The sequence below is a fragment of the Pseudomonas sp. MIACH genome, from assembly GCF_001269925.1.
GTDB lineage: Bacteria > Pseudomonadota > Gammaproteobacteria > Pseudomonadales > Pseudomonadaceae > Aquipseudomonas.
Genome location: NZ_LHVO01000052.1, coordinates 115,344 through 173,014, shown reverse-complemented (window position 1 = coordinate 173,014; position 57,671 = coordinate 115,344). Strand labels below are relative to the sequence as shown.

At 57.6% G+C, this 57,671-nt stretch carries 54 protein-coding genes (2 of these 54 cut by a window edge); 20 read left to right on the top strand and 34 right to left on the bottom strand.

The features are described 5' to 3' along the window. The 14 genes from AD670_RS20265 to AD670_RS20205 form a co-directional block, all read right to left on the bottom strand. A protein-coding gene (locus AD670_RS20265) for a DUF3158 family protein (RefSeq protein ID WP_053136400.1) crosses the window boundary here: on the bottom strand, positions 1-194 show its start. It extends 325 nt beyond the left edge of the window; the window shows 194 of its 519 coding nt (coding positions 1-194); the start codon lies at positions 192-194; its stop codon lies off the left edge, out of view. Then, positions 191-946 carry a PFL_4669 family integrating conjugative element protein gene (locus tag AD670_RS20260; RefSeq protein ID WP_053136396.1) on the bottom strand — a complete coding sequence of 252 codons (756 nt, stop codon included), beginning with the start codon at positions 944-946 and terminating at the stop codon, positions 191-193. Before AD670_RS20260 ends, AD670_RS20265 begins: the two co-directional genes overlap by 4 nt. Before the next feature lie 222 nt (positions 947-1,168). Continuing rightward, positions 1,169-2,356, bottom strand: coding sequence for an STY4528 family pathogenicity island replication protein (locus tag AD670_RS31060; RefSeq protein ID WP_082341011.1), 1,188 nt, complete (start codon positions 2,354-2,356; stop codon positions 1,169-1,171). Further along, complete coding sequence (locus AD670_RS20255) at positions 2,353-2,901, bottom strand: DUF2857 domain-containing protein (RefSeq protein ID WP_017530160.1); 549 nt, start codon at positions 2,899-2,901, stop codon at positions 2,353-2,355. The genes AD670_RS31060 and AD670_RS20255 overlap by 4 nt, the downstream gene beginning before the upstream one ends. Continuing rightward, positions 2,898-4,487, bottom strand: coding sequence for a ParB family protein (locus AD670_RS20250; protein WP_053136393.1), 1,590 nt, complete (start codon positions 4,485-4,487; stop codon positions 2,898-2,900). The genes AD670_RS20255 and AD670_RS20250 overlap by 4 nt, the downstream gene beginning before the upstream one ends. 14 nt (positions 4,488-4,501) lie before the next feature. Next, on the bottom strand, positions 4,502-4,711 hold the full coding sequence (locus AD670_RS32325; protein ID WP_053136391.1) for a hypothetical protein: 210 nt from the start codon (positions 4,709-4,711) through the stop codon (positions 4,502-4,504). A gap of 84 nt (positions 4,712-4,795) precedes the next feature. After that, positions 4,796-5,641 (bottom strand): ParA family protein, encoded by an 846-nt coding sequence (locus tag AD670_RS20240; RefSeq protein ID WP_053136389.1) that lies wholly within the window; start codon positions 5,639-5,641, stop codon positions 4,796-4,798. A gap of 5 nt (positions 5,642-5,646) precedes the next feature. After that, positions 5,647-5,871, bottom strand: coding sequence for an AlpA family transcriptional regulator (locus tag AD670_RS20235; protein WP_053136385.1), 225 nt, complete (start codon positions 5,869-5,871; stop codon positions 5,647-5,649). 115 nt (positions 5,872-5,986) lie between these two features. Then, positions 5,987-6,736: a hypothetical protein gene (locus AD670_RS20230; protein WP_053136383.1), complete on the bottom strand. Its 750-nt coding sequence runs from the start codon at positions 6,734-6,736 to the stop codon at positions 5,987-5,989. A 195-nt stretch (positions 6,737-6,931) separates the two neighbouring features. Then, positions 6,932-7,783 carry a 3-hydroxybutyryl-CoA dehydrogenase gene (locus AD670_RS20225; RefSeq protein ID WP_053136381.1) on the bottom strand — a complete coding sequence of 284 codons (852 nt, stop codon included), beginning with the start codon at positions 7,781-7,783 and terminating at the stop codon, positions 6,932-6,934. A 10-nt stretch (positions 7,784-7,793) separates the two neighbouring features. Then, complete coding sequence (locus AD670_RS20220) at positions 7,794-8,975, bottom strand: acetyl-CoA C-acyltransferase family protein (RefSeq protein WP_053136379.1); 1,182 nt, start codon at positions 8,973-8,975, stop codon at positions 7,794-7,796. 73 nt (positions 8,976-9,048) lie between these two features. Next, positions 9,049-10,245 (bottom strand): acetyl-CoA C-acetyltransferase, encoded by a 1,197-nt coding sequence (locus AD670_RS20215; protein WP_053136377.1) that lies wholly within the window; start codon positions 10,243-10,245, stop codon positions 9,049-9,051. Positions 10,246-10,273: 28 nt separating this feature from the next. Continuing rightward, complete coding sequence (locus AD670_RS20210; RefSeq protein ID WP_053136374.1) at positions 10,274-11,524, bottom strand: acetyl-CoA hydrolase/transferase family protein; 1,251 nt, start codon at positions 11,522-11,524, stop codon at positions 10,274-10,276. A 125-nt stretch (positions 11,525-11,649) separates the two neighbouring features. After that, a complete protein-coding gene (locus tag AD670_RS20205) occupies positions 11,650-12,846 on the bottom strand; it encodes an amidohydrolase family protein (protein ID WP_053136371.1) in 1,197 nt (398 codons plus the stop codon). 264 nt (positions 12,847-13,110) lie between these two features. Here AD670_RS20205 and AD670_RS20200 point away from each other — a divergent pair, with 264 nt between their 5' ends. Further along, positions 13,111-13,767 carry a hypothetical protein gene (locus tag AD670_RS20200; protein ID WP_053136370.1) on the top strand — a complete coding sequence of 219 codons (657 nt, stop codon included), beginning with the start codon at positions 13,111-13,113 and terminating at the stop codon, positions 13,765-13,767. Positions 13,768-13,800: 33 nt separating this feature from the next. Beyond that, positions 13,801-14,739 carry a LysR substrate-binding domain-containing protein gene (locus AD670_RS20195; protein WP_053136367.1) on the top strand — a complete coding sequence of 313 codons (939 nt, stop codon included), beginning with the start codon at positions 13,801-13,803 and terminating at the stop codon, positions 14,737-14,739. Here AD670_RS20195 and AD670_RS20190 read toward each other — a convergent pair. From AD670_RS20190 to AD670_RS20160, 7 genes are read right to left on the bottom strand one after another with little or no spacing between them, the layout of a single operon-like run. Beyond that, complete coding sequence (locus AD670_RS20190; protein ID WP_053136365.1) at positions 14,731-15,876, bottom strand: CaiB/BaiF CoA-transferase family protein; 1,146 nt, start codon at positions 15,874-15,876, stop codon at positions 14,731-14,733. The genes AD670_RS20195 and AD670_RS20190 overlap by 9 nt on opposite strands. Before the next feature lie 26 nt (positions 15,877-15,902). Then, on the bottom strand, positions 15,903-16,589 hold the full coding sequence (locus AD670_RS20185) for an enoyl-CoA hydratase-related protein (RefSeq protein ID WP_218187635.1): 687 nt from the start codon (positions 16,587-16,589) through the stop codon (positions 15,903-15,905). 35 nt (positions 16,590-16,624) lie between these two features. Next, positions 16,625-17,635 carry a nitronate monooxygenase family protein gene (locus AD670_RS20180; protein ID WP_053136357.1) on the bottom strand — a complete coding sequence of 337 codons (1,011 nt, stop codon included), beginning with the start codon at positions 17,633-17,635 and terminating at the stop codon, positions 16,625-16,627. A gap of 26 nt (positions 17,636-17,661) precedes the next feature. Then, on the bottom strand, positions 17,662-18,105 hold the full coding sequence (locus AD670_RS20175) for a PaaI family thioesterase (RefSeq protein WP_082341009.1): 444 nt from the start codon (positions 18,103-18,105) through the stop codon (positions 17,662-17,664). A 10-nt stretch (positions 18,106-18,115) separates the two neighbouring features. Further along, positions 18,116-18,907, bottom strand: a complete 792-nt coding sequence (locus AD670_RS20170; RefSeq protein ID WP_053136350.1) for an enoyl-CoA hydratase — start codon at positions 18,905-18,907, stop codon at positions 18,116-18,118. Positions 18,908-18,953: 46 nt separating this feature from the next. After that, positions 18,954-20,603 carry an electron transfer flavoprotein-ubiquinone oxidoreductase gene (locus AD670_RS20165; protein WP_053136347.1) on the bottom strand — a complete coding sequence of 550 codons (1,650 nt, stop codon included), beginning with the start codon at positions 20,601-20,603 and terminating at the stop codon, positions 18,954-18,956. Positions 20,604-20,613: 10 nt separating this feature from the next. Next, the gene (locus tag AD670_RS20160; RefSeq protein WP_053136344.1) at positions 20,614-22,302 is read right to left on the bottom strand and encodes an MFS transporter; all 1,689 of its coding nucleotides are present in this window, start codon (positions 22,300-22,302) and stop codon (positions 20,614-20,616) included. 181 nt (positions 22,303-22,483) lie between these two features. On the opposite strand from AD670_RS20160, the gene AD670_RS20155 reads away from it, so the two are divergent. Together AD670_RS20155 and AD670_RS20150 are read left to right on the top strand one after the other, a co-directional pair. Beyond that, complete coding sequence (locus AD670_RS20155; RefSeq protein WP_053136341.1) at positions 22,484-23,281, top strand: crotonase/enoyl-CoA hydratase family protein; 798 nt, start codon at positions 22,484-22,486, stop codon at positions 23,279-23,281. A 17-nt stretch (positions 23,282-23,298) separates the two neighbouring features. Beyond that, positions 23,299-24,534 (top strand): CaiB/BaiF CoA-transferase family protein, encoded by a 1,236-nt coding sequence (locus AD670_RS20150; RefSeq protein WP_053136338.1) that lies wholly within the window; start codon positions 23,299-23,301, stop codon positions 24,532-24,534. Between the two features lie 36 nt (positions 24,535-24,570). On the opposite strand, the gene AD670_RS20145 is transcribed toward AD670_RS20150, so the two are convergent. From AD670_RS20145 to AD670_RS20135, 3 genes are all read right to left on the bottom strand, one after another. Next, a complete protein-coding gene (locus AD670_RS20145; RefSeq protein WP_053136335.1) occupies positions 24,571-25,269 on the bottom strand; it encodes a DUF2889 domain-containing protein in 699 nt (232 codons plus the stop codon). An 87-nt stretch (positions 25,270-25,356) separates the two neighbouring features. Next, entirely contained in the window at positions 25,357-26,403 is a 1,047-nt protein-coding gene (locus AD670_RS32320; protein ID WP_371263192.1) for a methyl-accepting chemotaxis protein, read from the bottom strand. 737 nt (positions 26,404-27,140) lie between these two features. After that, a complete protein-coding gene (locus AD670_RS20135; protein WP_053136329.1) occupies positions 27,141-28,091 on the bottom strand; it encodes an SDR family NAD(P)-dependent oxidoreductase in 951 nt (316 codons plus the stop codon). A gap of 574 nt (positions 28,092-28,665) precedes the next feature. Between AD670_RS20135 and AD670_RS20130 the strand changes: the two genes are divergently transcribed. From AD670_RS20130 to AD670_RS20110, 5 genes are all read left to right on the top strand, one after another. Further along, positions 28,666-30,459 carry a DUF1302 domain-containing protein gene (locus AD670_RS20130; protein WP_053136326.1) on the top strand — a complete coding sequence of 598 codons (1,794 nt, stop codon included), beginning with the start codon at positions 28,666-28,668 and terminating at the stop codon, positions 30,457-30,459. A gap of 36 nt (positions 30,460-30,495) precedes the next feature. Further along, on the top strand, positions 30,496-31,869 hold the full coding sequence (locus AD670_RS20125; RefSeq protein ID WP_053136324.1) for a DUF1329 domain-containing protein: 1,374 nt from the start codon (positions 30,496-30,498) through the stop codon (positions 31,867-31,869). Between the two features lie 105 nt (positions 31,870-31,974). Continuing rightward, positions 31,975-33,036 (top strand): YCF48-related protein, encoded by a 1,062-nt coding sequence (locus tag AD670_RS20120; protein WP_053136321.1) that lies wholly within the window; start codon positions 31,975-31,977, stop codon positions 33,034-33,036. Positions 33,037-33,110: 74 nt separating this feature from the next. After that, positions 33,111-35,597: an RND family transporter gene (locus AD670_RS20115; protein WP_082341008.1), complete on the top strand. Its 2,487-nt coding sequence runs from the start codon at positions 33,111-33,113 to the stop codon at positions 35,595-35,597. A 69-nt stretch (positions 35,598-35,666) separates the two neighbouring features. After that, entirely contained in the window at positions 35,667-36,734 is a 1,068-nt protein-coding gene (locus AD670_RS20110) for a hypothetical protein (RefSeq protein ID WP_053136318.1), read from the top strand. Positions 36,735-36,799: 65 nt separating this feature from the next. On the opposite strand, the gene AD670_RS20105 is transcribed toward AD670_RS20110, so the two are convergent. The 3 genes from AD670_RS20105 to AD670_RS20095 are packed head-to-tail and all read right to left on the bottom strand — an operon-like array spanning position 36,800 to position 40,477. Then, entirely contained in the window at positions 36,800-38,224 is a 1,425-nt protein-coding gene (locus AD670_RS20105; protein WP_053136315.1) for an acyl-CoA reductase, read from the bottom strand. Between the two features lie 10 nt (positions 38,225-38,234). Beyond that, positions 38,235-39,596 carry a hypothetical protein gene (locus AD670_RS20100; RefSeq protein WP_053136312.1) on the bottom strand — a complete coding sequence of 454 codons (1,362 nt, stop codon included), beginning with the start codon at positions 39,594-39,596 and terminating at the stop codon, positions 38,235-38,237. Between the two features lie 35 nt (positions 39,597-39,631). Further along, positions 39,632-40,477: an oxidoreductase gene (locus tag AD670_RS20095; RefSeq protein ID WP_053136309.1), complete on the bottom strand. Its 846-nt coding sequence runs from the start codon at positions 40,475-40,477 to the stop codon at positions 39,632-39,634. Between the two features lie 200 nt (positions 40,478-40,677). On the opposite strand from AD670_RS20095, the gene AD670_RS20090 reads away from it, so the two are divergent. Further along, complete coding sequence (locus AD670_RS20090) at positions 40,678-41,622, top strand: FadR/GntR family transcriptional regulator (protein ID WP_053136306.1); 945 nt, start codon at positions 40,678-40,680, stop codon at positions 41,620-41,622. Positions 41,623-41,905: 283 nt separating this feature from the next. On the opposite strand, the gene AD670_RS20085 is transcribed toward AD670_RS20090, so the two are convergent. The 7 genes from AD670_RS20085 to AD670_RS20055 all read right to left on the bottom strand — a co-directional run bounded on the left by AD670_RS20085 (position 41,906) and on the right by AD670_RS20055 (position 48,772). Then, the gene (locus AD670_RS20085) at positions 41,906-42,874 is read right to left on the bottom strand and encodes a nitronate monooxygenase family protein (RefSeq protein WP_053136303.1); all 969 of its coding nucleotides are present in this window, start codon (positions 42,872-42,874) and stop codon (positions 41,906-41,908) included. A 64-nt stretch (positions 42,875-42,938) separates the two neighbouring features. Continuing rightward, positions 42,939-43,910 carry a quinone oxidoreductase gene (locus tag AD670_RS20080; RefSeq protein WP_053136300.1) on the bottom strand — a complete coding sequence of 324 codons (972 nt, stop codon included), beginning with the start codon at positions 43,908-43,910 and terminating at the stop codon, positions 42,939-42,941. A 246-nt stretch (positions 43,911-44,156) separates the two neighbouring features. Further along, positions 44,157-44,933, bottom strand: a complete 777-nt coding sequence (locus AD670_RS20075; protein ID WP_053136297.1) for an enoyl-CoA hydratase-related protein — start codon at positions 44,931-44,933, stop codon at positions 44,157-44,159. Positions 44,934-44,961: 28 nt separating this feature from the next. Further along, positions 44,962-45,726, bottom strand: a complete 765-nt coding sequence (locus AD670_RS20070; protein WP_053136295.1) for a glucose 1-dehydrogenase — start codon at positions 45,724-45,726, stop codon at positions 44,962-44,964. 50 nt (positions 45,727-45,776) lie between these two features. Next, the gene (locus AD670_RS20065; protein WP_082341007.1) at positions 45,777-47,057 is read right to left on the bottom strand and encodes a CaiB/BaiF CoA-transferase family protein; all 1,281 of its coding nucleotides are present in this window, start codon (positions 47,055-47,057) and stop codon (positions 45,777-45,779) included. Between the two features lie 2 nt (positions 47,058-47,059). Next, positions 47,060-47,539, bottom strand: coding sequence for a MaoC/PaaZ C-terminal domain-containing protein (locus AD670_RS20060; protein ID WP_053136292.1), 480 nt, complete (start codon positions 47,537-47,539; stop codon positions 47,060-47,062). Between the two features lie 60 nt (positions 47,540-47,599). Beyond that, the gene (locus AD670_RS20055; RefSeq protein ID WP_053136289.1) at positions 47,600-48,772 is read right to left on the bottom strand and encodes an acyl-CoA dehydrogenase family protein; all 1,173 of its coding nucleotides are present in this window, start codon (positions 48,770-48,772) and stop codon (positions 47,600-47,602) included. 435 nt (positions 48,773-49,207) lie between these two features. Here AD670_RS20055 and AD670_RS20050 point away from each other — a divergent pair, with 435 nt between their 5' ends. The 10 genes from AD670_RS20050 to AD670_RS20005 form a co-directional block, all read left to right on the top strand. After that, positions 49,208-49,576, top strand: coding sequence for a Zn-ribbon domain-containing OB-fold protein (locus AD670_RS20050; RefSeq protein ID WP_053136285.1), 369 nt, complete (start codon positions 49,208-49,210; stop codon positions 49,574-49,576). Between the two features lie 67 nt (positions 49,577-49,643). Then, positions 49,644-50,795 (top strand): thiolase, encoded by a 1,152-nt coding sequence (locus tag AD670_RS20045; protein ID WP_053136282.1) that lies wholly within the window; start codon positions 49,644-49,646, stop codon positions 50,793-50,795. Beyond that, entirely contained in the window at positions 50,792-51,589 is a 798-nt protein-coding gene (locus tag AD670_RS20040; protein WP_053136279.1) for an enoyl-CoA hydratase/isomerase family protein, read from the top strand. The genes AD670_RS20045 and AD670_RS20040 overlap by 4 nt, the downstream gene beginning before the upstream one ends. A gap of 12 nt (positions 51,590-51,601) precedes the next feature. Further along, positions 51,602-52,402: an enoyl-CoA hydratase/isomerase family protein gene (locus AD670_RS20035; RefSeq protein ID WP_053136277.1), complete on the top strand. Its 801-nt coding sequence runs from the start codon at positions 51,602-51,604 to the stop codon at positions 52,400-52,402. A 10-nt stretch (positions 52,403-52,412) separates the two neighbouring features. Then, positions 52,413-53,204, top strand: a complete 792-nt coding sequence (locus AD670_RS20030) for an enoyl-CoA hydratase/isomerase family protein (protein WP_053136274.1) — start codon at positions 52,413-52,415, stop codon at positions 53,202-53,204. A 4-nt stretch (positions 53,205-53,208) separates the two neighbouring features. Next, positions 53,209-54,060, top strand: coding sequence for an SDR family oxidoreductase (locus tag AD670_RS20025; protein WP_053136271.1), 852 nt, complete (start codon positions 53,209-53,211; stop codon positions 54,058-54,060). A gap of 2 nt (positions 54,061-54,062) precedes the next feature. Next, positions 54,063-55,208 carry a CaiB/BaiF CoA-transferase family protein gene (locus AD670_RS20020; RefSeq protein WP_082341006.1) on the top strand — a complete coding sequence of 382 codons (1,146 nt, stop codon included), beginning with the start codon at positions 54,063-54,065 and terminating at the stop codon, positions 55,206-55,208. A 14-nt stretch (positions 55,209-55,222) separates the two neighbouring features. Further along, on the top strand, positions 55,223-56,419 hold the full coding sequence (locus AD670_RS20015) for an acyl-CoA dehydrogenase family protein (RefSeq protein WP_053136268.1): 1,197 nt from the start codon (positions 55,223-55,225) through the stop codon (positions 56,417-56,419). Between the two features lie 2 nt (positions 56,420-56,421). Then, the gene (locus AD670_RS20010; RefSeq protein WP_053136264.1) at positions 56,422-57,576 is read left to right on the top strand and encodes an acyl-CoA dehydrogenase family protein; all 1,155 of its coding nucleotides are present in this window, start codon (positions 56,422-56,424) and stop codon (positions 57,574-57,576) included. 20 nt (positions 57,577-57,596) lie between these two features. Further along, positions 57,597-57,671, top strand: partial view of an acyl-CoA dehydrogenase family protein gene (locus AD670_RS20005; protein ID WP_053136261.1) — the 5' end (the start) only. Its footprint extends 1,089 nt past the window's final position; the window shows 75 of its 1,164 coding nt (coding positions 1-75); its start codon is at positions 57,597-57,599; its stop codon lies beyond the right edge, outside the window.

The window sequence follows — 57,671 nt, the reverse complement described above, 5'->3', positions numbered from 1 at the left end:
TGCACGACAGCCTCCATCAGGCGACATAACTGCGCCTCGATTTCCCTCGCCACCTGCGCCAGGTGCTCCAACTCCCCCTTACCCTTAAAAGGTTTTAAAAGGCCTTTTAGGGAGGCTGCGTGTTCGAGCTGCCGATAGGCATCCGGTGTCAACGCTTCGAAGGGCATTGGTTGAATCGGGGTCATGGGATTCACGCGTCAGCCTCCGGCTCATTCACGGTCACAGACGGACCATCCACGTCCTCTGCCAACGCGTCAGCGTCATCCACTGCTACAGCACCACGGCGAATGATCGGCGGCGCAAACTGAGAACGGCGATGCCCCTCAAGGATGTCCATCGGGGGCAATCCATACTTCTCCACGGCCGCCAGTGCGCGAGCATTATTTGCGGCCATATCATCGCGTGTAACGCCAGCATGTCTATAACGTTGCGCCTGGCCGAACAAGCTGCGTAACAGGTGGGCGCCGTCGTCGATCCACGCTTCCATGTCTCTTCGGCCGATCAAGGCGGTGTGATGGGCCAATAGGGTATGGCGTACCAGAGTGTCGTAATCGGTTAGCAGGTAGACGGCTAGAAAACCCAGCTGACTACCGATGTACAATGGCAAAGTAACGGGGTGGATGTTGAGGTTGTCCCCCATGTCGATCTGTGTCGGCAGGTCCTGTCTTATTCGGTCTAACTGTTGAGTCAGTTCCAGCATTCCAGCCTTTGCCTGCATCAATTTTTCTTCGAGCTGCACGATGGCCCAATCTGCATAGGGATCGTCCTGAGCCGCAGTTTGTTTGATCAGGTTGGTGACACTGATGTAACCGGCCATACCCATGATCGAGTGGACGCCTTCGCGTGCGGCTCGACCTTGCCAGATACGGGCTGCATGGTGGGTATGCAGGGTCAGGGTGATGCTGCTGCGCAATGAACCCAGATTGAGTTGATAGTGATCGGCCATGGTGTTGTCCTCGCATTGGCTTGGACGGGACGTTGCGACAAATGAGGGTCAAGGACAGCCAAAAAGCTGAATGCGGTCTATTCGGTTTGGTGAGAGAGGGCAAATACCTGACGTCTACGTTTATTGGAACTACGCCCAGGCGTTTCCCTAAACGTTCCATGGTTCGGTCCGATATTTTTCGTAGATTGGAACGCTATGGATTTGATGCCACTGGCATCAAATCTACTGACGTCCACTGCCTCCACGCAGTTGGCGCAGCTCATTTAGGCACGCTTGGGCGAGGGCTGATGCAGGTTCGCCCTTTTTTCGAGATGGCCGCGAGGGGGCGGTTGGGGGCGGTTCTGCGATGGGTGATGGTTCGGCCTGACTTGCCCAAGGACGAAAGTCGCCCTTCAGCGCACGTTGGGCCAAGCCCATCAGATAGGCAGCTGGCTTGCGTATACCACCGGCCGCACAGCGTGCCCCCGCTTCGTTAAGCACCGCCTGCTGATCCGCTGGGTTGAGCTTGTTCAGCGCCACGGCGATGGCCTGACGTTCGCTTGGGTTTAGGCGCAGCGAAGTGGGCCAGTGCAGGTTATCCACAGTAGAGGTCGCGCGCGGTACTGTACATTTACTTTCTTTTAATACAGTACAGGCAGCGTTCGGATTCCGAACGGTGCTGGAAACGTTAGGGTTCAAGCCTGATTCGGAATCCGAACGAGGGCCTGCACGATTCCGAACGCGGTGATCTTCCCTCTGTTCGGAATCGTGGAATGCATCACCGGGTGGCTGACCCACGCCTTGCTGCGTCCACTGTTCGCCCCAACTTTCGAGCCGCGTCGGTAATCGACCCTGATCGATATTTATGTCCTGTCGGACCTCCTCCACAATGTGCTGAGCGACAATACGTACTGCCTTTGTCGCATGTCCGAGGGCATGTCCGACCAGTTCTAGGTAATCCTGATCGAGCTCCATGGCTTCGGCGGGGGTTAACGGCTCATCGTGCAGAACGTACAAAGAACCTTGTAGCCGCCCGCTGATTTGATCGCGACCGCGGCTAACCAAACTGAGCCAACGAGTGAGCCTGAGCATCGTCAACACGCGTGCAATGGTTTCACGCGAGGCTGACGCACCGTAGGGCACGCTCGAGAGGTAAGGCTGCAAATCCTCATAGCGTGGCGTAACCACGCCCTGGCCTTGCAGCATGAGCCGAAATACCTGCCAAGCATTTCGCTCCAATGGCGTCAGCCGATTATCCAACAGCAGCCGACGTGGCACGACTTCGTGTGATTGGCCACTAAACAGAAAGCCAGCCTGTAGAGCCTGGTTGGAGGGCTGTTCAGTGGTAGGGCGTGCTGGCCAGCGCTCATGCAGCTGCTGTGTGCATTGCTGCAGGACACGTTGCCAGCGACTGGAAGGAATAGCATTCATGTTTTGTTGCTGTACTGGTCGATTTGCTGCCAAACGATGGTCAAGCTGATCTGCTGTTCTTCGGCAAGCATCATCATGGCGTCGAGTTTATCCTCGGTGCCGTCCTCTGTTCGTATTTGGCACCAACGTTGCCACAACGCATGCTCCTGCGCTTCGCTTAAATGTTGGGGGCGGCCTTTACGAGTTTCTATCTTGAGTAGACGCCGACGCATGGCTGTTTCCGAATGCGCCAAGCCAAAACACTGGTACATAATGGTGCTGCTGGCGCCGAGTTTGAGCGCTCGGTTGATCAACCGTTCGTTCTGTTCGTCGCGTTCAGCTTGTTCAATCAAACGATGCAGCACTGGCGAGTCAATCTTGACCTCAAGCCAAGGGACAGTGGCATGGGCCAGGCGCGATAGCGTGGTCGGTGGTAAGGATTGCAGCACGAAGATGTCATCCTCACTCAGTCCAAGTGCCTTGCAGCGTTGCAGGTTGCCCAGGCGTAGTTCGTGCAGTACCTGGGTTAGCATGGCTTGATTGAGCATATTGAAGGACAAGTTCATCTCAGCTCCTCCGGTGAGTTTTTGTCTTCAGAGATGAGTGTTAAGTCGATTAGACGCCGGGCCAGGCGGATCAGGCGAAACAGTTTGATTAACAGACTGTCAGGCAGTCGCTCCAGACCCACGTCCGTGACTGGTCGATCTGGCAGATAGAGTTGATAGACCCCTAACAACAGTTGCCCGAACAGTGCGGAAGGTATTTGCTTGCGGTCCTCCCAGTTCACCTCGTCTTGAGCCCTTAATAGGGCCAGGAGCATTAGGTGAACGCCGGTCGAGCGAGGTGCTGAAAGATCAAGTCGCTCAATGTCTAGGGTGAAGCCCAAGCCAAGCTTTTGATCAATGATGCTCTCGGCATCTCCGGCATAGGCCGCCATTTCCCGAGCCAGTCCAGCAATGGCTAAACGCAGTTGTTCGGGCGTATCCAGCGTTGGTGCGATGGTCCAGAGGTCGTCGATTGTGCAGGTTTCGAATGAAGACCCCGCTTCGGTAATGATCTCGCGATCGATTTGCTCACGAATTTGTTGAACGCGTGATAGGTGACGGACCGCAGGTAAAGTATTTGTTTCGGGTGCTCTGAGCAGTTCTTCTGGATTTGGCTCTACCTTGCTCTTGGCATCAGTTGATTCGGGGTTGGTGTCGGAGGAGGGGCGGGCTGCCGTGGCTTCATGTACGCTTTGCGGATAGATGCTCTTGGAGGGCGTGGTCGTTACAGCCCCGGGCGTGGAGACGACCCGTTGGGTATCGCTCAGCTCCAGGGCCAGCATACGGTAGGACTGTCCGAGCAAGTGGCTCATGCGTTCGAGCAATTCGTCCTGGATCTGCTCAAGATCAAAGGATTCAGGATCACCATCGAAGTAGCCCATGGTCTCCAGCCAGAACTCTGCAAACGCGACTGTGGCGGTTGGATAGCTGTTCCAGGTTCGCTCAGCCTGACTACGTAGACCGATCAGACGTTCTATCTGAGGCTTACCCAAGCCGGCATACAGAGTTTGTGGAATGGCGGGTAATAAGTGTTCGAGGGTGTCCAGCATCCGGCTGATATGCGACTGCGAAACCGGATAGCCTCCAGCGGCAAGACGTCGAGCCAGCTCCCGTTGTGAGAGCTCTGGGCCATCCGACTCAAGCATGGTTTTGAGTTTGGCTACTGCCAGGGCCCTTTCGATGAACGTGAGTTGGCCGTGCAGGTCGCTTTCCGCTAGATGGCCGAGTAGGGCGTTGGTTTCATTGCTCCAAGGTCGGAACAGGCAGTGAATCCGAAAGAAACGCTCGTCGCGCGTTTCCTGCCACAGCTCGCCGAGAATCGCTAAGCGCGTATTACCGCCGTTGCGGATGATGAAAGAGGTTTCACCCGGGCGGCGGGTAATCGGTGGCGGTTGATCCAGCCCGCGTTCACGGATCGACGCCTTGATATCGTCATAAAGCGGATTACGAATGAAGCGTGGGTTGTGCTCGTAGGGGCGTAACTGTTCCAGAGTGACCAGCATGGGAGTGTCGATGTCTGGATCGGACAGTCGCTCCAGTCCAGGACCTTGAGTGAAGTGGTCCTGGTGCAGCTTGCCGGTGATTTCCTCCTGACTGAGCTTCTTCATCTGAACCGCCTCGATCAACGCCGGCTACGCAAATGGTCACCGACCTCGAATTTTACGATTTCGGCAGTCCCTGAACCTTCGAAATGTTGGGAGAGTTCTGCGAGGAACCACACCATGGCCGAGCGCCCCCCTTGCAAACGAAAAACCACGGTGCAGTACTTCTCGCAAGCCGCGTCGCGTGGTCGAATGGAAGGCTGAACGACGATAGGAAACTGATCCAACATTAGAAAGCTCCTTACCAAGCCCTGCTGGGCTCAAGGCTGATCAAACAAAAATAAATTGGTGAAATGCTGATTGGGCGATTTGTTTTATCGAGGCTTCGCACACCTCATTACCGATGAGATCGCTTCGCGCCATTCAGGGAATAATTCGATGGCCAGCGCCTGCATGATTTCTAACGCACACTGCGAGCGTCGGCGTTTACTCGACGGGCACTTATCTATTCGGTGGACCGGTAAGCCGAGGGATGCGGCATTGATATATGCCACCCGGTCCGGGATCACGGTGTCTAGCACCGAGATATTGGTAGCTTCTGCGAAAGTCTCACGCAGGCTCCGGATGATCATCCGGGTGTCCACTCGATTGACGTTCACCTGGTTCAGTAAGAGCCGTAAGGGCGGCGGGTCGATGCCTAGGTGGCGAAACGGTTCGAGCTCACTCAGTAGCTTCAAGGTGCCACGGCGCATTTCGCGGGCAGCGAGCATTTCTGGCGTGATGGGAGAGAGGGCGAGATCGGAGGCCAGGATGGCCATTTCCAGCAGTACACTGCGTGCTCCCTGAGTATCGATCAAAAGCAGGTCATAATTGAGACACAGCTCGTTGAGCAAATTGTGCAGGCGTAGTCGCCCGTCAGGGGCATGCAGCAACAATGTGCTCAGTCGACCTTGATCGTCGTTGGAGAAAATCAGGTCGAGACCGACGACTGCAGTCCTAGAAATTATTCGTTCAGGTATTGTTAGATTGAGTGCAATGAGCTCGTACGCACCTGCCTGCGCTTTCTGGCTCAATGAATAATAACTGGAGAGGGTAGGTTGGCTATCCAGATCCAAGAGCAGAACACGCAGACCAGCATCGGCCAACAGGCCACCGAGGTTCGCCGCTACTGTAGTTTTGCCTACGCCACCCTTGGTGGAAACCACCGAGACCACGTGCATCACCCTCACTCCTGTCCCGAAAGGCGTTCTGCAATCCAGTGCTCGATTTCCAGTGAGTCCCAGCCAACTGCGCGCAATCCGATACGCTTCGCCCGCGGAAACTTGCCTTCCTTCATCAGGTTGTAAATGTGCGCACGTTTGAAGCCGGTTTTTTGCTCGACCTCCTCACGGCGCATGATGTAGCGCGGTAGTTGAGATGTTTCAACGACGGGTTCAGATTGGCTGGACATGCTAGTCACTCCTGGCGCCAATTGGCGCGTGGTGGGAAGTGACATGGATTGAATCGCACCACGGCGGATGAGTCATTGCGTTGCAATCAACCCTATTGCAACGCAATTGGCTCGATCAGGTATTTTTTTTGAGGCTACGATTGGCCACGGCAAACTTTTCATCCAACGTGCGCTTGCTGAGGCCGGGCACATCTTTGTGACGAGCGACAATGGCATCAACGATGGCTGCTTGATTCGTGAATACCGAAAGAGGTTTTCCGGCGGGCGAATGGTCCAAAAGAAGGCTGACCAATGCCCCAATGATATTGTGATAGGTCAGCTCACTACGCTCGCTGAGTTGACCATTCGTTTTGGCCAACGCTTTGAGATCATCTCTTTCAAGTCCAATCGACTGGAGTTCTCCCAAGATTTCTTGAATGTGTTGCTGTTGCGCTTTCAACGCTCTCGATAACTCGTCTCGATCTGCTTTTACTGAAAGAAAAGTTCCGAGACTGACCTTTGCAGATGTACCCTCACCGGACTCGAATAAAAAGCTGGGCTTATGGTCGGGGTAGTGAATCTCCATCCAACGGCGTAAGTCCGAATGGCGGATGGTCAGCTGATAGGGCTCTACATAGCTTCCCAAAGGAACAGGAATGCCAAGGCAGCCGTACGGCAGTTCACCATTGCGTATGGCGTCTAAAATCCTTTCGAAAGCGATGTGAAGATTGGGCCATTGGGGGAATAGGACTGCAAGGTTCTCGGGACGAGACCAATCCTCCTGGACAATTTTGGCTTCGTAGCGAGTGAGATTGCACCAGCGCAATGCTGCATCTATAGGGCGATAGAAGCTTTTGCTATGCGGATTGAAAACATAAACAGTCATAACGTGATGGACCTCCGTTCCTAATGGATAGGCCTCTCACCGATTATCTATAAATTTAAACTAGCTAATCATGCTAGTTGTCCCCCAGTCGAGCAATTCGGTGAGGTCATTCCATTTCCAGTTAAACGAGTTTTTATCCGATTTTAAAGTTCACTTCTCCGATCACTCTGGATCTTCATTGAAGAATATTTGTATTCATTGATAGATGTAGAAACCACGCCCACTTTTACGACCTAGATAACCTGCGGCAACCATTTCCTTGAGTAACTGCGGCGGCCGATATTTAGGGTCGTCGAAGCCTTGGTGGAAACTTTCCATGATTGCCAGCATGGTATCCAGACCTATCAGGTCGGCAAGCGCCAGCGGACCGATAGGATGGTTACAGCCCAATTGCATACCCGTATCGATGTCCTTGGCACAGGCCAATCCTTCCTGCAAGACGAAGATCGCTTCGTTAATCATCGGGCACAGGATTCGGTTGACGACAAAGCCTGGGCTGTTGCGCACCGTCACTGCACTTTTGCCAATGTGTTCAGCCAGTTTGATTGCCAGGGCATGGGTTACATCCGAGGTTTGTATACCGCGTATGACTTCAACCAATGCCATCAGGGGAACTGGATTAAAAAAGTGCAGGCCTATAAAGCGGCTCGGCTGGGTAACGACTGCCGCTAACTCGGTAATCGACAGCGAAGATGTGTTGGTTGCTATAATGCAGTGATCACTCACGACGCTATCAATCTGTTTGAGAATGCGCTTCTTCAGTTCCAGATTCTCAGTGGCCGCCTCAATCACCAGACCGGCAGCGCTTAGTACGGCATAGTCGGTGCCTGGTGATATTCGGGCGAGGGCATCCTGTTTGTCTTTGGGACTAATGCTTTCCTTGCGGACCTGGCGCTCCAGGTTTGCAGTGAGAGTCGCCACTCCTTTTTCCAGCGCCTCGTCGCTGACATCAAGCAGAGCGACATTGATGCCTGCCAGCGCACAGATTTGCGCGATTGCGTTACCCATCGTGCCCGCGCCAATCACTGCGATATGTTGAATGCTCACGAATATTTCCTCATACACGCTCAAAAATAGCAGCGATACCTTGACCGCCGCCGATACACATGGTGACTAAGGCATAACGACCGCCAATACGATGCAGTTCATGAATGGCTTTGGTGGCAATGATCGCTCCGGTTGCCCCTACCGGGTGGCCAAGGGAAATCCCTGAGCCATTAGGGTTGACCTTCGCCGGGTCCAACTGCAGTTCCTGATTAACCGCGCAGGCTTGGGCGGCGAACGCGATGTTGGCTTCGATAACGTCTAGATCTGCAATCGTCAGGCCGGCACGCTTCAATGCCAGACGTGTAGCCGGAATGGGGCCTAATCCCATCAGCTCGGGTTCTACTCCCGCGTGGGCGTAGGTAACCAGACGGGCGAGAGGACGCAGATTATTAGCCCGTACCGCTGCGCCGGTGGCCATTACCAGTGCTGCGGCGCCATCGTTAAGTCCTGAGGCGTTACCAGCAGTGACCGAACCGTCCTTCTTGAACGCCGGCTTCATCTGCGCCAGTTGTTCTGTAGAGGTGAGCCGAGGGTATTCGTCGACGTCGAACACTTGCGTGCCTTTTCGAGTACGTATTTCAACGGCAGCGATTTGCTCGATGAACCGGCCGTTCTCGATGGCGCGAAACGCACGCGTCTGATCTTCCATGGCTAATGCATCTTGCATTTCGCGACTGATGTTATTGCGTACCGCGATGTTCTCGGCAGTGATGCCCATGTGGATGCCATGAAAGGGGTCATGCAGGATGCCGAGCATGTAGTCGACAGCCTGGATGTTGCCCATTCGTGCGCCCCAGCGAGCGGCGGGCAAGAGGTAGGGGCCTCGGCTCATGGACTCGACCCCGGCGCCTATGGCGATTTCGGCGTCACCCAGCAAGAGCGTCTGTGCCGCCGAGATGATGGCTTGCAGTCCTGAACCGCATAAACGGTTAACGTTAAACGCGGGTGTTTCTTTCGGGATGCCGGCGTTCATCGCGGCCACTCTGGAAATGTAAGCATCCTGTGGTTCGGTGGGAATAACATTGCCCATCACCACATGGTCGACCTGCGCCGGATCGACGCCGCTTCGTTGCAATGCTGCCTTAACGGCGGTGGTGGCTAAATCCGCCATCGGCACGTCTTTGAGAGATCCGCCAAAAGAACCAATGGCGGTCCGTGTAGCGCTGACGATAAATACTTCAGTGGAACTCATGCTTGATCCTTGTTCTTATGGCAACTGCTCATGGGGTCATGGCGCGGTGATGCAGTGGCATCACTCAGCAAAGTCAGGTGCGTTCAAAAATCGCCGCCAGCCCCTGACCTCCGCCGATGCACATGGTCTCCAGCCCATACCGACCTTTGCGCCGCTCCAGTTCATGGAGCAGAGTGCTGAGCATGCGCACACCGGTCGCACCGATTGGATGGCCCAGTGAAATGCCCGAACCGTTGACGTTGAGTCGATCCGGATCATTCCAACCCCACCCCTTGAGCACCGAGAGTGCCTGGCAGGCGAACGCTTCGTTGAGCTCAATCAGATCCATTTGGTCCAGGGTCAGTCCTGTCCTTGCCATCAGCTTTTGCACGGCAGGCACCGGACCGATGCCCATCATCGCAGGATGGCAACCGCTGGCTGCCCAGCCGGCTAGAAAGCCCATCGGCTTGAGACCTAACTCTTCAAGCTTGTCTTCCGCTACGATCAAGCACGCCGCCGCCGCATCGTTTTGCTGGCTTGAATTGCCTGCCGTAACTGTTCCGTCCTTGATCAGCGGGCGTAATTTACCCAGTGAAATCAGGCTCGAGTCAGCACGAAAGCCTTCATCGCGGTCGAACAAAATTGGTTCGCCCTTGCGTTGTGGCACGCTGATAGGCACGACCTCGTCATTGAAACGACCATCGCTCCACGCCTGGGCGGCGCGCTGATGACTGCGCAAGGCAAAAGCATCTGCTTCCTCTCGGCTGATGTGGTATTCCCGAGCGAGGTTCTCGGCCGTTTCGATCATTCCCGATATCTGGCCAAAGCGTTCCTCGGGTTGCGAGCGTTCACGTCCACGTTCGAGTCGATCATGCATCGTTACACTGCCGGCGCGTGAGCCCCAGCGCATATCGGTCGAGTAATATTCAATGTTGCTCATGCTTTCTACGCCGCCGGCCAGTACGACATCGGCGGCCCCCGTCTGAACCATCATGGCGGCAGTAATGACCGCTTGCAGGCCACCTCCGCAGCGACGATCGAGTTGCATGCCGGGGACTTCGGTGGGCAGCCCGGCCTGCAACCCAATCCAGCGTCCAATGCATGGTGTTTCACTGCTGGCGTAGGACTGAGCAAAAACGATGTCCTCGATACGGGCTGGATCCAGACCTGTCCGCTCCAGTATCGCCTTGACGACATGAGCGCCCAGCACTTCGACGGACACCGTCCGCAGAGTGCCGCCAAAGGTTCCAACAGGGGTGCGTAAGGGCGCAACGATCGCGGCACGTCTCATCACTTATTTCTCCAGGTAAGGCCTGCCTTTAGAGGCCGGCGGCTTGTTCCAGTTGTTCGCGAAAATCGGGGTGGGCAATGTCCAGCATCTTTGAGCGGCGCTGGCTGATACTCAGGCCTCGCAGATCAGCTACGCCGTATTCGGTGACGATCAGGCCCGCGTCGCTGCGCGGGGTACTGACAGGACCGTTGATGCGCGAGACGATGCGGCTGTGGCTCCCGGAAACGGAAGGCAGCGCAATAATGGGTAAACCACCCCGGGACCGCCGTGCACCACGGAGGAAATCCAGTGCGCCGCCGACAGCGCCAATATAGGTACCGCCAGCTGTTTCAGCGTTTATCTGGCCGCTCAGGTCGACTTCGATGGCCGAATTCAGCGCCACGAAACGCTCCAGGCTGCCCAGCACCTGCAGGTCATGCGTGTAAGCCGTCGAGCGCATCTGGATGGCTGAGTTGCAATGGGCGAAACGGTTCAGGCGGTGACTGCCCATGAGCACACCAGCGATTGTGGCGCCACGATCGACGGTTTTGTGTGCGTTGTTGATCACACCTTTTTCCATCAGGTCGACGACGCCATCACCGATTGCACCGGAATGCACCCCCAGATTGCGATGGTTGCCGAGGGCGCTAAGGATCGCTTCGGGAATGACCCCTAGGCCGAACTGCAAAGTGGAACCGTCCTCGATCAAGCCAGCGACCCGATTGGCAATTGCCTGTTCGACCTGACCGGGCTTCGACGCAGGGCTTTCAAGCGGCGACCGCGAAGTCTCCACCATGCAATCAATGTCTTCTTCGTACAGATAGCGCTCACCGAAGGTCCAGGGCGCGTGCTGATTAACCTCAGCGATGATCACGCGAGCGTGCTCAAGCGCTGGCAGCAGGTATTCATGGGCCAGACTCAGGCTGTAACGGCCGTGCTGATCGGGAGGCGCAAGTTGCAGCAACAGCACATCGATCTTTAACGAACCGTCGCGGATCATTTCGGGAAACTGCGAGTAATGACAGGGCAGGATATCCAGCACACCGGCCTTCGCCAGTGCGCGATTCGCTCCACCGCCACAGTAGGAAAGAAAGCTGACGTGATCGGCATGTTCCGGCCGACAGGTGTCGCTGTTGCTGATGCCGAGCATGACTCGGAACTGGCCTATTGCAGCCCGTTGCTCCATCAATGCTTGCGTCAGGGGAAGAGGCTCGGCATTCGCCTGACCCCAAAGGACGGTATCACCGGGCAGGATCCAACGGGACAGGTCGATGCGTTCGACGGAGGTATGCAGAGTCATGACTTCATTCGTTATTGTGAACTGCATTCAGAATAGCATGGTGCTGAGGACACGCCGCAAGTGCTTTTTCAACGCCAACAAAAAAGCCCTCACACAGTGAGGGCTTTTTTGCACGGCAGCGAATCTCAGCTCATGGCGATGAAGTTCTTGCCGTTTTCATACATGATTTTGCGTTGTTCTTCGACGCTGCAGTTGGTCAATGCCTCACCAATGAAGTCGGCCGGGGTCGGTACACCCTCGGCGTGGGGATAATCGGAGCCGGTGATGATCCAATCGGCGCTGCCGGTTTGATCGATCAGGCTGCGAATGTTGTCTTCCGGGTAGGCGACTACACCCACGTGGCGTTTGAAGATTGCGCTTGGGCGCTCTTTCAACTGCCCTGCTGGCCATAGACCCATCTTCGCCATGCCGCGGACTTTGTCCATTTTCACCAGCATGTTTGGGACCCACTCGGCACCGTTCTCGGCCGAAAGCAGCTTGATGTTCGGGAAACGTTCGAAGAAGTTCCAGAAGATGAAGTTCGAGATGGTCTCGATCACCGGGCGTTCACTGTAGCCGTGCATCCAGACGAACGCCGACTGGCGCATCCGCGATTGCTGCATCAACTCGCCCCAGACCGCCATGTGGTGTTTGAGGTAGATGGCTTCCGAGACGTGATAGACGACACGTACATGCGCTTCATTGAGAATTGACCAGAAGCGGTCGTAGTAAGGATCGGCAGGAGAGCGACCGATTTCGTTCGGGCCCATTGGCATCAGCACCAGACGGGCGCCGTTCTTGACCACGAACTCGGCTTCTTTAATGGCCGAATCGATGTCGGCCAGGGAAATGAGCGGGGCCGAGTAGATCCGATCGGAGTGATTGAATTTCCACTCGTCAAGCATCCAGCGGTTATAGGCATGCAACACCCCTGCCGCAGGCTTGGGGTCGTCGAGGTAGCTGACCGCCGCGACCATGTTGCCGCAGTACATGAAGCAGCCTTCCACGCCAAACTCGTCCATTTTTTTCAGACGGTCTGCGGCGTTGTACATATCCGGCGTCATGTCGACGCGCATTTCTACTTCACCATGACCATCTTTCATTGCGCGCAACCATTCATGCAGCTTGCCAGGTGGCGGTACCTTGCCGTCGGCGGTGAAGTAACCGGCGCTGACCTCCACCTTCTTCTGACCTACATAAAGCGCGTACTCGCCGTCGGCGCCGACACGCCACTGAAAGCTCCAATCCTTTTCCAATTCCTTGGGCAGGTAACGACTCCAGGAGTCGGGTTGCTCGTAGATATGCGTATCGCCGTCGAAAATCGCGCCTGTGTACGTGGTCATCACTAATCTCCGGTTGCTTTTTTATGAACGGTGTTCACACTTGTGTGCGTTGGGTCATTCTTATAGAAAGGTCCGGTATGTGCAAACGCAATATCGTATTTCGCACGATTGATATCATATCGATATTGATCTCACAGAAAATTTTCGCCTCAAGGGCCCATGCTTCACCCGATGTACACATAAACCAGACTGACGAGATCTGGTTTCTGTTGGAGTGGCTGACACAATCATCAGGGATGCCCTGTAGCGCTGAAGACCGTGCGTATGTTTATATTTGTGTACGGCGTTCATTTTGTTGCCTTTTGGCGGCTGCCGTATCTGCTCACTGCATCCCATGAGGTTTACATGGCACATCTGCCCGCTTTTCCAACTGTCGCGAAGGTGATGGTCACGCTTTTCATTGAAGGAACTCCTGAGTTTATCGACGATTTTCTGGTGATCTGCGTCCCTTCGCCGACACTCCGTCCTCAGGAAGTGGCAACGGCCGAACTGTATTTCGACACCTTGCTCGCCAAGCCTGGTTCTTTAGCGTACGCCAGTCGTGACGTTTCAAACCACCAACAGGCATGGCAGAGCGGCGAAACCCGCTCCCAAAGTAGCCGCGTAAAAGCACTGATAAAGGACACGAGTGCTCCGACCAGCAAGCGCCGCCAGTTGGAAGTAGATTTCAGAATGGAAGCTGAACTTCAGCCTGCCACGGTCAAGGCGGCTGAGTTGTTCCTGATTCGCTTGCTCAAACAGCATTTTCCCAATGGCAGCATTGCAGCCAGCTGGCGGGCCGACCTTAGCGACGGGACGATCTGGTACGGGGACACGCAATTCGCCTATAACTTGATCCAGCCGGGCGTTGCCGGCCTGCACCCCGATGTTCACGCCGGTCTGGTCGAGCACTTTTCAGCCCCGCGTTGGAGCGCAATCTGATTTCCCCCAAGTCCCTTTGAGCAGGTATCAATAATGGAACTGCGGCAGCTCAGACACTTCATCGTGGTGGCCGAAGAGTTGCATTTCGGTCGAGCGGCCACGCGGCTTGGAATGGCGCAACCCCCTCTTAGCCAATCCATTCAGCGGTTGGAAGAGTCACTGGATGCGCGCTTGCTGGACCGTACCAGCCGACAAGTCAGTTTGACGCCTGCTGGCAAAGTCCTGCAGCGAGAGGCCATGACTATCATTGCTCAGGTTGATTTTGCCGAGCAGGCAGTACGCCGCCAGGCGCGGGGAGAATTGAGCCGAATGCGCATCGCGTTCTCACCGATGAGCGCGATGCGGATCTTGCCGGCGGCGGTCAAGGTGTTCAATGAGCGCTGGCCCAATATCGAAGTCCACCTTGATGAACAGCTCAGCACCCAACAGATCGAGGGGTTGCGTAACGGTAGCCTGGACATCGGCATTCTCAACCGCAACGTTGTCAATACCGACGGCCTTGACGTCAGAGTCATTGAGTATTCCCGAGTCATTGCGGCGGTACCCGCCAGGTGGAAGCTGGGGGACGAGAATGGAACATTGCGGCTGGCAGAATTCGCCGGTCATTCGTTTGTGCTGTCGCCGCAGCATCTGACACCTCACTTTCATACGGCACTCGAGTCCGCGTGTCGTAACGCCGGGTTTTCGCCCAAGCGCATTCAACAAGTTGCGCAGCCGTACAGCATGTTCAATCTGGTCGCCAATGAGCTGGGGATCGGTTTCGTGCAGGACACTGCGCGACACCTGCCGATAGAAGGTGTGCGATTCGTCACGGTGCGAGACCTGCCTGATTCGATGCATGGTGAAGCAGCGGTCGCCTGGGTGCCTCGTGCATTGACCCCGGCCCTGCGGGCGATGATCAGCCTGATCGAACGCATTGCCGAGCGTGAGCGTGCAGCACCCGACGAAGGGCTAGCCGATCATTCAGTGTGAGTGGATGACCCTCGCGCGACGCAATGCGGCAATCTCCTGTTCGCGATAACCCAGCGCCGACAATATCGTTGTGTTGTCCTCACCCAAACGCGGTACGCGCAGGTTCGGAGTGCCGGGTTCTTCCTGGAATTTGAGTGGCGTGCCAATGTGCTCACGGCCTTGATTATCGACAAGGAGCATCTGTCGCGCTTGGGTCTGGGGATGCTTGAGGGCGTCCCGGAAATCGAGCACTGGCGCGGCACTGATGCCACGCGTCTCCAGCCAGGGCAGCCAATAGGTTCGCGGCTGCGTGCTGAAAACCTCTGCAAGGAAGGCATGCACGGACCCTTGGTCACCGCTCGTCGCTCCTGTGGCGACATCGATCAGATCCGCTCGACCCAGAGGCCTCAGCAGGTTTTCGCAGAACACGCGCTCCCGGCCCCCCAGGCAAAGCCACAGGCCGTCAGAGGTACGGTAAGCGCTGCACATTGCCAGACCCTGGTTCTCCTCGGGGTTGCCCGTACGGGTGCGGAAGGGCTGCGCCGGCAAAAGGCAGTCCCGCATGGCTATGTCGATGCGTTCACCGCGACCGTTGCTGCGGGCGCTGAGCAATGCCATCAGAATCGCGACTAACCCGTTCAGTGCGCCGGCCAGCGCCGCAGTGGGCAGGCAGTCGGTCACCGGCGTTGCGTCATCGGCCAAGGGGAGGGAGCCTCCATACGCCTGAACAACGCTGTCATGGGCCGGGGTGTCACGCAAGGGGCCGGTTTGGCCAAAGGCACTCAATGAGCAGTAGATCAACCGGGGATTGCGCTGGCGCAGCGTCTCGTAATCCATGCCAAGACGTTCGGCCACGCCCGGACGAAATGACTCGACCAGCACATCGGCGTCTTCGACCAGACGGTAGAGGATCTCCTTGGCGGCGAAGCGCTTAAGGTCCAGGGACAGGCTGTATTTGCCCCGGTTGCAACTGGCAAAGAATCCCACGGTTGCAGCAGCCAGATCAGGATTGTCGCGGTGTTCATGCTGACGGGTCGGGTCGCCGCCGTGGGATTCGATCTTGATTACCTCGGCGCCATGGTCGGCCATCATCCCTGTCAGGACGGAACCGGGCATGAACTGTGTCAGGTCCAAGACTTTTACGCCGTTGAGTTTCATCGCAGCTCCAGAGCAAGGCGGGCGTTTCAGGGGGTTTTCCATGTTGTGCCGCCCTTTAGCTTGCTGGCCGCCAGCGCCTTCTTTTCCAGTTGTTGGGCATTGGCCAGCGAGCTGCGCGCGCCATCATCCAGTACACGTTTGACCGTGCCCACCAGATGAGCGTCGTGGCTTGCGATGCATTCTGCAAGGCCCTGCACGTAAGCGAGTAAGGTCTCTGGTGCCTGCAATTCGTTGACAAGCCCGATGCGCAGCGCCGTTTCGGCGTCGATCGGCTGGCCGGTCAGGCTCAGCTGTTTGCCCCACCGCACGCCAACAGCGAAAGGCAAGCGTGATGTCGCACCGCTTCCCGACAACGCGCCGATTTTGGTATGGGTGTCGGCAAACCGAGCCAGTGTGGAGGCAATGATGAAATCGCAGCCCAAGGCCAGTTCCAGCCCGCCGGTCATGGCCGCTCCGTTCACGGCGGAGATAATTGGCTTGCTCAGGTTGGGCACCAAGTCGAGCAGTGCCGCGACTTCATGGCGAGGTGCATCGGGTGCTGAAAAGTCTTTGAGGTCGAGCCCGGCGCAAAATGCCGGGCCACTCCCGGTCAAGGTGGCCACGCGCAACTCGGGATCATTCTCGAACGCCGTCAGCGCCAGGATCAGCGCCCGGGCCAGTTCCAGATTAAGCGCATTGCGCGCTGCCGGGCGGTTCAGGGTCAGTGCCAGCACACCGTTACTTCGGGATTGGATCAGAACGTCAGTCGTCATACAGAGTGCCTGTCGACCAGTGCCAATGCGTTGAGACGCCGCATGGCTTGCATTGCGTCGTCGAGCATTTCATCGAAGATGAGTTCGACTGGTTTGATGGCATCGGCAAAAATCACAGCGGGTCCATAGTCCAGCATGCCCTTACTGCTGTCCCCCGAGGCGTAGGCCTGGGTGGCAAGAGCGCCGATCACATGCGGACGGTATTGTTCGAAGTCGGTTACCTGGGCTTCATCCAGCTCGATCACGGCCCGAGCACTGTCGTTGTGCAATACCCGGTGGTGGTCGCGGATGGCTTTCTTGACCACTACGCTTTCGCTGCCATCCCCCCTCACTACCAGCTGTTTGTAGTGCTCATGAATGTTCAACTCTTCAGCCACCAACATGCGCGAGCCCATGATCACTGCATCGGCCCCCATGGCAAGGGTCGCAGCGACTTGCTTACCCGTGCCGATACCGCCGCCGATGATCACCGGCAGATCAATGACGGCGGGGCCATGTGCACCCTGGACCATGCTGCTGATGCCGAATATACCCGGGTGTCCTCCGCAGTCATTCCCGACAATGATCACGGCATCGACGCCAAAACGGGCAGCTGTATGGGCGTATTTCACGGCGGGCACCTTGTGCAGAATCTTGATCCCGGCTTCTTTAAGGCGCGCAATGATGGGTTGCGGACTGGCCCCGGCGGTCTCCACGCACATCACTTCTTCGTCGATAAGAATTTGCAACTGACGGCCCAGGCGCTCGGCACCGCCGGCTTGGCGGGAAATGTAGAGGTTTACGCCAAAAGGCATTCCACCGGTCAATGCTTTGCAGGTACGCAGCTGATCACGAAATTCGTCGGGGTCGGGAAAGCCGGCGGCGACGATAAAACCCATGCCGCCGGCCCTGACGACAGCGGCCACGTAGCGCGAATCAGACACTTTGGGCCCCATGCCGCCGCACAGAATGGGGTGGCGGATACCGAGCATTTCGGTAATCCGCGTCTTGAACAGAGCTTCACGCATTGAGAGTCTCCGGGTTATCGTCAGGTTCAGATATCGCCGTTGAGCGGCTTGTTCAGGTACTTGAATGTGCCGCTGGCGGTGGCAATCAATTGGCCCTCAAGGTCATATAAATCACCTTCGCAAAATGCCAGAGAGCGAGTCCCGTGGCGCAAGCGGCCGCTGGCGCGCAAGGTTGCGCCAACCGCGCCACCGGGGCGGATGAAGTTGCATTTCATCTCCACGGTGACACTGGAGCGATCAAGGTCATCGCCATGCCGGGCGGCGCTGGCCATTGCCATGTCGAGCAACGTCATGATCAAGCCCCCATGTGCCTGCATGCCGCCGTTCATGTGCTTTCTATCGAGATTTACCACCATGGTTGCGCCTTTATCCTGGCGTTCGACCAGAACGCTCAAGTGATCGAGAAAAGGTACTTCCATGCGGTATTCGGAATAGGGCATCAGCGTTGCGCTATCTTCTTTTATGCTCATGGCCCCGCCCTCAGCGATGTTTAAACACAGCAGCGCGTTTTTCGCTGAAGGCTGCCATCCCTTCTTTCTGATCCTCAGTGCCGAAAGTGACGTAGGACATGCGGCGCTCGTACATCACACCTTCTGTCAGGGAGCTTTCGAACGCTCGGTTGACGCATTCCTTGGCAATCATCGAGACCGGTAGCGAGAAACTGGCAATTTTCTTCGCCAGCAGCAGCGCTTGATCCAGCAGCTCGGCGACGGGTAGCACCTGACTGACCAATCCACAGTGTTCGGCCTCTTCGGCGAGCATGGGACGCCCGCTCAGGATCATTTCCATGGCCTTGGATTTGCCAATGGCGCGGGTCAGCCGCTGCGTACCGCCGGCGCCGGGAATCGTGGCGAGGGTGATTTCCGGCAAGGCGAAGCGGGCGTTGTCGGCAGCGAGGATGATGTCGCACATCATCGCCAGCTCGCAGCCGCCACCCAATGCCAAACCGGCGACTGCCGCCACAACCGGTTTACGACAGCGCGTCGCGCGCTCCCAATTGGCCGTGATGAACTGGCGTTTGAACACGTTCATCATGTCCCACTCGCGCATCATCTTGATGTCTGCCCCGGCGGCGAACGCCTTGTCACTGCCAGTGATGACAATCGCTCCAATAGCGTCGTCAGCTTCGAAAGCATCGAGTGCCAGTGTCAGTTCATCCATCAACTGATCGTTGAGGGCGTTGTAGGCTTCGGGGCGGTTCAAGCGGATCAGGCCGACCCGGTCATGCACCTCAAGGATCAGCGTGTGCGGGGTCAAGTGTTGATAGCTCATGTCTGGCTCCAGGTTGCTGGACGTCGCAAGGACGGTTTGCGGCGGTTTACATATTGGGATAGTTGGGACCACCGGCCCCTTCAGGCACCCACCAGGTGATGTTCTGCGACGGGTCTTTGATGTCGCAGGTCTTGCAGTGCACGCAGTTCTGCGCGTTGATCTGGAAGCGTTTCTCGCCGTCTTCCTGGGCGATCACTTCGTACACGCCAGCCGGGCAGTAGCGCTGCGCCGGTTCATCGTAGAGCGGCAGGTTGGTGCCGATCGGGATGCTCGGGTCCTTGAGCTTCAAGTGGCATGGTTGTTCTTCTTCATGGTTGGTACTGGAGAGGAACACCGAACTCAGCTTGTCGAAGCTCAGCTTGCCGTCGGGTTTGGGGTAGTTGATCTTTGTGCTGTCTTTTGCCAGCTTCAGGCAGGCGTAGTCCGGTTTGTTGTCGTGCAGGGTGAAGGGCAGCTTGCCGGCAAAGATGTTCTGGTCCAGCCAGTTGAAACCGCCGCCGAGGATGGCGCCGAACTTGTGCACGGCAGCGCCGAAGTTGCGACTGGCGAACAGTTCTTCATAGAGCCAGCTGGATTTGAAGCTGTCGACGTAAGCGGTCAATTCATCACCGCCTTCGGACTCTGCAAACAGGCGGTCGGCCACGGCGTCGGCGGCGAGCATGCCGGACTTCATCGCGGTGTGGCTGCCTTTGATCTTGGCAAAGTTAAGCGTGCCGAGGTCGCAACCGATCAGCGCGCCGCCGTTGAAGACCATTTTCGGCAGCGAGTTCAGGCCGCCTTTGCAGATGGCACGGGCGCCGTAGCTGATGCGCTTGCCGCCTTCCAGGTATTGGGCCAGCACCGGGTGGTGCTTGAGGCGCTGGAATTCATCGAACGGCGACAGGAAGGTATTGCTGTAGGACAGATCAACGATCAGACCCACCACCACCTGGTTGTTTTCCAGGTGATAAAGGAAGGAACCTCCGGTGTTCTCGTTGCTCATGATGTCCAGCGGCCAGCCGGCGGTGTGGACCACCAGGCCTGGCTGATGCTTGGCCGGATCGATCTCCCAGATTTCCTTGAGGCCGATGCCGTAGTGCTGGGCGTCGGCGTCGCTGTTCAGGTTGAAGCGCTGGATCAGTTGCTTGCCGATATGGCCACGGCAGCCTTCGGCGAACAGCGTGTACTTGCCACGCAGTTCCATGCCGGGGGTGTACACGCCTTCTTTGGGGTTGCCTTCGCGGTCGACGCCGAGGTCGCCGGTGATGATTCCGCGGACCACGCCGTTTTCGTCGAACAGCGCTTCCTGGGCGGCGAAGCCTGGGTAGACTTCCACGCCCAGGTTCTCGGCCTGCTGGGCCAGCCAGCGGCACAGGTTGCCCAGGGAGATGATGTAGTTGCCTTCGTTGTGCATGGTCTTGGGCACAAAGAAGTCAGGCACTTTGGTGGACGCTTCGGGGCTGCGCAGTACATAGATGTCATCGCGCACCACGGGGGTGTTGAGCGGGGCGCCGAGGGCTTTCCAGTCCGGGAACAGTTCGTTCAGGGCGCGTGGTTCAAACACGGCACCGGAGAGGATGTGTGCGCCGACTTCGGAGCCTTTCTCGACCACGCAGACGCTGATTTCCTTACCGGCTTCGGCGGCCTTCTGCTTCAGGCGGCAGGCGGCGGACAGGCCTGCCGGGCCAGCGCCGACGATGACCACGTCGAATTCCATGTATTCACGATCAGACAAAACTCTTTCCTCCAGGGGGCGGTGTACCAACGGCTACGATGGCCTCGGTTGTTTTTCGGATGGCGGTATCTGCCGCGGCGTCGGGATAGGGCGCGACGATATACAGCGACATCACCGCGCTTGAACCGGGCTTGAAGAACTGACGCAGTGCTTGTTCCTGCTCTCGGTCGGCCAGCGTCGAGCGTCCCCGCTGGCGTTGATGTTCACCCCAGGAGGCAATGATGAAGCGCTCGCTGAAATGCGCCGGGTCGGCGATATCACGGTACAGCAGCCAATGGCTGGCCCCGTCACGACGGCGAACCTTGCCTAACTGATAAATGCTTTGGGTGAACGCGAGACGGTTTTCGTACGGGATGTGATAGTCGACCTGCACCGCTACCGGGCCATCATCGGGTCCCAGGTGGCCCACGATCGTTGGTTCTGCCCAGTGTTGCGACAACGTGACGTCATCATCGTGGCCCATGCGAACGGGCAACCTACGGGTCAGCAGCAGGCTCAGGCCAATCAGACCAGCTGCCAGCGTCAAGGTCTGGGCGACGCTCAAATGACTGGCAATGCTGCCCCAAAACACCCCTCCCAGCGCCATGGAGCCCTGAAAGGTCAGCATGAAAACGGCCAATGCCCGCGCCCTGACCCAGGCGGGAAGGCTGGTTTGATAGGCTGCACTGATGGTTGAGTTGAAACTGATCCAACTTGCGCCACCGATGATCAGCGCGGGGCAAATCACCCAGAGTGAAGTCGCCCAGGCGGCAATTAATATGGCGCCGGCAAACGCAAGGTTCGACACCATCACCAACTGCTGCAGGTTGCTGACGTGATTGCGAAAGCGTTGTAGCAATAAACCGCCTGCCACCGCGCCAGCGCCCAGACTGCCCAGCAACAGCCCATAAACACTGGAACCTCCCGTCTCGATATTTTTTGCCACCAATGGTAGTAGCGCCCATAAACCGCTCGCGCAGCCGATAAAGGCGAAGGTGCGAATGATGTGGCCATGCAAGGGTTTGGCGTGCCGGACGTAGCGCAATCCTCCACGCATGGCAGGAAACAGTCGCTCTGTTGTCAGCGGTGGGGCAACGTTGGGGCGGTACGCGAAGATGAAGAGCGACAGCACAATCAGGAACAAAACGATGTTGATGGTGAACACCATTTTGGCCCCCGCTGTTGCGATGACCAGCCCGGCGAGGGCCGGTCCGACAGCGCGAGCGGCGTTATAGGCAATGCCGTTGAGGTTGATGGCCGCCTGCAGGGCTGTGCGAGGTACGGCGTCCGACGTAGAGGCCTGCCAGGCGGGGATGCTTGCGGCACTGCCACTGCCCAGCAAAAAGGTCAGGAGCAAGAGGCTCCATGGGGTAATGGCATCGAGCTGCAATAGAAGGCATAACAGGCCCGTGGCGATCAACATCCAGGTATGGGTCAGCAGCAACAACTTGCGTTTTTCGACCAGGTCGGCCATGACCCCCGCAGGCAAGCCGAACATAAAGGCAGGCAACGCAATTGCGGTCTGAATCAGCGCGACCATCAGCGGTGAGTCACTGATGGACGTCATCAGCCAGGCCGCCGCGACGTTCTGCATCCATACGCCGATATTGGCAGTGAGCGTGGCGATCCAGACTGCGCGAAACAGCGGATAGTGCAGCGGCGACAAGGAGACGGCAGAGGTTTCAGGTTCACGCTGCGGCATGTGTCCACCCGGTGTCGGAACGGTCCTTGAACAGGACTGATGCTATTGTCAATATTGTGAACAGTGTTTATCATTCTGAACACAGCTTTGGTGGCTGTCAATGCGCTTGCATGGGTTTATGGCGGGTTGAGCAGGGTACCGATGTCACGATGCAAGGCAGTCAACTAGGGGGAGCAGGGGCATGACCGACACACGCGATCCAGATGGGCAAGTAACCGCCCGGCAACAGGGCAATATTTTGCTGATCGGCATTGATCGGCCAGAAAAGCGCAACGGCTTCACACCCAAAATGTTCGAAGAACTGGCAAGGGCGTTTACCCGACTGGAAGAGTCGCCGGAATTGTTTTGCGGATTGTTGTACGCCGAAGGTGATCACTTCACCGCCGGTTTGGACATGCCAAAGATCGCGCCGCTGAGAAAGGAAGGCAAAGTGCTGTTTCCGGCCAGTGAGGCAGACCCTTTCAACCTGCGTGAACCGTTACGCAAAAAGCCGGTGGTCATCGCCCTCAAAGGTATTTGCTTTACGGTTGCGGTCGAGTTGATGCTGGCCAGCGACATTGCGGTCGCTGCGAGCAACTGCCGGTTCTCTCAGTTGGAGGTCAAGCGCGGGATCATGGCCGGCTGCGGCGCGACGATCAGGATGGTCGAGCGCACAGGCTGGGGCAATGCGATGAAGGTGCTCCTGACCGGCGACGAGTTCAGTGCCCAGGAGGCCTATCGCATGAACTTCGTGCAGGATGTGGTTGAGCCGGGTGAAGAGTTTGCAAAGGCCCTTGAGTACGCGGAAAAAATCGCGGCTCAAGCGCCGCTGGCGGTTCAGGCGACACGCGAGAATGCGCGTGTTTCCCTTGGGCAAGGCTGGCTGACGGCGTACTCGAAGATTCAATCGACGCAGAAGTTTCTCTACAACACTGAAGACGCCAAAGAGGGCGTACAGTCGTTTGTCGAAAAACGTACTGCGCGTTTTATCGGACGTTAAGGAAAGGACATAACAAAATGGCTAAAGGCCCGCTTTCTCGTATCCGCGTGCTGGATATGAGCCGAATTCTCGCCGGCCCCTGGGCAGCACAGATGCTTGCCGACCTCGGCGCCGAAGTGATCAAGATCGAACGCCCAGGCAAGGGCGATGATTCACGCCAGTTTGGCCCACCCTTCCTCAAGGATGCCGAGGGTAACAACACGCGCGAGTCGTCGTTTTACATCAGCACCAACCGCAACAAGAAATCCCTCAGTTGTGACATTGCGAAACCGGAGGGGCAGGCGTTGATCCGCGCACTGGTCGCCAAGTGCGACGTGCTATTGGAAAACTATAAGGTCGGTGATCTGAAGCGCTACGGGCTTGATTATGAAAGCCTCAAACAGGTCAACCCGAACCTGATTTATTGTTCATTGACCGGGTTTGGCCAGACTGGCCCCTATGCGCCTCGTCCGGGTTACGACTCGATCTTCCAGGCCATGGGGGGGTTGATGAGTATCACCGGTCTGCCGGACGATGTCCCCGGCGGTGGCCCGATGAAAACCGGGCCCAGCCTAGCCGACATCCTGGCAGGTCAATATGCGGCGTATGCGATTCAGGCAGCCCTCTATGCTCGGGATCTGAACGGCGAGCCGGGGCAGCATATCGACGTCGCCTTGCTGGACTCGTTGATCGCCGCGACCTCGCATTACGCCAGTCAGTACCTGGTCTCCGGCGACGTGCCGGTGCGGCGCGGGACCGAGGGCAATGGCGGCATGCCGTCACGCATGTTCCATTGTGCAGACGGCGACATCATGGTGGTCGCCGGTAATAACGAGCAATACGCACGCCTGTGCGACGTGCTCGGTCATCCTGAGTTGACCACCGACGAACGTTTCTCGGAAATCGCCTTGCGCGTAGTCAATCGTCGCGCGTTGGGAGACGTGTTTGAACCACTGGTGGCCTCGTGGAAATTAAGCGATTTGCTAGCCGCGCTGGATGAGGCCGGAGTGCCTGCTGGCCCCATCAATACCCTGGACAAGGTGTTTGCCGACCCGCATGTTCAGTCGCGCAATATGTGTGTGGAAACCGACCACGCGTTGTCAGCCAGTGGCAAAGTCAAGCTGGTTGCCAACCCGGTGAAGTTCTCCGGGACGCCGATCACCGAGTACACGGCGCCGCCATTCCAGGGAGAACATACGGAGGAAATTCTCAAGGGCTTACTGGGGTTGGATGACCGTGCGGTCCAGGACTTGCGACAAAATCGTATTGTCTGAGCGGCAGTAGAAAGAGGCGGGCGCCAGCGGGCGCCTTCACTCGAACAGCAGCAGGTCCTGCGGCCGCTCACTGAAGTCGCGCACGGTGCCCAATACGGGCAGGGCGCGGTCAATGACGTTGGCTTGAAACGCATGGCAAGCGCCCAGCAGTGCTTTGACAGGCTGGTCCCGAGCGGCACGCATCGCCTCCACATCCAGTCGGCGGGCGCGAGCGACCATTATTGCAATTTGCAGGATATAGGCCGCTTCCAGCCGGTCACCGCGATAGTCCTGCGCGGCCCAGTGTGAAAAGCCATTGCGCAAGGGTTTTCCAGCCTGTTCGGCAGGCCCCAGCAAGGCGTCGAGATCAGTTTCCCAGGCCAGGATTTCCCGGCCATTGAGTTGCACATTGACCCGAGTCATACCCTCACGCACGTCCGGTACTTCAATGTCGTAAAGGCGCGAGTCCTCGCACCGGCCAGCGTGTGCCATCGACAACCACAGCAAATCATGTAAATGCGTGCAATGCAGACGAGGCGCCGTGTCTTTGCGAAACTGCAAACGATCCGGCGTCAGAGGGTGACCCACCAACGCGTGCAGCAAGGCCGGTGCTTCCAGGCAGGCGGTGGTCGGAATGCGCAGGCTCTGGGCGGTAATGTGGGTCAAGTAGTGCCCGTCATGCTCCAGCGCCAGGCGAAAACCGTGATAGTCGTCTTCCAGTTCGGCAATTACGCTGCGGCCATTGCGTTGAAGCAAGATCCGTCGTCGATAACAGCCCTGACCATAAAGGGCGTTAAGTGGAATCAAGTCATTTTGCATAACGTTCCCCGTGGTACATCCAATTCAGACCCGGAACTGGCCGGCCGTAGCCTGTAGCGAGCGCGCGAGGGCATTGAGTTGGCTGGAGATTTCCGACGTCTGACTCGCTGACTGGCTGTTTTCTTCGCTCATGCGCGCCACCAATTCGACCCTGCGTGCGATGTCTTGTGTGGCGGTGTTCTGTTGATCGATGGCGCTGGCGATCAAGTCGATGGCGTCGCCGACCTGGCTGGCGCTGACACGGATCGTCTGCATGCGATCGGCTACCTGGTCCGACAGCTGCTTGCCGGCCACCACGCGATCGGTGACGCTGAGCATTCGGGTCATGGCCTCGCGCGCGGATGCTTGGATTGTTGTCACCACCTGCGCGATTTCATCCGATGACACTGACGTACGCCCGGCGAGCTTGCGAACTTCGTCTGCCACCACGGCAAAACCGCGTCCTTGCTCGCCGGCGCGTGCAGCTTCAATGGCGGCATTAAGGGCCAGCAGGATCGTTTGTTCCGCGACGTCGCGAATGACCTGCATGACCAGGGATATTTTGTCTGATTGCTGCCCCAGATCAGTAATGGTGACGCCGGTATCACTGACCGTCGAGGCGATCAGATCCATTTCCAATGTATTGCGCGTGATAATGGCGCTGCCCTGACTTGCGGTTTCGCCGGCTTGCTGAGCGCGCAGCAGTGCGTCCTGGGTGCTTTCACTGACCTGACCAATGCTGACCGACATCTGCTCGACCGCCGCGGCGATCAGGGTCGCAGCTTCGCTCTGGCTGGTGGAGGAGGCTGACACGTGGCGCGATGCGTTATACGCGCTGTCGGCCACCTGGGTGAGTTGGTCGGCGTTGTTCAGCACCTCGCGCAACGACAGCTGCAGCTTATCGAGCAATTGGTTAAAGGCGCGGGCGGTCTGGCTGGTCTCATCACGTCCGCGAACCTGAGCGCGCAAGGTGAAATCATTGCTTTGGGCGACTTCGACGATGGTGCCGCGCATTGTGGTTAGGGCACCGACAATGTTGCGGGCGACCAGAAAGGTGATCAAACCCAGGCCGAGCACGGCAGCGCCAGACATGAGCAGGATCCAGTGCAGTGCGCGTTGTTGGGCCTGTTCGCCGTCGAGTTTTGCCTGGTTGGCATAACCCTTGTTGAGCTTGATCAGTTTATCCAGTGCCACGGCCAGGTTGTTGACCGCGCTTTGGGCGACCTGATCCAGACCGGTTATCTCACTCATGTTCTGCCGTAATGCGTCCCAGGATGTGGCCGTACGCAATTGGTCGAGTAGCCGATGGATTGAGTCATTGCTGTCTTTGAAATTCGCCCATTCGCTCTGAACGGATTTCCATGACTCGATTTCTTCCGGGTTTTTAGGCAGTTTTGCGTAGCTGTCATAGGCTTGAGCGGCCATGCGTTCTGCCGACTCTTTGTCCTGTGCCACGCCGCTATAGAAGGCGTGAGCCTCTTCAATGATCGAGGTTTTATCGTCAATGGTATCGAACTGGTCCAGATTCCAGCCGATCATTTCCCGGGTCGAGTTGACCGTGCCAAGTTGCCCTAGGCGCAGGGTCAGCAGATGACTCACCGCAGGATCTGTTTCGTTGCTGATGTGTTCCAGCGCAGCGCTTAATTGGCGTATGCCATTCCAGCCGCTTAGACCGACCAGTACCAGCATCAATGTTGCAAACGCGGCCATGAAAGCCAGTTTGGATTTGATCGAGAAGTTGCCCATGGGTACGTGCCTTTATTATTGTTAGGGGCGGGCTTCGTCAACGATGCAACCGCCTCGATGAGGCGGTTGCTGTCGGTAGCGTTTTACTTGCGGAAATTGCGATTGATAATGTCGAATTCGTCGGACAACGAGCCAGGGATGCTATAGCTGCGGGTGTCGGTAATTTGCTCGAAGTTGGCCGCCACCTCTTCGACGCTGGCCGGTTCAAGTCGAGGTCCGTTCCAGCCATCGGCGATACCGATGAAAGCGCGGGCGTAGCGGCCTACCGAAGCCGAATAGATGGCGTGAGTACTCTGGCAAGTTTCGCTGGCAAGGTAGACGACCAGTGGGGTGACAAATGCCGGCTCATAGGATTGCCCCAAATGTTCACCGAAGGCAGCGTACTGAGCACCGAAGGCTTCGAGCTGTTTTGGGTCCATGGCCTCGGACATGCGGCTGTTGGCGGTTGGCAACAAAGCGTTGCACAGCACACCATGCTCCTTGCCCTCAAGCGACAAAACGTTCATCAAGCCGATAAGCCCTGCTTTTGCTGTGCCATAGGCAGCTTGCTGTGCATTGCCGAAAACACCTGCGGCCGAAGAGGCAAATACCACTCTGCCGTATCCTTGTTTTTTCATGATTTTGTAGGCGGGTTGGGTGACGTAGACCGCGCCTTTGAGATGCACATCAAGGATCGAGTCCAGGTTTTCGTCATTCAGGTCTTCAAACCGCGCATTGCGCAGATGACCCGCGTTATTGATAACGATGTCGACTTTGCCAAAGGCATCCAGCGCGGCCTGAACGATAGCCTCGCCTCCGGCGCGGGTGGCAACTGAATCATAGTTGGCCACCGCTTTGCCGCCGGCAGAGCGGATTTCCTCGACTACCTGATCGGCCATCCGGTGAGAGCCACCTTTGCCGTCAAAACTACCACCCAAATCATTGATCACCACTGAAGCGCCGCGTGCGGCGAGCTCCAGCGCGTAGGTCCGGCCAAGGCCGCCCCCTGAACCGGTGACGATGGCGACGCGTCCGCTGAAATCGACCTTGCTCATAAAACGACCCTCTGATTGTTATTGGTGTTGAAGGCTATTTCTGAACGTTATTCATATATGCGTTCGGCGTCAATGCCGGATCCTCGATCTGAGGTGTCGAAAAGCGATGGAGTCGATTCAACAGCTGATCGAGCTGTTGTTTGTCGCCGGAGGGCAAGCGGGGCGAGGTGAAAAATTCCCGGCAGTACGCATGGCCTTTGAGAATATCCTTCAGCGGTTATCCGATGTTTGGCTTAAGGTCACCAAGCTGCACCAGCGATCTCGTTTAGAATCCGTGCGCGTCAGGTCGCCTTCACGTGTTACGAAACGGCCGGTTGCCAGACGCCCATGGAGCGTTTCCGTGCGTGAAGGGGGGTATGGATGGCCGGGAGAGCGAATCGTTACCAGGTTGGGATTGACAACTTACTGCCCATGTACAATTATCTGAACGTCGTTCACCAAACGTGATCGATAGGCACCCTTTCGCGAAACCCGGCGAGGGGAGATAAAAATAAAAAACGGGAGCGGTTGCCGGTATCCGGCGCCTCCTATGGGCACCTAGCGGGTGTGGCATCAGAGATGGAGAACAATAATAATGAATCTTCGCTTCGCACAACCTCAGCATAGGCTTTACCGGCGTAACCTCCTGCAGGTGTCATTGTTGGCATTGGCGGTGGCTGGTGTAATCAACGACGCCGACGCAATCAGTCTTGATTTTGGCAATCCGGACATTCAGAGCCGTCTGGACACCACGGTTCGCTATAACCTGGGCATCCGCGGGGAAGGCACGGACTCGCGGTTGAAGCTGGGGCCTAGTGGCACGGCGGATGCCAACAACAACGCGGTTGCGTTGGGTAATAATCGCTTCAAGAAGGGCGATGTGATTCTGAATCGCCTCGACGTACTGTCCGAATTCGATTTGATCATCAAGGGGAGCTACGGCCTGCGGGTCAGCGCGGCGGGTTGGTACGACTCGACCTACGGTGGTGGTGTGGATGACCCCACAACGAATAACTTTCTTTCCAATGAGTTCTTCAAAAACGGCAAGTATTCGGACTACACCCGCAACTACACGAGCGGGCCATATGCTGAAGTGCTTGACGCTTTTGTGTTCAATACCTTTGACCTTGGTCAAACCACAACATCGGTAAAATTCGGCAGACACAACATCTATTGGGGGAACTCGCTCTTCCCGCAATCGAAGCAGTCGTCGATTGCCTATAGCCAAGCGGCCATGGACCTACAGAAAGCGGCACTCAGTCCTGGCCTGGAAGCCAAGGAGCTATTTCTGCCGCAGAATCAATTTACCGGTACTACGCAGCTCACGCCTGAGTTCTCGCTTGCCTGGCAGTACTCACTGGAATGGCGTCGCGATCGTTATCCAGAGGGCGGTACTTATTTTGAAGCCGCATCGCCGGCTTTCTATGGGGCTGACGGCCCTTTGATCGGCTCCACTCACAATAAACCGGGCAGCGGCGACCACGACTGGGGGGTTATGGCCAAATGGCAACCCGATTTCCTGGATGGTGGCAACATGAGCCTCGTTTACCGCGAGTTCTACGAGAAAACCCCAAATCCGTTTGCGACCGCGCCTGACGGCACGTTGGATAGCTTTTACAACCCGAAAAAGAACCAGCTCTTTGGTTTTGCGATGGAACAAAACATCGAGGGCGTTAACTTCGGGATGGAAGCCACCTATCGGCGCAATGCGCAGTTGTTTACGCCGGTAACGGGGCGGCTTGCTCAAGTTGCCCCGGGTGTGATCGCTGGGTTCGACTCTGAAAATGCTCCCCGCGGAAACGTCTATGGCCTGGTGCTGAACGCGGTAAAGCTGTTGCCTGAAACCATGCTTTGGGACGCAGGTGAAGTGTCCGCCGAACTGGCGTTCCAGCATTTGGATAAGGTCACCTACAACCCTGAATTTGGCATCAGTTCAGGCGGCGTGTTCACGCCTCTGGGTGGCAATAATTACCCGCTGAAAGGGTCTGATTCGCCATTGTGTGCCAATCGTAGTGGCGTTCCAGGTTCAGGTGATGAGTCCTATGGGTGTGTGACGCGCAACTCCACGGTGCTGTCCACCAACTTCACGCCACGCTGGTTGCAGGTATTTCCGGGCGTCGATATCAGTTCGCCGGTGTTTGCCAGCTATGGCCTTCAAGGTAACGCGGCCACCGGCGGCATGACCGGTGCGGAAGGGCAGATCACTTATTCGTTTGGCGTACAAGCGGATATTTACCAGACGCACGTTATAAAGCTGGCATGGAACGATTCCTGGTCGCCTAATCACACGACGCATCCGGCGACCGGAGGAGAAGGCATGACCGGTGCCGGAAATTGGTCGCAGAACGATCACGGCTGGTTGTCGTTGAGCTTGAAAACTTCTTTCTGAGTTTTTTCAACAGTGCGGAACGGACGGGTGAAAAACATGAACTACAAGAAATACCTTCTTTCCATCGCAGTCTCCTATGCCATGGCGGCCCAAGGCTTCGGTGCCCCAAGTGCCGACGAGATCAAGCAGATCGGCACCACCTTGACTGAGTTTGGCGCAACCATCGCGGGTAACAGTGATGGCAGCATTCCGGCTTATGATCCTGCCAAGGCATTGACCAAACCACCGGCCGGGTACAAACCGATCAACGCTGCCGGTGGGTTCCCTTACATCGACCCCTATGCCAACGAAAAGCCGTTATTTTCCATCACCAGCAAAAACATGGCGCAGTATGCCGATAAAATCGATGACGGTAACAAGGCACTGTTGTCTCGCTACCCTGACTATCGCATCGATGTTTACCCCACGCATCGAAGTGCACCACCGCTGCCCAAGTTTGCTCATGACAATACCATCAACAATATCGCCAAGCCTCATACTGAGGGCGATAACACTGGCCTGGCTGATGCTCATGCACAGATCGCATTTCCAATTCCCAAAACGGGTTATGAGGCCATGTGGAACTTCTCCACGCGGTTCTTCCGGCCCTACGAAGTGGGCAATTTTGCGACGTATCTGATCGATAGCGCGGGTGAAAAAACGCTGGTGACCGACTCTAACGTGCATTACGAGCACGAATACTGGGATGGTTCCAAAACCAGCTCTGAGTACAGTAACCGCTTGGTCAACGCCAACAATGCCCCCGCGTCCAAGTCGGGCTCCAAGGATATGCGCTACTCGCCGCTACGACTGGATATCAAGGCTGACAGTGCCTGGTCTTATTCGCCAGGCCAGCGCCGGGTGCGACTCGCGCCGGAGTTCAAGTACGACACCGTGGCTGCGCAGTACGGCGGTCTGATTACCTTCGACGAGATTACCGGTTTTGACGGAAAGATGGATCGTTTCGACTTCAAACTACTCGGCAAGAAGGAGATGTACGTTCCTTACAACACGTACCGCACGGTTTCGGCAAAGGTGGATGAACTGGTCAAGAAAGGGTTTGCCAACCCCGACAAAGTCCGCTGGGAACTGCATCGGGTTTGGGTCGTGGAAGCGACGCTCAAACCGGGTCAGCGTCACGTCAACTCCAAGAAGGTGTTTTACCTCGACGAAGACAGCTGGAACATGACGATTTACAACGCCTACGATGGCGCAGGCAAGTTGTACCGCTCGCAGAACTTCTTGCCGTTTGTCGCTTATGAGGGCGTACCGATGATTCGCAGCGAAGGGGTGTTGATGTACGACCACACCAAAGGCGCCTATGGTTTGGCATCACTCCCATTTGACACTCGCACGGGTTGGTACACGTCGGAACCTTTCTCACCCAACCTACTGTCACCTGCCGCTATGGCCGGGGCCGGTATTCGCTGAGGATATTCTGGGCGAGCAGCGATAACCTGCTGCACGCAGTCCAGCCATTAACACAGGGCGGGGTGGTGATTGCTACCCCCTGTTTTGACCGTTTTGGAGGTGCTCTTGACGGGTTACCGCAAACTGCTCTTCGGAGTGTTTTCGTTAGGGTTGCTGCCTTATGCCGCGCTGCACGCACAACCCTATGAAGATCCATTAAATGCACCCGCGCAGATCAATCGGCTCGCGAGTACATCGCAATTGACGGCGGTGACGCTGGCCGGCCAGCGCCTGGTGGCAGTCGGTGCAAGAGGCTTGGTGGTGCTATCTGACGATCAAGGCAAAAGCTGGCAACAAGCCAAGGTGCCAGCGAGTTCTGATCTGGTCTCCGTGCAATTTGTTACTGATCGGCAGGGCTGGGCGGTGGGCCACGATGGCATCGTCTTGCACAGCGGTGATGGCGCAAGCACCTGGGAAAAACAGCTCGACGGCAACAGCCTGCAAAAACTGTTGGTCGACCATTTTGAAACCCTGTCCAGCCAGGGCGATGAAAAAGCCGCCCAGTACCTGGACTTGATCAAGCTGAACTTTGCCAACGGACCTGAACAGCCAATGCTGGGCGTCTGGTTCAGTGATCCGTTAAACGGGTTCGCCGTTGGCGCCTTCGGCACGATCGTGGGGACCCATGACGGCGGTAAAACCTGGGAGTCCTGGGTGGAGAAGGTCGATAACCCCGAGATGTTCCATTACAACTCGATTACCGGGATAAATGGGCGCCTTTATATCGCCAGCGAGCAAGGCACGGTCTTTGTGCTCGACGCTGGCCAGCAACGCTTCATCAAGCTGTCCACAGGCTACCCCGGCAGCTTTTTCGGGGTGCTGGGTAACGAGCACTATCTGATTGCCTACGGATTGCGCGGCAACGCTTACAAGTCCAGCGACCAGGGCAGCACATGGGAACGCGTGGAAACCGCTGGCAGTGCAGGGCTTGTCGACGGCGCTATCGATGAAAAGGGGCGCATTCTGCTGGCCAGTCAAGCCGGCGCGGTCCTTGTCAGCAGCGATCAGGGCAAGAGCTTTGCCCCATTGCCAGACGTTCACCCTGCATTATTTGCCGGGCTGGCGCTGCTCAAAGGGCAGGTCGCCATCGTTGGCTTGTCAGGTGTGCAAGTGGTCAGTAACCGGTGAAAGCCGGGGATTGATCAGGGCGGCTATCGTGCTATGGCCAGTCTTACTGAACAATAATAATCGAGAAGACATTTATGGCTATTCCTGCCGGCAATCAGGGTGACATGCAAGTCATCCGCGATCCCAAGGATTTTGATCGAAACAGCGGCATCTGGTTCGAACGGTTTATCTTCAACCATCGTCTGCCGATCCTGCTGATTTGTCTGCTGGCGACTGTGTTCTGGGCTTGGCAGGCTTCGAAACTGCCAGTCAATGCCAGTTTCGAAAAAATGATCCCCCAGTCCCATCCCTATATTCAGAACTACTTTCAGAACAAGGATGCGCTGCGCGGGATGGGTAACTCCGTACGCGTGGTGGTGGAGAATACCCAAGGCAACATCTTTGACAAAGACTTCCTTGAGACCTTGCAAAAAGCCAGCGACACCTTGTTCCTGATGCCTGGTGTCGATCGGTCGGCATTGCGCAGCCTATGGACATCGAGCTTGCGCTGGACCGAGGTGACGGAGGAGGGCTATCGCGGTGGCCCGGTCATGCCGGATCCTTTCGATGGGTCCGCCGCGGCGATGGATGCCTTGCGTGGCAACATCCTGCAGTCGGGGATCGTCGGCAACTACGTCGCGTCCGATTTCCGCTCGAGCCTGATCATCGTGCCGTTGATGGACAAGAATCAGGACACCAATCTGCCCCTGGACTACAACGACTTTTCACATCAATTGGAAAGCAAAGTCCGGGTGCTGGAAACCGACAAGATAAAAATTCACATCGTTGGTTTTGCCAAACTGGTGGGAGACCTTATCGATGGGTTATGGCAGGTCAGCGAGTTTTTTGCCTTTGCCGCCGCTATCGCTGCGCTGTTTGTCTTCCTCTACACGCGCTGCATTCGCAGCACCTTATTGTTGGTCTTTTACGCCACGCTGGGCGTGTGTTGGCTGCTGGGTATTCTCAGCGTTATCGGCTATGTGCTGGATCCGTATCTTATTCTGGTGCCCTTTCTGATCTTCGCCATCGGCTTGTCCCATGGCGCGCAGAAAATGAACGGGATCATGCAGGATATCGGGCGTGGTACTCACAAATATGTCGCCGCGCGTTATACCTTTCGCCGTTTGTTCCGCGCCGGGTTGACCGCATTGCTGGCGAATGTGGTGGGCTTTGCTGTGTTGATCATCATCGACATTCCGGTGATCAAGGAGCTGGCTATCAGTATGTCGATTGGTGTCGGAATTCTGATCTTCACCATCCTGGTTCTGGTGCCGGTGTCGCTGTCTTATGTCGGGGTGAGCAAAAGCGCCGCCGAGCGCAGCATTCGTCAGGAACGTGGAGAAGGGACCAGTCGGTTTTGGGAGTTTTTCGCCAGTTTCATCCAGCGTGGCCGGGCGATAAAAGCCGTATCGGTTGCGGTTTTGCTGGCTATCGGCGGGTTCGTGGTCGGTACCCAACTCAAGATCGGCGACCTGGACGCCGGCGCTCCGGAGCTGCGTCCAGACTCGCGTTACAACAAGGATGTGCGTTATTTGACCCAGCACTACGCGCTGTCCAGCGACATGTTCGTGGTCATGATGAAAACCCCGGAAGGTGGCTGTCAGCAGTTCTCATCACTGGTCGAGGCCGACCGCATGAGCAACATGCTGCGTCAGGTCCCGGGGGTACAGATGACGATGTCAGCGGCTGACTCGGTACGCATGGTGTTTTCCGGTCAGAATGAGGGCAGCCCCAAATGGCTGAGCATTCCGCGCAATCCCAGCAACCTCAATGGCGCGATTGAGCAGGTTCAGGTGGATAAGCCCGAGCTGGTAGACCGGCGGTGTTCGGTCACCCCTATCGTGGCTTATCTTCAAGACCATAAGGCCGACACGCTGGAGCGTGTGGTCAAAGCGTCGGAAGCCTTCGCCACACAACATGACACCGACGATCGCCAATTCCAGTTGGCCGCAGGCAGCGCCGGGATCGAAGCGGTGACCAACATTGTGGTGGAACGCGCCAATCTCAAGATGTTGCTCGCGCTGTATGCGACGGTGACCTTGCTGTGTCTGATCGCCTTTCGTAACTGGAAAGCCGCCGTTATTGCCGTGGTACCGCTGTTCATCAGCACCCTCTTGTGCGAGGCGTTGATGGTGGCGTTGGGGATTGGCATGAAAGTCGCGACCTTGCCCGCAATTACGCTGGGCGTCGGGATTGGCGTGGATTACGCGCTGTATCTGCTCAGTGTCCAGTTGCAACAACAGCGGGCCGGCCAAAGTCTGCTCGAAGCCTATCGCCATGCCTTGCAATTTACCGGACGTGTCGTGGCCCTGGTGGGCCTGACCCTCGCGGCGGGCGTGGTGACCTGGGTCTGGTCGCCGATCAAATTCCAGGCCGACATGGGCATCCTGCTGACCTTCCTGTTCCTGGGGAACATGGTCGGCGCATTGATTCTGATACCTGCGATGTCCTATTTCCTGTTGCGAGGCCCGGTGGACTTTCGGTCCGACGATGTCAGCGCATCAGGCTCGGACGAGTTAGCCACTGCTGAGGCGAGTGAGTCAAAACCCATTGCCAAGGTGCCCAACGCCAGCGTTTATTGAGTTGCGGTGTTCATGCGCGAGTGCGCCGGTGTTTTCTGTTTCAGGCGTTGCAACGATTGAGGTAGCAGCATGCGGCTTCCACTGACGATTGAAGGCATCACCGCACACTGGTTGAGCGAGGCGCTGGCGTTGAGTTGGCCAGGGGTAGAGGTGCGCGAGGCCAGGGTCGTCGATGTCCTGTTAGGCACCTCGACTAAAATCCGGGTTGAATTGCGTTATAACGCGGTGGGTGAGCTGGCCGGGTTGCCGCCGCGTATGATTGTTAAAGGTGGGTTCGAAGCACACAGCGCGTCCATGGGATTCATGTATGCCAAGGAAACGCGGACCTACCGTGAGGTACTGCCTCGGGTCGCCATGAACACGCCCCGGTGTTTCTTCGCCCAGAGCGACGAGGACCCCGCGAGTTACCAGTCCATCATATTGATGGAGGACCTGAATCTGGCCGGCGTACGATTTTGCAACGCGCTGCGCCCGCAACGTCCCGATCAAGTCAAAAGACGTCTGCAGGCGATGGCCCGCTACCATGCCCAATGGTGGGATCACGCGGATTTTAAGACGGGCGGGGCCATGGCGTGGGTCGAACCACGGATGACCGGCGACACGCTGATGTATGCCGACCGTTACTTGCAGCCCAAGGTCTGGCGCGGCTACATGGAATCGCCCCGTGGTGCAGCAGTGTCGACGCGTTTGCATGACCTGGAGTGGATGCGCAACGCGTTTGGCAAACTGGCGCAACTGCATCAGGCCCATCCGCCGACCCTCAGTCACGGGGATACCCATCTAGGTAATCTGTACGAGGATCCGCTGGGGACGCCGGGTTTTCTCGACATGCAAATCAACAGGGCACCATGGTTTGCCGACGTGACCTATCACCTGATCTGCGCATTAGACATCGTCGACCGCCGCGAATCGGAACTGCTTTTGCTTGAGCACTACTTGAAATGTCTGACCGAGGAAGGGGTCGATGCCCCGGGTTTTGAAGAGGCCCTGGAGTGCTATCGCCGAGAGATCGCGTGGGGGTTGTTTGTGTTCCTGATCAACGAAACCCGGTTTCAAACCGAGTCGGTCAATACCGCATATGCCGCTCGTTTTGGCGATGCAGCTTTGACCCATAGCACGTTGGAGTTGTTGCGTTGACGCCATACACAGAGTGCAGGAGCAGACCAGTCTGCTCCTGCAGGCTCCCGGTATTTTCTATGGAATTATTCGCCTTGCGCTTCTTCAGAAATCCATTTCATGAATCGATGCAGGGGGATCATGCCGTCGTGGGGATAGCCGCCTACGCCATCGGAGATGACTTCGCCCAGATTGACAATGCGCTGGGTGCCAGCACTGGCAAGAATGTCACGAACTTCAATGACGCGATTGGCAGGATAAACCCCCACCGTTTGAGTGGCGACATTGGCCTTACGCGCTGCCACGGCGAGTGACTCCACGCAGACCACGTTCACGGTTTTGTTGGTCGGGTGAAAGCCGACCATCTCATCGGACCTGACCACCAGCCCTCGACCTTCGTACTCGCCGAATACCCGGTAGAACGGTTCAAGATCACGCAATACTTCCACTTCGCTGCGAATGTCTTCGCTGACCACCGGGCCAATGCCCGACCCATAACGCACGTCATGACTCAAGGCTTCGGCCAGTGCATGAGCGTAACGATCCGCGTCGTCGGTGTTGGCTTCGATGAATTGATAGCGACTGGAATTGCAGGCGTCCTGATTGAACGAGAGCACATCGGCGGCGCCACGTCGGGCTACCTCGCGAAGGGTTTGTTCTGAGGCAAAAGCCTCGCGACCGATCAATGAAAAAGACACCTTCGGGTCGAACGCCATCAGCTCCAACCCCGGCCCGGTATATTTGGCCGCATGACGCACCGCGCTTTCACCACCCCAAACCACTAGCTTGTCGAAGTACTGGGCGCGATAGATAGACGACTCAACCGAAGCATCACCGCCGCGCCAGTAAGCTGCTGAGAACGAGCGGGTGACCGGGTGATCAGGGGCCATCTCTGCCATGGTGCGCAGGATAGCGGTGGCGGTGAACAGATCATTGGAAGGCAATTTGAGCAGGTGAACACCCTTGCTAAGTGCGCCACGCATGATGCTCATCGCGGTGACCATCGGCGAGTTGCCGGCGAGGATGTGCACCAACCGCGGCGGAAACGCGCGTAGACGGCTTTTACGACCGCGCAGAGTGCGTTCCGCCCAGCCATCCAGCGGGCCGCGATGGCCGAAACTGATGTCGATTTCATCCTCCAACACCTGCCGCTGGAACATATTACCCATGTCGCGGTAGCAGTTTTCCAGTATGCGCGGCCCCAGGGGATTAACCTTGACGCTCATCTCCAGCGCATGTTGCAGGTAAAGGTTGTCATCCAGTGTCAGTCGAGCGCCGAGCTCGACGAGGTAGTCGATGATTTCCGAGGACGGCGTCTCGAAAGCCGGGCCAGGTTCGCCGCGCAGCCACACCAAATCGTCCAGATCCAGCGCGGGGGTGTAGAAGCTGGCCCCCAGATCCCGAGACACATGTTCGATATCGTGACCGTTTTTCAATACACCCTTGAGCGAGTGTGGCACCAGAATCGCCTCACTCGTTGTGGCCGCAGCCACGTCTGGAATACTCGTCATCACACAGTCCTCAGTCTTCAATCGCGCCACGGATATAGGCATCAATGGTCCCGGCACAGCTCAACTTGTCAACGCCGCCAGGCAGGTCTTTGTAACGCACCAACTCCTTGATCAGTGGCGCCCGAATGCCGTCTTGATCGCACGAAAAATCAATTCGCACTTTGTCGCCGCTGATCATGCCGCCCCAACGACCATCGACCAGCAAGTCGATAAAGGCAAACCGACCCTCGACCTCACCACGGCCGTTTTCAGGGTTGAGTAATTGCTCGCCGGTCTTGTCGAGTACCAGTGGAACAATCCATGGTGGAATCACCCAGCCGCCGGTTTTATGGAAGGTGGGGCAAAATCCGGACATCTCGGCCATACCGTAGCCGTCGTTGAAATTATGTTCGTTCAGATTGAAGAAGCGGTAGCACTGATCCTGAAAGTCCTCTGGCAAGTTCAGGCCTTTCTTGCCGCCGCCAAAGCTGAACACGGTGTCAGGGTGGAAGTCGCCGTCGACAATCCCTTGGGCCTTGCCTTCGGCCACCAGCGTATAGAGCATCCCGAGCATGCCGATGATCAACTGCGGTTCGTGTCGACGCTCCAGCAGCCGGCGACGGAAATCAGCAAACTCGCGCTGAATAATGGTCTGGCGCTCCCGAGTCCGCGCCTCGAACGCTGCTATTTCATTGGGCTTGGCGGTCCCTGCGGCCATCTCTCGTTTGAGTCGTGCGCCGGTCATCAGGTCTTGGGCGCTTTGTGGCACGTACGACATATAGTGAATGTCGTCGGGTTTGCCGACAGCTTGGATGAACCGCTCCGTGCGTTCGGTCGCGGTATAGGAGCCGCCCGACGGCAGCAGGGCGAAGACCGGGTAGGGCGCCTTGCGTTCGCGGAAGTTTTTCACTGCCCACTCGATGGCCTGGGTCGTTAACTGCCAGCTCATCTCTCGGTCGCTTTCGCTCTGATTAAGGAATGATTGGCGGCCTGACGTGCCGCTGGAACTCACGACGTAGTGACCATTACGTCGCAGTTCAGCGACCCAATCGTCCATGTCTTGAATCGCGTCATAGTTCATACCGACGATGGGCACGGTAGACAGCGTTTGCAGCCACAACGTCATGCGGTCCCAACGTTTCTGATCGAGGAAGGAGTCTGGATAACTTTTGTAATTGGCGTCGGCGAATAGCAAGGGCACCAGGTCTTCACGACTGCGCACTTCATCGATACCTGCGTCTTTCGCGCGCCGATCAAGCAGCTTGATCTGCTGCCGACGCTGGGCGAAGCGTTCGCCGGCGGCCTGCAATTGCAGTTGGTAAAGGTTGTCCGGCGATTCGCGAAAAGGGTCTTTATTGTGGGCGAGCTTAAGAATCTGTTGAAGTGCACTCATGGGTTTTTCCTTGTTGTTATGAGGTCCGGCGCAGGTCAGGCAAAGGCGGTGGCGACAGAGGTGCTTTCCCAGCTGTCGATGTCGGCGCTGACCTGGCCTAGCTTTCTGCGGATCGCTGCGACCGCATCGGCGCCCAACACCAGCCGTAGCGGCGCCTTGGGTGCGTCAAGCATGTCCAGAATCGCTTGCATGCCTTTGACGGGGTCTCCTGGCTCATGGCCGGCGTAGCCGCTGATGTGTTTTCGTGTCTGCCCGGCCGGTGTCGCGTCATAGTCCGCAATGGGGTTGGCCACAATCGCCAGTGAGCTGCTGGCGAAGTTGGTACGAAAGCCTCCCGGCTCGATCAGCGTGACCTGGATACCGAACGGAGCAAGCTCTCCCGCCAGCGACTCGCTCATGCCTTCAAGCGCGAACTTCGCCGAGCAATAGAGGCCGACACCCGGCATCCCAATCATCCCCGCAAGCGACGAGAAATTGATGATGTGCCCCTGTTTACGGGCGCGCATATGGGGCAGGACGGCTTGAATCAGGCGCAGCGGACCGGTGAAGTTGGTGTCCATCACCTGTTGCTGCTCTTGAGCCGTGGTTTCTTCGATGGCGCCGAACAGGCCATAACCGGCGTTGTTGACCAGGATGTCGATATGCCCCAGTGCCGCGATGGATTCGGTAACCGCAGGGCCGATGCGCTCAGACTGGGTGACATCGAGTTGGATGCCATGGGCACGGCCTGGCGCTAGGGCTTCGAATTCGCTGATTTGCGAAGTGCGCCGCAGGGTTCCGACCACGGAATCACCACGCGCCAGCGCCGCTTGAGCGAGTATTCGGCCGAAGCCACTGGAAACGCCAGTGATCAGCCAGTGAGTCGTTTGACGTGAAGTCATTGTGCTCTCCTTGTTGTTATTTTCTGGGGAATCAGCCATAACCAATATAGGGCCCTTGATAGCTGGCGTCATGTGATCGGCAGTTCGTAAAATCAAGGTGTCTAGAGCAAAATGTCGCTAATAACGCGGTTTTATGCGGGCCTTTCACTAAGCTGTGTCAGGTAACGATTTGTTTAAAGGATTGATTGTCGGGAGCTGTCATGGCAAAAAGCAATGCGCTTCGGGTCGCGGAGTATCGTGAGCGGCAAAAGGCGAGTGGACTGGTGTCGATTACCTTGTCCATCCCTGAAAGTGAGGTCCCGTTCTTCCGCGAAATGGCGCAGTCGGCCCAACGGAAGAAAAGGGTAAAGCCGCAACATCTTCCTCACGATGCGGCCTTTGCCGGGCGCAAGATGCCGGCGACGCAACTGGCCTTGGCCGAGCACTGGGTGGCGAGCTCGGGGCTCAAGCTGCAATTGGACCAGCCGGGGCTCAAGTTGGCGCAAGTGCTGGCTAAAACCATTGCCCACACCATCGTTCGCGACGGCTGGCAGGTCGGCCGGGTACTGGGCTCCGAAAGTGAGCTGCAAAAACTCTATGGTGTCGGCCGCAATCTTTTACGTGAGGCCATTCGCTTGCTGGAACATCAGGGTGTGGTACGCATCAGACCCGGATCGGGTGGCGGGCTGGTTGTCGCGGTACCCAATATCGACGCGGTGGCCTATTCGGTAGGCTTATACCTTGAGTTTCGGCGCATCAAAGGCGCGGATTTACAACGTACTCGCCAAGATATTCAGCGGCTGATTCTGGAGCGTTGTTTGGTCTGTATCGATGGCAACGGACGACGACAGTTGGTTGAACTCTTACAGTTCGAACGCACACTGGATCGCCGCACGGCCTCAGCCGAGGAACTGCAGCAGTTCCATCTGTTGCTAGCCCAGTTGACCGGTGACCCGACGCTGGAGTTGCTGACCCACCTGATGTTGCGCCTATTTCGTGACCACACCCGGCAGCATCAGGCACGCCGACACCCAGAGGCTTTCACACGGACGCTGGAGGCCCACGAGCACATCGTTGAGGCAATCCTCGCAGGAGACAACGAGCGTGCCAGGACGCAGATGAACGCACATATCGAAGAGATTAATTTCTGGATTGAGGATGTGTAATAGCTTCTGGTGTACGTCAACGAAAAAAGCCGCCAGTCGTGGAACAGGCGGCTGTGAATCATCTGGGAAGGGACAATGTTTTATGCGCTTGTTATGGCTGCTCATTGCCCAGCCAACTCGGCATGTCTGTGGGCCTGGATCGGCATACAGCGCGTGCACACCCATGACTGAGGTGTAGATCAGGTTTAACAGGTTACAAAAAGGCACGTGATGCGACAGCACGCAAAGTAGACATCGGAGCCTTTAAGGATTGATGCCCTAACCCGCCAATGCGCCGAGGGTATTAGCCGAGCATGTTTTTCAAACGCTCACCGACGCTGCTGCGTGCTTCATTGATAATTCGCTGGATAAGTTCGGCGCAACTGGGAATATCCTCGATCAGGCCAACCCCCATGCCAGCGGCGAAGGCGCCGTCGTCTGGATTGCCGGCAAGCGCTGCTTGAACCCAACGGTGACTGCTGGCCAGACCGAGCAGTTCCTCATGAGTGATCTCACCCTTTTCGAGCTCAAGGATTTTCGCCGTTAGTTCGTTCTTCAACACGCGTGTCGAATCACCGATCGAGCGGCAAATCAATGTTGTATCGCGCTCCGTCGCCTGTAAATAACGCTGTTTGACCGCCTCGTGCATAGGCGACTCGCGGGTCATCATGAAGCGGGTGCCCATGCTGATACCCTCGGCCCCCAGTGCAAGTGCCGCCACCAGACCCTGACCGTTGACGAAACCACCGGCAGCCACCACTGGAATCTCCAATTTGGCCACTGTCGCAGGGATCAGCACTAAACTTGGCACATAGTCTTCGCCAGGATGCCCGGCAGCTTCAAATCCTGTAATGCTCACCGCATCGGCGCCCAACTGCTGGGCCTTCAGGGCAAAGCGTACAGCGGTGCATTTATGCAGCACCTTGACGCCGGCTTCATTGAATGCGGCGATGAAGCGAGCCGGGTTGCCGCCAGCGGTTTCCACGGCCGTTACACCACAGTCTACGATGACTCGGGCGTAGTCTTCAGGCTCGACGCCCAGACCCGGCAGAATGGTGAGATTGACGCCAAAGGGCTTGTCGGTGAGCGCGCGAACCTTGGCAATTTCCTCGCGCAGTGCCTCGGCTGAAGGCAAGGTATGTGCAGAAAGGAAACCAAGTCCGCCAGCGTTGGCGACAGCTGCGACAATCTCCGCGCGACTGACGTGGCGCATGCCGCCCATGATCAGGGGGTAATCGATGCCGAATAGTTGTGTTATGCGCGTTTTGATCATGTCAAGTTCCTCGTTGTGACCGTCGTGATCGAACCGACAAGCAGAGTCGATAGGACACCTTTTATTACAGCAATAACAAAGTGGAGCCCTGTGTGTGGCGCGCCTCTAAGTCCTGATGAGCGCGGCCAACCTCGCTTAGAGGGTAGGTCTGGCCGATATGAATCTTTACCTGACCGCTACTGACCATGTCGAAAAGCTCGTGAGCCATCGTGCGCATCAGTGGCAGATCCTCAATGAACGTCTGCAGGCTGGCAACGGTGATACTGAGTGAGCCAAGCGCCGCAAGCTCATGCACGTCGAAGGGTGGGACAGGGCCAGAGGCTTGGCCAAAGATGATCAGATGACCCAAGGGTTTCAGCGATTTGAGCGAGCCACGAAAGGTGTCTGAGCCAACACCGTCGTACACCACACTCACGCCTTTACCTTCGGTAATTCGGGCCACGGCGTGGGCGACATCCTCTTCACAATAATTGATGACGTCATGGCACCCGTGAGAGAGAGCAAGCTGTGCCTTCCCCGCGCTTGAGACGGTGCCAATCACCCGTGCGCCCAGGGCTGCGGCCCATTGGCATAGAATCAATCCGACGCTGCCAGCAGCCGCCTGTACGAGTACGGTATCTCCCGGCTGGACAGGGCTCAATTGCCGCAGCAGATACTGGGCCGTCATCCCGGCCAGCATCATCCCAGCGGCCGTTCGATCGTCTATATTGGCGGGTAGTCGAATGAGTTTGTCAGCGGAAATCAGACGCTGCTCACAGTAGCTGCCTGTGAACGGGGCATAGGCAATACGGTCGCCGATCTGGAATTCGGTGACGCCCGCGCCCACAGCTTCGATAATGCCTGCCGCTTCATTCCCAAGAATGGCGGGTAATCGCATAGGGTATCGGCCCCGACGGTTATAGACGTCGACAAAGTTAAGCCCTATTGCGGTATGCCTCACGCGTACTTTCCCTGCGCCGGGATCGCCTACATCAATCGACTCCCACCGGAAAACATTGGGGCCGCCAAATTCATGGATACGGGCTGCGTAGGGCATATTGTCCTCTGCGCATCGGATAGGCTACCGAGCAGTTTGCGGATGTGGCTGATCGGACGCCGCATCCAGTGCGTCGTCATTGTATTGAGTCTAAAAAGGCCGCCAGTCGTGGAACAGGCGGCCGGAGGTCACCCTGAATGGGTGAACGTCACGCTCTTCTTATATCGGTTCATTGCTGAGCCGGCTTGGCATGTCAGGGAATCAAGCAGCGCGACAAATAAAAATGCAACGATGCACGTCAAATCTTCACTTCACGTATTTACGGAATTCAGGCTTACGTTTTTCGCGAAACGCGTTACCGCCTTCTTTGGATTCTTCGGTGTCGTAGTACATGGCCAGCGCTTGCATGGCGAAAGCGCCTATGCCACGAATGTTTTCGTTGTCCATGTTGAACGAGCGCTTGGCCAGTGCGATGGCGGTCGGGCTCATCATCAGGATTTCGTCGCACCACTTCTTCACCTCCGCGTCGAGCTGGTCGAATGGCACGACGGCGTTGACCAGGCCCCAGTCCAGCGCCTGCTTGGCAGAGTAACGGCGGCACAGGTACCAGATCTCGCGAGCGCGCTTGTCACCGGCCAGTCGAGCGAGCAGGGCGGTGCCAAAGCCGGGGTCGACCGAGCCGACTTTAGGCCCGACTTGGCCCAGTTGCGCGCTGTCGGCTGCGATGGCCAGGTCACAGAGCGTGACCAGGACGTTACCGCCGCCGATGGCATAACCGTTGACGCGGGCAATGACCGGTTTCGGGATGTCGCGAATGATGCTTTGCAGCTCTTCGATGGGCAGGCCGACCACGCCGCGACCCGCATGGCGACCACCGGATTGATCACTGCCAGTACAGAACGCCTTGTCACCGGCGCCGGTCAACACGACCACGCCAATGTCTTTGCTGTAGCCGGCCTTGCTGAACGCCTGGATCAATTCCTCACAGGTGTTGGCGGTAAAGGCGTTGTACACCTGCGGACGGTTGATCGTGATGGTCGCGATGCCGTTGTCTTCGGTGTAGAGAATGTCTTTGAATTCCATGGGCAGTTCCTGAATGAAATGAGTGGGCTTAGCCGACCATCGTCAAGCCACCAGACACACTGATGACCTGGCCGGTGATAAAGGCGGCATCGTCGCTGGACAGAAACAGCACCATGCCTGCCACGTCGTCGGGTTGCCCCATGCGACCGAACGGAACGGCCCTGACCAGGCCCGCTTTGATTTTTTCGCCTTTTTCGCCTTGGGCGAGGTTGTCCAGCAGCGCGGTTTCGGTCGGGCCAGGGCACACGACATTGACGGGGATCTGCTGGCGCGACATCTCTCTGGCCATGGTTTTGCTGAACGCGATCAGGCCGCCTTTGCAGAACGAGTAGACCGCCTCCATCGACGAGCCGACCCGGCCGGCGTCCGAGGAAATATTCACCACGCGCCCGGTACCGCGTGCGCTCATGCGCTTGAGCACGGCGTGGTGCATGTTCAGCGGACCGTAAAGGTTGATCGCAACGACCTTGTCCCAAAACGGTTTTTCGGTTTGCAGGAAAAATGCCCCAATGTCCCAACCGGCGTTATTGACCAGCACATCAATGGGCCCGAGCTCGTCCTCAACCCTGGCAACGGCCGCGTTCACAGCGTCGTGATCGGTGATATCGACCTTGTAGCCGCACGCGCGCGCACCCGAGGCCTCAAGGTCACTGGTCAGCTTTTGCATGGCGTCGCTATTGAGGTCGAACACGGCGACGGTCGAACCGGCTTCGGCGAAGCGCCGGCAGATGGCGCTGCCGATCCCGCCGGCACCGCCGGTGATCAATACGACCTTGTCTTTCAATCCTTTCATGCTCAATACCTTTTTCTAACAGTCGATTCGCGGACTGGCCCCAAGGGCATTTATTGTTTTGGAGACTCGGCCGCAGCCAAGGGCATGGGCTGGGCGGCCGTGCTGCTCGCCGTACCGGCTTTTTTCGTCTTGCTTTGCGACAATCGGGTTGCCGTCTCAGCGCTGTAACCAACCTCGGCCAGAATTTCCAGACTGTGCTCCCCCAGATTCGGGGGGAGATAACGGACATTGCCGGGGGACGCCGAGAACTGAACCGGGATGGAGGTCATCACCAGTTCTCCCTCAGTGGGGTGCTCCACGTGTTGGAAGAACCCGGTCTCCTTGAGGTATTCGTCCTTCATCAAATCGTTCAACTCGCGCACCTGGCCGTGAGGCACATCGGCTTCGGCGAAGATTTTTTCCCAGTCGGCAGAGCATTTGGTGGCAATGGCCTCACCGAGAATTCCGTAGAGTTCGTTGATATTGAGCATGCGTTCGCTCATGCGGCAGAAGCGCGGGTCTTCCAATAGCTCGGGCCTGCCGATGGCCTTGAGCACCCGTCGCCATTGCTCGTCGTTGACCGCCAGCAGACAGATGTGACCGTCCAGGGTGGCGTAGGGTTTGCGATGGGTTGAAAACATCCGCGTGTAGCCCAGACCTTCACCGTTGGATGAGCCCAACGCACCTTCCCACAGGTGCTCGAACAGATTGAACTGCAGCATGGTTTCGAGCATGGGCACCAGCACCTGCTGACCTTCTCCGGTGCGCTCGCGGTGCAGCAATGCCATGCTGATTGAGGAGGCCAGGACATAACCGCAGAACTTGTCGACGATGACCGTCGGGAAGTAGCGAGGTTGGCCGTCGAGCCCTCGGTTGATCGCGGCCAAACCGCTTTCGCCCTGAATGACATCGTCGAATGCCGGCATGTCCTTGTACGGACCGTCGCCGCGATAACCCGGAGCGAAGGCGTAGATAATCTTCGGGTTTCGCTCGCGGATCTTTTCGTAGCAAATACCCAAGCGCTTGGCAGCACTGGGACGCATGCTGTGCACCACCACATCGGCGGTCTCTACCAGCTTGAGCAGTGCCTCCATGCACTCGGCCTGCTTGAGGTCGAGCACCACGCTGCGCTTGTTGCGGTTCATGATCAGGTAAAACACCGCCATGTCCGGGTTTTTGCCTGGGCCATTCTGACGGTTCTGGTCTCCGGAGGGCGGTTCGATCTTGATAATGTCAGCGCCCATATCACCGAGGATCTGGGTCGCCACCGGGCCGAGCACGTTGATCGACAAATCAATGACCCGCAGACCCGCGAGGGGGCCGGTCGGTTTCTCCAATTCCTGCTGGGCCATGGTCAATTACCCTTATAGTCTTTGCCTTTGACCAGGCGCAGCGGCGTGTAGACCTGCACCAGCGTGCCATCTTGCTTGATGATCCGGTTACGCGTGCGCACCAGACCGAGCCCAGGGCGATTGGCGCTTTCGCGGCACTCGATGACCTCACATTCGACGTGAATGGTATCGCCGACGAACACCGGTGCCTTGATGTCCAGTTCCATGTTCAGGAAGGCAAAACCAACCCCTTGCATGGTGGCTTGAGTCAGCAGCCCCTCCGCGAAGGTAAAGACCAGTGCGCCGGGTGCAACGCGGCCTTTGATCGCAGATTGTTCCTTGAGAAACTCAATGTTGGTGAACAACACTTCGAGCATGCCCGTCACGGAAACGAAGTTGACAACATCGGTTTCGGTCACGGTGCGCCCAACGGTCTGGAATTTCCTCCCGACAGGCAGATCTTCCCAATGGATGCCCAGGCCTACGGTCTCAATCTGCTCCATGGTTTTGTCCTTTCTCGTTTTTGTTGGTGAGTGCGAGTGATAGGTCACCGCGCGCTGAAGTCATGAGGCATCGCGCCGGGCCACTCGGCCCAATACGCTGTCGGCGATAATGTTTCGCTGGATCTGGTTGGTGCCCTCAATGATCTGGATCACCTTGGCATCACGGAAATAGCGGTTGATTGGGTACTCGTTGGAAATGCCGGCGGCCCCGAACAGCTGGACGGCATCGGTCGCGACTTTCATGGCGACGTCCGAGGCGAACATTTTTGCCATGGCCGCCATTGGCGCGAGAGCCCTCCCGCTGATACCGGCGTCAACCATTGAGGCGGTGCGGTACACCAATTGGCGGGCGGCTTCGGTCTGGGTCACCATGTCGGCGACCATCCAGCGAATGCCCTGGAAATCGCTGATTTTCTGTTTGAACGCCACCCGGTTCTGGATGTAGTCGATGGCGTGATCGGTGGCGCCCTGGGCCAGGCCCACAGCCCTCGCGGCAATCAAGGGGCGGCTGGTATTCAGCGCTTCCATGGCGACTTTGAATCCTTCGCCGCCTTCGGGGCCGAGGCGGTTGTCATCGGTGATGAAGGCATCATCGAAAAACAGCGGGCAGGCCGGAATGCCGCGTGCGCCCATCTTGTGTTCGGGGGCGCCAATGGTCAGGCCAGGTGTCGTCCGGTCGACAATGAACAGGTTGATCCCCCGCGCGGTGCCGTCTTCGGCCACGGTTTTGGCCGCCACGAGGATGAAATCGGCGATGTGCGAGTTGGTGCACCAGATTTTTGCACCATTGAGCACATAACCGCCTTCGGTTCTGCGCGCTGTGGTCTTGATTCCGGAAACGTCAGAACCACTCTGCGGCTCGGTCAATGACAGCGCGCCGCGTAAATCACCCGACGCCAATCCCGGCAACAATCGCTGCTTCTGTTCTTCAGTCCCGCCGCCCAGGATCGCGCCGAACGGCGTCCACTGAACCACCAACAGATAGCCGGTGTTGTAGCAAACCCGACCCAGCTCTTCGACGGCGATACACGCAGACAACAAGCTGTTGGTGCCGCCGTATTCCTCGGGGAATGGCAGGGCAAACAATCCAAGCTCTTTGAGAAGGGCGAACATATCGTGAGGATATTCACCGGTGCGGTCGATAGCGTCGGCACGTGGGGCAACCTTGTCCCTCGCTACCCGGCGGACCAGATCCTGAATTTCACGCTGATCATCGGTCAGTTCGTACGTCACGGTTATGCTTACTCCCCAAACACACTGGTTACGGCGGCGGCTCGAACCTATCAGCGGGCTCGGCCAATACAACGCTGTCAGAAACCGGTATTCATGTTTCTGAATGTCGTTCGCAAAAGTAAACGTCGTTCAGGTTTTGTGTCAAGCGCATTTGAGCTGAATGCAAGGGATGGACCCTCGAAAAGGGCTAAGAACCCTGTATATCCATTATTTAATGGGTGGGTTAAGCGGTTTTGAGGATTTCAAAAAATGTGCTGGGGAGATATTTGAGGGTCGGTCAGGTAAAAAATATGAAAATGCCGTTCGGTATTATGTATGTCTTGTGAGTGCGCAATAGATGCAGCATGCTTGACGTTGCAGAAGAACGGCGTTTACTATTCGGAATGACGTTCATAAAAACAACTTATTGTCTGCGAACATACTAAGGTAAAACCCATGGATGCCTTGCTCCCTGAGTCTGATTACCAGCGCCACCTCTGCGAGGGGCGATTCATGCTGCAGCGCAGTCGGCAGAGCGGTGCTTTCGTGTTCTACCCGCGTGTTGCCGAGCCGGGATCCGGGCGCACTGATCTTGAATGGGTCCCGTCCAGCGGCCGCGGCGTGGTGTATTCCACCACCGTCGTCCGTCAGCGCCCACCCACACCTCATTACAACGTAGCCCTGATCGACCTCGCTGAAGGCGTGCGCATGATGAGTCGCGTCGAAGGGATCGCGCCTGAGGCCGTGCAGATCGGGCAAAACGTTCAAGCCCGTATCGTGCGTGATGCCAGTGATGTGGCGGTGCTGATTTTCGAACCGGTTTAACGGGCATCGCTTCAAAGAGCCAGTGTCTTTCTATTTACCTGCAGCCATAACAACAAGGCAGGACCCTATGGATTACAACTTGCGTGGGCGTACGGCAATTGTTGCCGCTGCCACTTACGGTATCGGTGAAGCGCCCGGCCTTTCTTCCATGGACCTTGCCGCCAGTGCGAGCGTCAAGGCACTGGCCCAGGTGGGATTAACCCCGGCTGACGTCGATGGACTGTTTGTGTGTGTGCCGGATGACATGTTGTCTGGACTGACCTTTGCCGAATACCTGGGTATTCACCCGACGTTTACCGACAACAACCGTACCGGCGGTTCTGCGTTCCAGATTTATGCTCATACGGCGGCGATGGCCCTGGCGACCGGGCAGATTGACGTCGCATTGATCGCCTATGGCAGTAACCAGAAAAGCGCCTCCGGGAAACTGATCCAGTCCTCACGGCCCTCGCCGTGGGAAGCGCCTTACCGTCCGATGAATCCAGTCTCGTCTTATGCCATGGCAGCCGCTCGCCATATGCACCAGTACGGCACCACCCGCGAGCATTTGGCTGAGGTGGCGGTGGCGGCCCGTAAATGGGCGCAGCTCAACCCTGAGGCCTACATGCGTGATGATCTGAGCATTGACGATGTGCTCGGTGCCCGGATGGTGTCCGACCCATTGAGCGTACGCGATTGCTGCCTAGTGACCGACGGTGCTGCCGCAGTGGTCATGGTGCGTGCCGATCGTGCACGGGATTTGGCCAGCAAACCGGCCTACCTGTTGGGCGCGGGTTCGGCCACCAGCCACCGCGAAATCGCGTGCATGGCCGACCTCACCGTGACGGCGGCGCGTGAATCGGGACAGCGCGCCTACACCATGGCCGGCGTGGGGCCTGCTGATATTGACGTGGTGATGTTGTACGACGCATTCACCATCAACCCGATCCTGTTTCTCGAAGACCTGGGTTTTTGTCCGAAGGGCGAGGGCGGCAACTTCGTCGCCAATGGAGGCATTGCCCCCGGTGGCCATCTGGCAGTCAACACCAATGGCGGCGGTCTTTCCTGTGTGCACCCCGGGATGTACGGGCTGTTCACCATGGTCGAAGCCACGCAGCAGCTGATGGGGCTGTGCGATGCGAGGCAAGTCCCGCAGGCGAAACTGGCGATTGCCCATGGTAACGGCGGCGTTCTGTCCAGCCAGGCGACCCTCATTCTTGGTACGGCGGACACACTATGAGCACTTCTGAGCACGTGGCTTCGGATGACATCGTTTACATCGAGCATCAAGGCGCGGTGGCTATCGTTACCCTCAACTACCCCAAGCGCCGCAATGCGTTCTCATTGAGGATGCGCCAAGCCCTGCTCAAGCGTCTGAATCAACTGATGCACCGCGATCCGTGCCGGGCCATTGTCCTGACCGGTGCCGCCGGCACTTTCTGCGCCGGTGGCGATATTTCCGAGATGCAGGCGCGCACCGTTCTGGAATACCGCGAACGTAACCAGTTGCCTCTGGACATTTTCAAGCTGATGGTCGAAGGCCCCAAAGCCATAGTCGCTGCCGTCGAAGGCGTTGCCATGGGCGCCGGGGTGTCACTGGCGGCGGCCAGCGACTATGTGGTCTGCGCATCCAATGCTCGCTTTGCCTGCGCATTCCTCAAGGTGGGGCTGATGCCGGATACGGGTTTGTTCTGGTCATTGAGCCAGCGTGTGGGCGCCGCAAAGGCTCGAGAATTAATGCTGACCACCCAGGAATTCAATGGGAAAGAGGCTGCTCGCATCGGCTTTGCCAATCAACAGGTCGAGCCGGGGACGGCGTTGGCCGCCGCGCTGAAGGTTGCCCATGAGTATGCGCTGATGCCGCCGCTGGCCATTGCGCACCTGAAGACTGCATTAGCCAACGGTATCGACTCACTGGATGAAGCGATCGAAACCGAAGTCAATCTGCAACCGCTTTTGCGTCGCAGCCAGGACCACGTCGAGGCGACCAAAGCCTTCATGGAAAAACGCCCCGCGGTTTTCGTCGGCAACTAAGGAGCAGCAGACATGAATGCCTTCAACCTGAAACATGCGGACGAGCGTATCCAGGTCACTCGCGACGGTGAAATCGCGATCGTGACCATTGCTAACCCGCAACGACGCAATGCACTGGGGCGGCAGATGCGCTTGACCCTGCGCGACACCCTCCATCACCTGTTGGTGGCCGACCCGGATTCGCGGGTCATCGTGCTGACGGGGGCCGACGGCCAGTTCAGCGCGGGTGCCGATATTTCCGAAATGGTCCAGCGCACCGTGTTGCAAAGCCGGGAAATACTCGATGAATCCTGCCAGGTCGTGCGCGACATGCTGGGCGGCCCGAAACCGGTGATTTGTGCCGTAGAGGGCATTGCGTTCGGCGCTGGCCTGTCGCTGGCCGTGGCAACCGACTACATCGTGGCGTCCTCTTCGGCGCGTTTCTGCGCGGCATTCCTGCGCATCGGGTTGATTCCCGATACCGGCATCCTTTGGACGCTGCCGAAAAAAATCGGTATGAGCAAAGCGCGCGAACTGCTGTCCCTGGCGCGCGAAATCGATGGCGTCGAAGCGGCGCGCATTGGCTTGGTCAATCAGCTGGTTGAGCCTGGGCAAGCCTTGGCGGCGGCCATTGCCTATGCCAAGGAGCTGGCCAAACAACCGCCTTTGGGCATGGCGCTGCTCAAGGCCGCACTGACCTTCGGTGCCGACGACATGGACGCCGCATTGCGTGCCGAAATCGACTTTCAGCCATTGCTGCGCCAATCCAAAGACCATCTGGAGGCCGCCAACGCCTTTATCGAGAAACGCGCGCCTGTCTTCACCGGCCAGTAGGGAGATACCGATGAGCGAACACAACGACATCGTCCAGGTGCACCGCGAAGGCGCGGTGGCTGTGGTCACGATGAACTGCCCGGAACGCAGGAATGCGTTCTCGATGAAGATGCGTCTGGCGCTACTGGACACCTTCCATACACTGTTTAACGAAGACAGCGAGAGTCGGGCCATCGTGCTGACCGGCGCTGGTGGTCATTTCTGTGCCGGGGGGGACCTGTCGGAGATGACCTCTGTAGACCCGTCGCTGCTCGCCATGCGTGAACGGATCGCCATCGGCACGCGCCTGTTTCGCATGATCTTCACGGGAAGCAAACCTGTGGTTGCCGCCGTCGAAGGCAATTGCATGGGCGCCGGGGTCTCGCTGGCGGCAGCCTGCGATTTGGCCATCGGCAGTGCTGCTTCGAAGCTTTCCTGCGCCTTCGTCAAGGTCGGCTTGCTTCCTGATACCGGTTTGCTGTGGACCCTGCCGCAAAAAGTGGGCGGTGGTAAGGCGCGGGAATTGATGCTCAGTGGCGCTGCCTTTGATGGCGTTGAGGCTGGGCGTATCGGCCTGTTCAATCAAGTCGCCGAGCCCGGTGAAGCATTGGCCCTGGCGGTGTCCCGTGCCTCTCAGCTGGCACAACTTCCGCCCGTCACCCTCGCGCTGCTCAAGGCAAGCCTGGTCAACGGCAATAACACCATCAGCGCGGCCTGGCGCCGGGAAGTCGACCTTAACCCCTTGACCCGCCAGACCCACGATCACCTGGAGGCCGTTGCGGCCTTTATGGAAAAACGCCCACCGACCTTTAGCGGGAACTGATGCCATGTATGCAAGTGATTTGTTGGCCGGAAAGAAAATCCTGATCACCGGTGGCGGCACAGGGTTGGGTAAAAGCATCGGCAGGCGTTACCTGGAACTGGGTGCCGAACTGGTGATCGCCGGGCGTCGCCTTGAGGTCCTGAACGCGACGCTGGACGAGTTCCGCGAGGCCATGCCAGGGGTTCGCGTCAGCGCGGTGCAGGTCGATGTACGCGACGCCGAATCGGTCGAAACGATGATGGAAACTATCTGGCGGGAAGGTCCCCTGGACGTGTTGTTGTGCAACGCAGCGGCTAATTTTATCGCGCGCACCGAAACCCTTTCGTCTCGAGCGGTCGATGCGGTGCTGGATATCGTGCTGCATGGCAGCTTCTATTGTGCTATCGCCGCAGGTAAGCGCTGGATCGCTGAAGGCCGGCCGGGCAATGTCATCAGTACGGTGTCAACGCCGACCATGACCGGTTCGGCATTCACCGCCCCCAGCGCCGCGGCCAAGGCCGGCGTGCTGGCGATGACCCGCAGCCTGGCAGTGGAGTGGGGCCCTAAAGGCATTCGCTTGAACTGTGTGGCGCCTGGGTTGTTTCCGACTCCGGGCGCCTGGGAGCAGCTCTATCCGCAAGGCTCTCAAGTGGAACCGCAAGACCTGAGTGTGCCGCTGCGGCGTTTTGGTGAGCATCAGGAATTGTCTGATCTGTACAGCTACCTTGCCTGTGATGGCTCTGGGTACATTACCGGTGAAATGATCGTGATCGATGGCGGACGCTGGATGCAGGGCGTTGGCGGCCCGACTGCCCGTGCCATGCAGGGCTGGTCGGAAGATCAGTGGGAAGCCATGCGCAACAAGGGGCGCAAATAACCATGGCCGGCCCGCTAACCGGCTTCAAGGTGGTCGAACTGGCCGGCATCGGCCCTGGGCCAATGTGCGCGATGCTATTGGCCGACCTGGGCGCGACCGTGATTCGGGTGGATCGCAAGGAACCGGTCAAGCTGGGGATCGAGCGCCCATTGCAATACAACACGTTATTGCGCAACCGCTATGCGATTGCCCTGGATCTCAAAGACCCGATGGGCGTAGAGACCGTGCTTAAGCTGGTCGAACAAGCCGATGCGCTGATCGAAGGTTTCCGTCCCGGTGTCACCGAGCGTCTGGGGCTGGGGCCCGATGACTGCCTGGCGCGTAATCCTCAACTGATTTATGGGCGTATGACGGGCTGGGGCCAGACAGGCCCGATGGCAGCGTATGCCGGTCATGACCTCAACTACCTGGCGCTGACAGGGGTGCTCGATGCCATCGGTCGTGAGGGGCAACCCCCCACCATTCCCCTTAATCTATTGGGTGATTATGCGGGCGGTTCGCTGTACCTGGCCCTGGGTATTCTGGCGGGTGTCCTGGAAGCTCGGCAGTCCGGCAAAGGCCAAGTGGTCGATGCAGCGATCGTCGATGGTGCAGCGCACTTGGCAACCACCTTTTTCGGCATGCTCGCCGCGGGCATATGGAAAGAAGGGCGAGGCACCAACATCACGGACAGCGGTTCACCTTTCTATGACTGCTATGCCTGCAAGGACGGCAAATTCATCAGCGTCGGACCGATCGAAAGCAAGTTTTACGATCAGCTGCTGCGCCTGATGGATATTGATCCCGTCAGCTTGGGGGCACAGATGGACCGTAGCGCCTGGCCTAAAGCCAAACAGATTATCGCCGAGCGCTTCCTCAGTCGCAGCCGCGACGAATGGGTCAGCCTGCTGGAGGCCAGCGATGCCTGCGCCGCCGGTGTACTGAGTTTTACCGAAGCCACCGAGCACCCACATCTTAAAGCGCGCGGCACGTTCGTGAAGGTCGATGGCGTCGTGCAGCCAGCCCCGGCACCGCGTTTTTCCCGCAGCGAGCCTTCGACCCCGACGGCGCCAAAACCGGTTACCCCTGAGAACACCAATGCCGCGCTCGCCGCGTGGTTCAGTGCCAGCGAAATTGCCGCGTTGCGTGGCGACGGCATCATCGACTGAGAAGGAATGTTTCCATGGATCTACGCTTTACGGCTGAGGAAGTCGCCTTTCGCGATGAAGTGCGGACATTCCTTAAAAGTGCGCTACCGGTGGCGGTTCGGCGCAAGGTGGAGTCTGGTCAGCGCATCTCCAAAGAGGAGATGGTCGACTGGGTGCGCATTCTGAACGCCAAGGGTTGGGCGGCCCCTGCCTGGTCCCCGGAGTGGGGAGGGCAGGGCTGGACCGCGACCCAGCAATACATCTTCAAGGAAGAGCTGCACATGGCACCGGCGCCAGAACCGATCTCGTTCAATATGAACATGATCGGTCCGGTGTTGATTGCTTTTGGCACCGAGGCACAGAAACGCGAATTCTTGCCGCGTGTCGCCAATATGGACTACTGGTTCTGCCAGGGCTTTTCGGAACCGGGCGCAGGGTCGGACCTGGCCTCCTTGCGTACCAGCGCGGTACGTGACGGTGACGAATACGTGATCAACGGCCAGAAAATGTGGACCTCGACCGCGCACCATGCCGACTGGTGCTTCATGCTGGTACGTACCGATGCCACCGCGAAAAAACAACAGGGCATCACGTTCTTGCTGATGGACATGCGCACGCCGGGTATCACGGTGCGGCCGATCATCACCCTGGATGGGCATCACGAAACCAACGAAATGTTCCTCGACAACGTGCGTGTGCCGATCGCCAATGTCATTGGAGAAGTGAACAAGGGGTGGGATGTCGCCAAGTTCTTGCTGGGCAGTGAGCGCGGAGGGATTGCTCGGGTTGGCCTGTCGAAGTTTCGCGTAAGGCGCGCCAAGCAACTGGCGCGCAGCGTGAGCGTCGGTGATGGTTGCCTGGCGGACGAACCGCGTTTTCGCGAGCGGGTAGCGTCCATCGAAGTGGAGCTCAAAGCACTGGAAATGACCCAGATGCGCGTTATTGCGGACAGCGAAAAATATGGCCATGTCCCGGATCCGCGCAGCTCGATCCTGAAGATGAAAGGCTCCGAATTGCAACAGGCGGCCACTGAATTGTTGATGGAGGTCGCTGGCTACAACGCACTGGAATTCGATCTGTCGTTTGTCACCGGCGAAAATACGGCGTCCGGCGAGCATGACTGGGCCCTGACCATCGCGCCGAATTACTACTGGGTCCGCCACGTCTCCATTGTCGGCGGCTCCAATGAAGTTCAGCACAACATTCTCGCCAAGACGTTGCTGGGGCTTTAAGCATGAATTTCGATCTTAACGAAGAACAACGCATGCTCAAGGACGCGGTCGAGCGTCTGGTGGCCGATCAATACGGCTTTGACCAGAGGGGGCGTTACCTGGCGCAGCCAGACGGCTGGAGCCGGCGGTTGTGGGCGCAGTTTGCCGAACTGGGGCTGCTCGGGTTGCCGTTTTCGGAAGAAGACGGCGGCTTCAACGGTGGATCCGTGGAGACCATGATTGTGATGGAGGCCATGGGGCGCTCCCTGCTGCTCGAGCCTTACCTGGCGACGGTGGTGCTGGCGGGCGGGTTGCTACGCGCATTGGCCAGCCCCGCACAACGTGCGGATTGGCTGCCGGCGTTGATCGGTGGAGAACGGCTGCTGGCCTTTGCCCACAGTGAAGACCAGTCGCGCTATGACCTGGCTGATGTGGCGACCACCGCCCGGCAAGACGGCGATGACTGGATTCTCGACGGCGCCAAACGCTTCGTGCTGCATGGTGACTGCGCCGACACGCTACTGGTCTCGGCTCGTGTCAGTGGTGGACGACGCGAGCGTGACGGCATCGCTTTGTTTGTGGTCGATGCGCAGGCCGAAGGCGTTTCACGGCGTGGCTACAGGATGCAGGACCAACTGCGTGCCGCCGACATCCGTTTGTCCCAGGTCCGGGTCGGCCCGGCGGCCTTGTTGGGTGAAGCCGGCAAGGCCCTTGAATCAATCGAGCAGACGGTCGATGGCGCCATTGCGGCCCTGTGCGCTGAAGCCGTGGGGGCTATGGAACAAGCGCAAACGATGACCGTGGAGTACCTCAAAGTGCGCAAACAGTTTGGGGTGGCCATCGGTTCCTTCCAGAGCCTGCAGCACAAAGCGGTGGACATGCTGGTGATGACCGAGCAGGCCCGCAGCATGGCGCTTTACGCCAGCATGATGAGCAATGACCCGGACCCTCTGGAGCGCCGCCGGGCGATCTCGGCCGCCAAGGTGCAAATCGGTCGCTCGGCACGTTTCGTCTCGCAAACAGCGGTGCAGTTACATGGCGGCATTGGCGTCACCGAAGAGTGCCAGGTCGGCCACTACATGCGTCGCTTGTCGATGCTCGAATTCATGTTCGGTGATACCGACCATCACTTGGCGCAGTTGGCCCGCGATGGCGGCCTGATCGCAGAGAACGCCTGATTTTTCCGGAGAAGAGCACGATGAAACACGCCAACAACGATCCGTACCGTGACCTGCGCGACTCCTTGCGCGACCTGTGCGCCGAATACCCGAAC

Excerpts from the sequence above, each read along its gene's own strand:
- AD670_RS20125 (WP_053136324.1), top strand. The coding sequence starts at position 30,496 with ATGAACTACAAGAAATACCTTCTTTCCATCGCAGTCTCCTATGCCATG.
- AD670_RS20045 (WP_053136282.1), top strand. The coding sequence starts at position 49,644 with ATGGATTACAACTTGCGTGGGCGTACGGCAATTGTTGCCGCTGCCACT.
- AD670_RS20165 (WP_053136347.1), bottom strand. The coding sequence starts at position 20,603 with ATGGAATTCGACGTGGTCATCGTCGGCGCTGGCCCGGCAGGCCTGTCC.
- AD670_RS20020 (WP_082341006.1), top strand. The coding sequence starts at position 54,063 with ATGGCCGGCCCGCTAACCGGCTTCAAGGTGGTCGAACTGGCCGGCATC.
- AD670_RS20030 (WP_053136274.1), top strand. The coding sequence starts at position 52,413 with ATGAGCGAACACAACGACATCGTCCAGGTGCACCGCGAAGGCGCGGTG.
- AD670_RS20100 (WP_053136312.1), bottom strand. The coding sequence starts at position 39,596 with ATGAGTGCACTTCAACAGATTCTTAAGCTCGCCCACAATAAAGACCCT.
- AD670_RS20230 (WP_053136383.1), bottom strand. The coding sequence starts at position 6,736 with ATGACTGTTTATGTTTTCAATCCGCATAGCAAAAGCTTCTATCGCCCT.
- AD670_RS20255 (WP_017530160.1), bottom strand. The coding sequence starts at position 2,901 with ATGAACTTGTCCTTCAATATGCTCAATCAAGCCATGCTAACCCAGGTA.
- AD670_RS20090 (WP_053136306.1), top strand. The coding sequence starts at position 40,678 with ATGGCAAAAAGCAATGCGCTTCGGGTCGCGGAGTATCGTGAGCGGCAA.
- AD670_RS20175 (WP_082341009.1), bottom strand. The coding sequence starts at position 18,105 with ATGAGCATAAAAGAAGATAGCGCAACGCTGATGCCCTATTCCGAATAC.
- AD670_RS20235 (WP_053136385.1), bottom strand. The coding sequence starts at position 5,871 with ATGTCCAGCCAATCTGAACCCGTCGTTGAAACATCTCAACTACCGCGC.
- AD670_RS20015 (WP_053136268.1), top strand. The coding sequence starts at position 55,223 with ATGGATCTACGCTTTACGGCTGAGGAAGTCGCCTTTCGCGATGAAGTG.
- AD670_RS32320 (WP_371263192.1), bottom strand. The coding sequence starts at position 26,403 with ATGTCTGGCGCTGCCGTGCTCGGCCTGGGTTTGATCACCTTTCTGGTC.
- AD670_RS20155 (WP_053136341.1), top strand. The coding sequence starts at position 22,484 with ATGACCGACACACGCGATCCAGATGGGCAAGTAACCGCCCGGCAACAG.
- AD670_RS20065 (WP_082341007.1), bottom strand. The coding sequence starts at position 47,057 with ATGGCCCAGCAGGAATTGGAGAAACCGACCGGCCCCCTCGCGGGTCTG.
- AD670_RS20180 (WP_053136357.1), bottom strand. The coding sequence starts at position 17,635 with ATGCGTGAAGCTCTGTTCAAGACGCGGATTACCGAAATGCTCGGTATC.
- AD670_RS20240 (WP_053136389.1), bottom strand. The coding sequence starts at position 5,641 with ATGCACGTGGTCTCGGTGGTTTCCACCAAGGGTGGCGTAGGCAAAACT.
- AD670_RS20115 (WP_082341008.1), top strand. The coding sequence starts at position 33,111 with ATGGCTATTCCTGCCGGCAATCAGGGTGACATGCAAGTCATCCGCGAT.
- AD670_RS20085 (WP_053136303.1), bottom strand. The coding sequence starts at position 42,874 with ATGATCAAAACGCGCATAACACAACTATTCGGCATCGATTACCCCCTG.
- AD670_RS20250 (WP_053136393.1), bottom strand. The coding sequence starts at position 4,487 with ATGAAGAAGCTCAGTCAGGAGGAAATCACCGGCAAGCTGCACCAGGAC.
- AD670_RS20010 (WP_053136264.1), top strand. The coding sequence starts at position 56,422 with ATGAATTTCGATCTTAACGAAGAACAACGCATGCTCAAGGACGCGGTC.
- AD670_RS20130 (WP_053136326.1), top strand. The coding sequence starts at position 28,666 with ATGAATCTTCGCTTCGCACAACCTCAGCATAGGCTTTACCGGCGTAAC.
- AD670_RS20110 (WP_053136318.1), top strand. The coding sequence starts at position 35,667 with ATGCGGCTTCCACTGACGATTGAAGGCATCACCGCACACTGGTTGAGC.
- AD670_RS20220 (WP_053136379.1), bottom strand. The coding sequence starts at position 8,975 with ATGAGTTCCACTGAAGTATTTATCGTCAGCGCTACACGGACCGCCATT.
- AD670_RS20095 (WP_053136309.1), bottom strand. The coding sequence starts at position 40,477 with ATGACTTCACGTCAAACGACTCACTGGCTGATCACTGGCGTTTCCAGT.
- AD670_RS20200 (WP_053136370.1), top strand. The coding sequence starts at position 13,111 with ATGTTTATATTTGTGTACGGCGTTCATTTTGTTGCCTTTTGGCGGCTG.
- AD670_RS20260 (WP_053136396.1), bottom strand. The coding sequence starts at position 946 with ATGGCCGATCACTATCAACTCAATCTGGGTTCATTGCGCAGCAGCATC.
- AD670_RS20190 (WP_053136365.1), bottom strand. The coding sequence starts at position 15,876 with ATGAAACTCAACGGCGTAAAAGTCTTGGACCTGACACAGTTCATGCCC.
- AD670_RS20025 (WP_053136271.1), top strand. The coding sequence starts at position 53,209 with ATGTATGCAAGTGATTTGTTGGCCGGAAAGAAAATCCTGATCACCGGT.
- AD670_RS20150 (WP_053136338.1), top strand. The coding sequence starts at position 23,299 with ATGGCTAAAGGCCCGCTTTCTCGTATCCGCGTGCTGGATATGAGCCGA.
- AD670_RS20070 (WP_053136295.1), bottom strand. The coding sequence starts at position 45,726 with ATGAAAGGATTGAAAGACAAGGTCGTATTGATCACCGGCGGTGCCGGC.
- AD670_RS20035 (WP_053136277.1), top strand. The coding sequence starts at position 51,602 with ATGAATGCCTTCAACCTGAAACATGCGGACGAGCGTATCCAGGTCACT.
- AD670_RS20060 (WP_053136292.1), bottom strand. The coding sequence starts at position 47,539 with ATGGAGCAGATTGAGACCGTAGGCCTGGGCATCCATTGGGAAGATCTG.
- AD670_RS20135 (WP_053136329.1), bottom strand. The coding sequence starts at position 28,091 with ATGAGCAAGGTCGATTTCAGCGGACGCGTCGCCATCGTCACCGGTTCA.
- AD670_RS20215 (WP_053136377.1), bottom strand. The coding sequence starts at position 10,245 with ATGAGACGTGCCGCGATCGTTGCGCCCTTACGCACCCCTGTTGGAACC.
- AD670_RS20160 (WP_053136344.1), bottom strand. The coding sequence starts at position 22,302 with ATGCCGCAGCGTGAACCTGAAACCTCTGCCGTCTCCTTGTCGCCGCTG.
- AD670_RS20105 (WP_053136315.1), bottom strand. The coding sequence starts at position 38,224 with ATGACGAGTATTCCAGACGTGGCTGCGGCCACAACGAGTGAGGCGATT.
- AD670_RS20075 (WP_053136297.1), bottom strand. The coding sequence starts at position 44,933 with ATGGAATTCAAAGACATTCTCTACACCGAAGACAACGGCATCGCGACC.
- AD670_RS20205 (WP_053136371.1), bottom strand. The coding sequence starts at position 12,846 with ATGACCACGTACACAGGCGCGATTTTCGACGGCGATACGCATATCTAC.
- AD670_RS20195 (WP_053136367.1), top strand. The coding sequence starts at position 13,801 with ATGGAACTGCGGCAGCTCAGACACTTCATCGTGGTGGCCGAAGAGTTG.
- AD670_RS31060 (WP_082341011.1), bottom strand. The coding sequence starts at position 2,356 with ATGAATGCTATTCCTTCCAGTCGCTGGCAACGTGTCCTGCAGCAATGC.
- AD670_RS20080 (WP_053136300.1), bottom strand. The coding sequence starts at position 43,910 with ATGCCCTACGCAGCCCGTATCCATGAATTTGGCGGCCCCAATGTTTTC.
- AD670_RS20050 (WP_053136285.1), top strand. The coding sequence starts at position 49,208 with ATGGATGCCTTGCTCCCTGAGTCTGATTACCAGCGCCACCTCTGCGAG.
- AD670_RS20170 (WP_053136350.1), bottom strand. The coding sequence starts at position 18,907 with ATGAGCTATCAACACTTGACCCCGCACACGCTGATCCTTGAGGTGCAT.
- AD670_RS32325 (WP_053136391.1), bottom strand. The coding sequence starts at position 4,711 with ATGTTGGATCAGTTTCCTATCGTCGTTCAGCCTTCCATTCGACCACGC.
- AD670_RS20210 (WP_053136374.1), bottom strand. The coding sequence starts at position 11,524 with ATGACTCTGCATACCTCCGTCGAACGCATCGACCTGTCCCGTTGGATC.
- AD670_RS20040 (WP_053136279.1), top strand. The coding sequence starts at position 50,792 with ATGAGCACTTCTGAGCACGTGGCTTCGGATGACATCGTTTACATCGAG.